Origin of the sequence: Pseudoalteromonas phenolica (assembly GCF_005876835.1) — a bacterium.
GTDB classification, from domain to species: Bacteria; Pseudomonadota; Gammaproteobacteria; order Enterobacterales; family Alteromonadaceae; genus Pseudoalteromonas; species Pseudoalteromonas phenolica_B.
This window is the reverse complement of the sequence record NZ_PPSW01000008.1, coordinates 173,014-222,015: the sequence shown is the minus strand read 5'-3', so window position 1 is coordinate 222,015 and position 49,002 is coordinate 173,014. Positions and strand designations below refer to the sequence as shown.

General features: G+C 39.5%; 48 protein-coding genes and 1 pseudogene (1 of these 49 only partly in view). 21 read left to right on the top strand and 28 right to left on the bottom strand.

All coding sequences use genetic code 11. The features are described from left to right. Positions 1-111: 111 nt before the first annotated feature. Both C1E24_RS06860 and C1E24_RS06855 read right to left on the bottom strand, forming a co-directional pair. Positions 112-360 (bottom strand): hypothetical protein, encoded by a 249-nt coding sequence (locus tag C1E24_RS06860; protein WP_138480009.1) that lies wholly within the window; start codon positions 358-360, stop codon positions 112-114. A 154-nt stretch (positions 361-514) separates the two neighbouring features. Beyond that, a complete protein-coding gene (locus tag C1E24_RS06855; RefSeq protein WP_138480007.1) occupies positions 515-697 on the bottom strand; it encodes a hypothetical protein in 183 nt (60 codons plus the stop codon). A gap of 242 nt (positions 698-939) precedes the next feature. Between C1E24_RS06855 and C1E24_RS06850 the strand changes: the two genes are divergently transcribed. Continuing rightward, positions 940-1,188: a hypothetical protein gene (locus C1E24_RS06850; protein WP_138480005.1), complete on the top strand. Its 249-nt coding sequence runs from the start codon at positions 940-942 to the stop codon at positions 1,186-1,188. 33 nt (positions 1,189-1,221) lie between these two features. On the opposite strand, the gene C1E24_RS06845 is transcribed toward C1E24_RS06850, so the two are convergent. Further along, positions 1,222-1,494 (bottom strand): hypothetical protein, encoded by a 273-nt coding sequence (locus tag C1E24_RS06845; protein ID WP_138480003.1) that lies wholly within the window; start codon positions 1,492-1,494, stop codon positions 1,222-1,224. 146 nt (positions 1,495-1,640) lie between these two features. Here C1E24_RS06845 and C1E24_RS06840 point away from each other — a divergent pair, with 146 nt between their 5' ends. Continuing rightward, positions 1,641-2,357 carry a substrate-binding periplasmic protein gene (locus tag C1E24_RS06840; protein ID WP_138480001.1) on the top strand — a complete coding sequence of 239 codons (717 nt, stop codon included), beginning with the start codon at positions 1,641-1,643 and terminating at the stop codon, positions 2,355-2,357. Here the strand turns inward: C1E24_RS06840 and C1E24_RS06835 are convergent. Continuing rightward, entirely contained in the window at positions 2,341-3,534 is a 1,194-nt protein-coding gene (locus C1E24_RS06835) for an acyltransferase family protein (protein WP_240721955.1), read from the bottom strand. The genes C1E24_RS06840 and C1E24_RS06835 overlap by 17 nt on opposite strands. Positions 3,535-3,696: 162 nt before the next feature. Here C1E24_RS06835 and C1E24_RS06830 point away from each other — a divergent pair, with 162 nt between their 5' ends. Further along, complete coding sequence (locus C1E24_RS06830) at positions 3,697-4,392, top strand: VC0807 family protein (RefSeq protein WP_138479999.1); 696 nt, start codon at positions 3,697-3,699, stop codon at positions 4,390-4,392. Between the two features lie 138 nt (positions 4,393-4,530). Here the strand turns inward: C1E24_RS06830 and C1E24_RS21165 are convergent, their stop codons facing one another. Then, on the bottom strand, positions 4,531-4,656 hold the full coding sequence (locus C1E24_RS21165; protein WP_276609846.1) for a hypothetical protein: 126 nt from the start codon (positions 4,654-4,656) through the stop codon (positions 4,531-4,533). A gap of 51 nt (positions 4,657-4,707) precedes the next feature. Here C1E24_RS21165 and C1E24_RS06825 point away from each other — a divergent pair, with 51 nt between their 5' ends. Together C1E24_RS06825 and C1E24_RS06820 are read left to right on the top strand one after the other, a co-directional pair. Then, on the top strand, positions 4,708-4,887 hold the full coding sequence (locus tag C1E24_RS06825; protein WP_138479997.1) for a hypothetical protein: 180 nt from the start codon (positions 4,708-4,710) through the stop codon (positions 4,885-4,887). Positions 4,888-5,232: 345 nt separating this feature from the next. Then, positions 5,233-6,924, top strand: a complete 1,692-nt coding sequence (locus C1E24_RS06820) for an immunoglobulin-like domain-containing protein (RefSeq protein ID WP_138479995.1) — start codon at positions 5,233-5,235, stop codon at positions 6,922-6,924. Between the two features lie 190 nt (positions 6,925-7,114). Here C1E24_RS06820 and C1E24_RS20915 read toward each other — a convergent pair whose 3' ends face one another. Together C1E24_RS20915 and C1E24_RS06815 are read right to left on the bottom strand one after the other, a co-directional pair. Next, positions 7,115-7,282: a hypothetical protein gene (locus C1E24_RS20915; protein WP_171040818.1), complete on the bottom strand. Its 168-nt coding sequence runs from the start codon at positions 7,280-7,282 to the stop codon at positions 7,115-7,117. Positions 7,283-7,315: 33 nt separating this feature from the next. Further along, positions 7,316-8,725 carry an L-cystine transporter gene (locus tag C1E24_RS06815; protein WP_138479994.1) on the bottom strand — a complete coding sequence of 470 codons (1,410 nt, stop codon included), beginning with the start codon at positions 8,723-8,725 and terminating at the stop codon, positions 7,316-7,318. Between the two features lie 308 nt (positions 8,726-9,033). Here C1E24_RS06815 and C1E24_RS06810 point away from each other — a divergent pair, with 308 nt between their 5' ends. Both C1E24_RS06810 and C1E24_RS06805 read left to right on the top strand, forming a co-directional pair. Next, complete coding sequence (locus tag C1E24_RS06810; protein ID WP_058028923.1) at positions 9,034-9,342, top strand: hypothetical protein; 309 nt, start codon at positions 9,034-9,036, stop codon at positions 9,340-9,342. 192 nt (positions 9,343-9,534) lie between these two features. After that, complete coding sequence (locus C1E24_RS06805; RefSeq protein ID WP_138479992.1) at positions 9,535-10,338, top strand: ion transporter; 804 nt, start codon at positions 9,535-9,537, stop codon at positions 10,336-10,338. A 61-nt stretch (positions 10,339-10,399) separates the two neighbouring features. Here C1E24_RS06805 and C1E24_RS06800 read toward each other — a convergent pair whose 3' ends face one another. After that, positions 10,400-10,852 carry a hypothetical protein gene (locus tag C1E24_RS06800; RefSeq protein ID WP_138479990.1) on the bottom strand — a complete coding sequence of 151 codons (453 nt, stop codon included), beginning with the start codon at positions 10,850-10,852 and terminating at the stop codon, positions 10,400-10,402. A gap of 214 nt (positions 10,853-11,066) precedes the next feature. Continuing rightward, the gene (def, locus tag C1E24_RS06795; RefSeq protein WP_138479988.1) at positions 11,067-11,612 is read right to left on the bottom strand and encodes a peptide deformylase; all 546 of its coding nucleotides are present in this window, start codon (positions 11,610-11,612) and stop codon (positions 11,067-11,069) included. Positions 11,613-11,792: 180 nt separating this feature from the next. Between def and C1E24_RS06790 the strand changes: the two genes are divergently transcribed. Together C1E24_RS06790 and C1E24_RS06785 are read left to right on the top strand one after the other, a co-directional pair. After that, positions 11,793-12,590 carry a hypothetical protein gene (locus C1E24_RS06790; protein ID WP_138479986.1) on the top strand — a complete coding sequence of 266 codons (798 nt, stop codon included), beginning with the start codon at positions 11,793-11,795 and terminating at the stop codon, positions 12,588-12,590. Positions 12,591-12,806: 216 nt separating this feature from the next. Beyond that, positions 12,807-13,115, top strand: coding sequence for a DUF6172 family protein (locus C1E24_RS06785; RefSeq protein WP_138479984.1), 309 nt, complete (start codon positions 12,807-12,809; stop codon positions 13,113-13,115). Between the two features lie 34 nt (positions 13,116-13,149). On the opposite strand, the gene C1E24_RS06780 is transcribed toward C1E24_RS06785, so the two are convergent. Together C1E24_RS06780 and C1E24_RS06775 are read right to left on the bottom strand one after the other, a co-directional pair. Then, positions 13,150-15,180, bottom strand: a complete 2,031-nt coding sequence (locus C1E24_RS06780) for a winged helix-turn-helix domain-containing protein (RefSeq protein ID WP_138479982.1) — start codon at positions 15,178-15,180, stop codon at positions 13,150-13,152. A 130-nt stretch (positions 15,181-15,310) separates the two neighbouring features. Beyond that, a complete protein-coding gene (locus tag C1E24_RS06775) occupies positions 15,311-16,360 on the bottom strand; it encodes a hypothetical protein (protein ID WP_138479980.1) in 1,050 nt (349 codons plus the stop codon). A 326-nt stretch (positions 16,361-16,686) separates the two neighbouring features. Here C1E24_RS06775 and C1E24_RS06770 point away from each other — a divergent pair, with 326 nt between their 5' ends. Next, entirely contained in the window at positions 16,687-17,553 is an 867-nt protein-coding gene (locus tag C1E24_RS06770) for an AraC family transcriptional regulator (protein ID WP_138479978.1), read from the top strand. A gap of 96 nt (positions 17,554-17,649) precedes the next feature. On the opposite strand, the gene C1E24_RS06765 is transcribed toward C1E24_RS06770, so the two are convergent. Beyond that, positions 17,650-18,426: a DUF1461 domain-containing protein gene (locus C1E24_RS06765; protein WP_138479976.1), complete on the bottom strand. Its 777-nt coding sequence runs from the start codon at positions 18,424-18,426 to the stop codon at positions 17,650-17,652. A 117-nt stretch (positions 18,427-18,543) separates the two neighbouring features. Beyond that, complete coding sequence (locus tag C1E24_RS06760) at positions 18,544-19,416, bottom strand: pirin family protein (RefSeq protein ID WP_138479974.1); 873 nt, start codon at positions 19,414-19,416, stop codon at positions 18,544-18,546. A gap of 117 nt (positions 19,417-19,533) precedes the next feature. On the opposite strand from C1E24_RS06760, the gene C1E24_RS06755 reads away from it, so the two are divergent. The 3 genes from C1E24_RS06755 to C1E24_RS06745 all read left to right on the top strand — a co-directional run bounded on the left by C1E24_RS06755 (position 19,534) and on the right by C1E24_RS06745 (position 23,317). Further along, positions 19,534-20,442 (top strand): LysR substrate-binding domain-containing protein, encoded by a 909-nt coding sequence (locus C1E24_RS06755; protein WP_138479972.1) that lies wholly within the window; start codon positions 19,534-19,536, stop codon positions 20,440-20,442. 166 nt (positions 20,443-20,608) lie between these two features. Further along, on the top strand, positions 20,609-21,457 hold the full coding sequence (locus tag C1E24_RS06750; RefSeq protein WP_171040816.1) for an HAD family hydrolase: 849 nt from the start codon (positions 20,609-20,611) through the stop codon (positions 21,455-21,457). A 120-nt stretch (positions 21,458-21,577) separates the two neighbouring features. Further along, positions 21,578-23,317 (top strand): hypothetical protein, encoded by a 1,740-nt coding sequence (locus C1E24_RS06745; protein WP_138479968.1) that lies wholly within the window; start codon positions 21,578-21,580, stop codon positions 23,315-23,317. 430 nt (positions 23,318-23,747) lie between these two features. On the opposite strand, the gene C1E24_RS06740 is transcribed toward C1E24_RS06745, so the two are convergent. Further along, entirely contained in the window at positions 23,748-24,488 is a 741-nt protein-coding gene (locus C1E24_RS06740) for a hypothetical protein (protein WP_138479966.1), read from the bottom strand. 171 nt (positions 24,489-24,659) lie between these two features. Here C1E24_RS06740 and C1E24_RS06735 point away from each other — a divergent pair, with 171 nt between their 5' ends. Next, positions 24,660-25,784 carry a sensor histidine kinase gene (locus C1E24_RS06735; RefSeq protein ID WP_138479964.1) on the top strand — a complete coding sequence of 375 codons (1,125 nt, stop codon included), beginning with the start codon at positions 24,660-24,662 and terminating at the stop codon, positions 25,782-25,784. Beyond that, a complete protein-coding gene (locus C1E24_RS06730; RefSeq protein ID WP_138479962.1) occupies positions 25,774-26,424 on the top strand; it encodes a response regulator in 651 nt (216 codons plus the stop codon). The genes C1E24_RS06735 and C1E24_RS06730 overlap by 11 nt, the downstream gene beginning before the upstream one ends. A 457-nt stretch (positions 26,425-26,881) precedes the next feature. Here the strand turns inward: C1E24_RS06730 and ppiC are convergent, their stop codons facing one another. The 3 genes from ppiC to C1E24_RS06715 form a co-directional block, all read right to left on the bottom strand. After that, entirely contained in the window at positions 26,882-27,160 is a 279-nt protein-coding gene (ppiC, locus tag C1E24_RS06725) for a peptidylprolyl isomerase PpiC (protein WP_138479960.1), read from the bottom strand. Positions 27,161-27,251: 91 nt separating this feature from the next. After that, on the bottom strand, positions 27,252-27,797 hold the full coding sequence (locus C1E24_RS06720; RefSeq protein WP_138479958.1) for a hypothetical protein: 546 nt from the start codon (positions 27,795-27,797) through the stop codon (positions 27,252-27,254). 445 nt (positions 27,798-28,242) lie between these two features. Then, a complete protein-coding gene (locus tag C1E24_RS06715; RefSeq protein ID WP_138479956.1) occupies positions 28,243-29,715 on the bottom strand; it encodes a serine hydrolase domain-containing protein in 1,473 nt (490 codons plus the stop codon). Between the two features lie 723 nt (positions 29,716-30,438). Between C1E24_RS06715 and C1E24_RS20910 the strand changes: the two genes are divergently transcribed. Both C1E24_RS20910 and C1E24_RS06705 read left to right on the top strand, forming a co-directional pair. Continuing rightward, positions 30,439-30,594 (top strand): hypothetical protein, encoded by a 156-nt coding sequence (locus tag C1E24_RS20910; protein ID WP_171040814.1) that lies wholly within the window; start codon positions 30,439-30,441, stop codon positions 30,592-30,594. 583 nt (positions 30,595-31,177) lie between these two features. Continuing rightward, entirely contained in the window at positions 31,178-31,489 is a 312-nt protein-coding gene (locus C1E24_RS06705; RefSeq protein ID WP_138479952.1) for a hypothetical protein, read from the top strand. 204 nt (positions 31,490-31,693) lie between these two features. Here the strand turns inward: C1E24_RS06705 and C1E24_RS06700 are convergent, their stop codons facing one another. From C1E24_RS06700 to C1E24_RS06690, 3 genes are all read right to left on the bottom strand, one after another. After that, positions 31,694-32,686, bottom strand: coding sequence for a fatty acid desaturase (locus C1E24_RS06700; RefSeq protein WP_138479950.1), 993 nt, complete (start codon positions 32,684-32,686; stop codon positions 31,694-31,696). Between the two features lie 365 nt (positions 32,687-33,051). After that, positions 33,052-33,489 carry an acyl-CoA thioesterase gene (locus C1E24_RS06695; protein ID WP_138479948.1) on the bottom strand — a complete coding sequence of 146 codons (438 nt, stop codon included), beginning with the start codon at positions 33,487-33,489 and terminating at the stop codon, positions 33,052-33,054. A gap of 484 nt (positions 33,490-33,973) precedes the next feature. Then, the gene (locus tag C1E24_RS06690) at positions 33,974-34,429 is read right to left on the bottom strand and encodes a hypothetical protein (protein WP_138479946.1); all 456 of its coding nucleotides are present in this window, start codon (positions 34,427-34,429) and stop codon (positions 33,974-33,976) included. Between the two features lie 299 nt (positions 34,430-34,728). On the opposite strand from C1E24_RS06690, the gene C1E24_RS06685 reads away from it, so the two are divergent. From C1E24_RS06685 to C1E24_RS06675, 3 genes are all read left to right on the top strand, one after another. Then, positions 34,729-36,384 (top strand): LruC domain-containing protein, encoded by a 1,656-nt coding sequence (locus tag C1E24_RS06685; RefSeq protein ID WP_138479944.1) that lies wholly within the window; start codon positions 34,729-34,731, stop codon positions 36,382-36,384. Between the two features lie 12 nt (positions 36,385-36,396). After that, positions 36,397-36,903, top strand: coding sequence for a hypothetical protein (locus C1E24_RS06680; RefSeq protein WP_138479942.1), 507 nt, complete (start codon positions 36,397-36,399; stop codon positions 36,901-36,903). Positions 36,904-37,169: 266 nt separating this feature from the next. Then, a complete protein-coding gene (locus C1E24_RS06675) occupies positions 37,170-37,604 on the top strand; it encodes a hypothetical protein (protein ID WP_138479940.1) in 435 nt (144 codons plus the stop codon). 108 nt (positions 37,605-37,712) lie between these two features. On the opposite strand, the gene C1E24_RS06670 is transcribed toward C1E24_RS06675, so the two are convergent. The 4 genes and pseudogenes from C1E24_RS06670 to C1E24_RS06660 all read right to left on the bottom strand — a co-directional run. Then, positions 37,713-39,065 (bottom strand): hypothetical protein, encoded by a 1,353-nt coding sequence (locus C1E24_RS06670; RefSeq protein WP_138479938.1) that lies wholly within the window; start codon positions 39,063-39,065, stop codon positions 37,713-37,715. A 24-nt stretch (positions 39,066-39,089) separates the two neighbouring features. Further along, the gene (locus C1E24_RS20905) at positions 39,090-39,254 is read right to left on the bottom strand and encodes a hypothetical protein (protein WP_171040812.1); all 165 of its coding nucleotides are present in this window, start codon (positions 39,252-39,254) and stop codon (positions 39,090-39,092) included. A gap of 180 nt (positions 39,255-39,434) precedes the next feature. Further along, complete coding sequence (locus C1E24_RS06665; protein ID WP_138479936.1) at positions 39,435-40,142, bottom strand: transposase; 708 nt, start codon at positions 40,140-40,142, stop codon at positions 39,435-39,437. Positions 40,143-40,323: 181 nt separating this feature from the next. After that, a pseudogene (locus C1E24_RS06660) lies at positions 40,324-40,455 on the bottom strand (transposase); the annotation flags it as partial. Between the two features lie 185 nt (positions 40,456-40,640). Here C1E24_RS06660 and C1E24_RS06655 point away from each other — a divergent pair. Further along, on the top strand, positions 40,641-42,488 hold the full coding sequence (locus tag C1E24_RS06655) for a winged helix-turn-helix domain-containing protein (protein ID WP_138479935.1): 1,848 nt from the start codon (positions 40,641-40,643) through the stop codon (positions 42,486-42,488). A 25-nt stretch (positions 42,489-42,513) separates the two neighbouring features. On the opposite strand, the gene C1E24_RS06650 is transcribed toward C1E24_RS06655, so the two are convergent. The 4 genes from C1E24_RS06650 to gcvP all read right to left on the bottom strand — a co-directional run. Next, positions 42,514-43,632, bottom strand: coding sequence for an MBL fold metallo-hydrolase (locus C1E24_RS06650; protein ID WP_138479933.1), 1,119 nt, complete (start codon positions 43,630-43,632; stop codon positions 42,514-42,516). Positions 43,633-44,677: 1,045 nt separating this feature from the next. Continuing rightward, positions 44,678-45,649: a transposase gene (locus C1E24_RS06645; RefSeq protein WP_138479931.1), complete on the bottom strand. Its 972-nt coding sequence runs from the start codon at positions 45,647-45,649 to the stop codon at positions 44,678-44,680. Positions 45,650-45,770: 121 nt separating this feature from the next. Beyond that, positions 45,771-47,111 (bottom strand): erythromycin esterase family protein, encoded by a 1,341-nt coding sequence (locus tag C1E24_RS06640; RefSeq protein WP_138479929.1) that lies wholly within the window; start codon positions 47,109-47,111, stop codon positions 45,771-45,773. 835 nt (positions 47,112-47,946) lie between these two features. Further along, positions 47,947-49,002: the final stretch of an aminomethyl-transferring glycine dehydrogenase gene (gene gcvP / locus C1E24_RS06635; RefSeq protein ID WP_138479927.1), read on the bottom strand. It continues 1,836 nt past the right edge of the window; the window shows 1,056 of its 2,892 coding nt (coding positions 1,837-2,892); the start codon falls outside the window, past its right edge — the gene reads right to left on this strand; the stop codon is at positions 47,947-47,949.

The following is a 49,002-nucleotide window of genomic DNA, read 5'->3' as shown; positions in this document are numbered from 1 at the left end:
AGTTGCGAGTTGCGAGTTGCGGCAATAATAAGTCGCCATTGATATGAGAAGCAATTTTAAAAGGCTTGGTGTACAAATAAATCACTTCCCTTTATCTAGAAGCAAAATTAATTAGTGACGTTTCTTAACTCCAAAACGCACCATGTCTTTGCCATTCTCAAAAACGTCTTGCGATACCCAATGACCAAGTAAAAGCTGGTGTTTATCATCTAATACCGCAATAAATGGTCGACCATTACTGTTATTAGTCGCTAAAGCAACGCCTTCAACATTAGTTAGGCCTAAGCCGCCGTTTTCAACCAATAATAAGAAAGCTTCAAGCTCTTCAAGTGTTTCGATGATGTCGTTTTCTTTAATCATGTCTTCATGCTCTAAATACTGAATGAGCATAGGATAACAGGTGTTTGAAGAAGTATAAATTAGCAGGTGTTTTGAGTATGAATAAGAGCCTGATAACTACAGGCTCTGTTTGAATGGAATCGGTTTTCTAGTAACTATCTTAATCAAATACCGTTTACATCAGCGTACAGTCTTTTTGGTCAGTCACGTAGCAGGTTTCTGTTACAAGACATTTTTTATCACGACTACACCACTCAGTGATCTTCACACCACCGACAACTTGAGGAGTTGCTTGCAAGTGTAAAGCTGAATCTTTTGATAATGATTTAAGTGGTTTCTTTTGTAATTTTAATTTCATGTTTTTTCCTTAAAAAGTAATTACCCGTGTTGGGTAATAACAAGTTATGGGAATGATTTAAGAGAGTCAATCAAATGCAACATCTACTTACTTAATTTACAAAATACAAACAACTTTCCAGCTATAAAAACCTGAAAATCATTTTAGCTCAGTAAATAGACTTGAATTTTTTATTTGAAACGATAAATTATCTCACCGACCCTAAAAAAGGTCCGGTTATTTTTTAATAAAAGGATATTAAAATGACATTTAAAACATTGATGATCGCATCAGCTACATTCTTTATTTCAGCAACATCAGCAGGCGAAAGTGTTGAGCTTGGCTCACCAAAATTAGCCAAAGAAACTTTTTATGAGGTACTTTGCCATGACGCAAACACACATCGACTTATTTATAGAGATATCTATAGTGATCGATTTCAAGCAGAAATTAGCTTAAGTACTTGCGAAGAGTTTTTAGGCGTTGGAAGTTTAACTATAGGTCAAAGGTAGTTCTCATACTTTTATCGAGTAAGCATTAAACGCTTACTCTTTTTCCTTCATATCAAAGCAATACTTATCAACAGATTTTTGATGCGCTTTAATTGCACTTTTATCTTGCTCTTCAATTGCTAATTTGTGGTCAAATTGCGCTTTTAAACAACGTTGTTTGAGTGCTTTATTCTGTTTATTCAACGCTTTGTTACTTTCAGCACAATGCTGTGAACCTGTGATTAAAAAGCAATTTACTTCAGGATCTACACTGCATCCGCTGAGGGTTAACATAAATAAGATAACAAGTGTCGTCAAACGGCTCATCTTTCATTCTTTCCTTAAAATTGATAATTGAGTTAAACTAAAAATAGTCCATCTAAAGTATGTCAGATGACTTACAGATAAACTGTTAAATTATGTACAGGCATGCTTTAAAATTTACTTATTGTTATTATTAAAGGCCAAAGCAGATGCACTTAGTGAAAGCATGTTTGATACTTTTACTAATAACTACACATTTTACCCAAGCGCAGACACAACCAATAAAAGCGTGTATTGACGACCACCCTCCTTATCAGATACTCGAGCCTTCGCCTTCTGGTATGCACATTGATGCTCTGAGGGTACTTGCCACTGTGCTAAATAAAGAGATTACATTTGTTAAGTCACCTAACTTTGCCCGCTGTGTGGCTTTCTTAGAAAGTGGAGAAGTAGATGTCGTTGCAGGTTTAAGTCCAACAACACCTAGAAAGCAGTTTGCGTTTTTCGCGCCTTTCAAAACAGCAGATCAATTGAAAGTTATCTCAAGCAAAAAAATCACAATTACAAAATATGAAGACCTTTACGGCAAGATTATTGGCGTAGCGCGAGGTGAAAGTTACTTCCCTCGTTTCGATAAAGACACATCTCTAGACAAGATCTCAATTCAAAGCGCCAGAGTGGGATTTTCATTATTGCTCAAAGACCGCATCGACATTCTTATGGTAAGCCCTGAAAAATTTGCTTCTCTATCTAAGGAACAAGACCTTTCAGCCCTATGGATTTCACCTATCTCATTAGACAAAACAAGAGCCCAAAAAACCTCCTTTGGCTTCAGTAAAAAACATAAACTTAATATATCTAATGCAGAATTAATCAGAATCGTTGATAAAGCTTATAAAGCAGGTGCATTTAAGCCAGTTTATTAACCCCTTTAACGCTATGCTTCTTACCATTTAAAAAGTTACCTACAAACGTACTTCTTACAAAAAAGTGATAACTTAAAATAGATAAAGCGAAAGTCACTAATATCGATACGTTGAATTTTATAAACACATTGAATGAAGTGTTGATTAAACCATATTGGATCACCATCAAGATAGGAAGATGGATAAGGTAAACCCAGTAAGAAGCATCTGAAAGGTAACGGCTTAAATTGTTGGGCCTATTCAACCATTTATAACCTGATAGATAGGAAACAGCAGTCCAACTAAGAATGGCGATGGTTTGCATCACAACTAAAAAAGCATCAACTTCAACATGAACTACCCCGCCATTGTTTAAAGCCGTCACCACCTCTTCTCTAGCCAACGGAGCTGGTAAATGGGCAAAATAAAAGTAACTACTCACAATGGCAATAAGTAACAGCCAAGTGAACTGTTTTTCATAACTTTGGATCACACTATGGTGATGAAAAAGGCTTGCGCCAACCAAAAACAACACCCCATAAAAGCCATATGACCATAACTGAGGGAAGAGTTTATCTGGTGGAGGAAATGGTATCATCTGCTGCGACATAGAAACCCCAACAACAAGAGGTAACACCGCAATAAGAAAAATAGGTCGACTTATAAAATCCATGATGGCTTGAAAACCAATTTGCCATTTAGATAATAGCCAAAACACAAGACAGAACTGAAACAAATTAAATAAGAACCATAAATGCATGGTGCTAATGGTCGGCGTTTCTACTAATTCAAATAAATAAAAAATGGGCGGGCGGTATTGTACAAAAGACGCAGCCCAAAATGAGATTGCGAGGGTTGAAGCTAAAATTATGGGCAGAAATACTAGAAAAGGTAGAAATACCCGTTTAAAACGATTAAATAGATAGTTATTTTCACCTCTTAAATTGACCAATAAAGCCCCACAAAAACCCGCAATAACAAAGAATAAGGGCATTCTGAATAAATGCGTCCACTTCGCGATAAAATCGAAAACTATATGGTTAGTCACATCCGACGTAAGCCAGATATTTTGAAACGATGCGCCGTAGGCAAGCGCCGCATGAAACACTATGCCGAGTAATAATGCAATGGTGCGAAGGTTATCAATATAGTGATATCTAGTGTGTTTAATCATATTTTCATCCTTGGTAGTTTTCATAAGTTTACCTCATAAGAGGGTCAAGTAATGAGTCACTATGAGTAATTCACGTAACGAAATGTTTCGAGATGAAACACAGAAAAACGCGTTTTATCTGCTTGGTGTAGTCGATGACTTTAAAGTACACTGCTGCAGTGCTTTAGTTACTAATATGAGGTTTCTGTGACGCAGCAAGAAAACAAACCGAGTGGATTTTTCAGCCAGCTCTTATTCAATATCATAGTGCCCGTTATTATCCTGACTCGCTTTTCAGGTGAAGAACACCTCGGCCCAAGCCTAGGTGTTGCGGTAGCGCTTGCCTTTCCTCTAGGGTTTGGTCTTTGGGAATTAAAGAAAGTCGGTAAATTTAGTTTTATTTCTATCTTAGGTATTGTTTCTGTCTTATTGACTGGTGGGATAAGCTTACTAGAGCTCGACGTGAAATATATTGCCATTAAAGAAGCACTAGTACCGGGTTTAATCGCAATCGCGATTTTTGTCAGTCAACACACTAAGTACCCGCTTTTAAAAACAATGTTGTTTAATCAAAATACGTTAGACGTGGCGCGCATAGAAAAAGCACTCGCAGAAAAAGGTAACTTAGAAAAACTACCTAAGATACAAGCCACAGCATCGAATATCCTAGGCGGTTCTTTTTTGTTTTCTTCTGCGATGAATTACATCTTAGCGAAAATGATTGTCGTGAGTCCAACAGGTACAGAAGCATTCAACAATGAACTTGGCCGAATGACTGCACTCAGCTACCCGGTGATAGCCATACCAAGCATGATTTTATTTTTTGTGGCGCTCTATTATTTACTAAACTCAATAAAAAAATTATCTGGGTTATCTCTAGAAGAAATGTTCCCTGAGAACTAAAACAATTTTAAAAATTAGAACAGGCGTATATGAATATAACTCAAATACGCCTTTTTTATTTAGAGTCAATGAATTCTCAATTCTAAAAAGCTGCTAATATAGTTTCGTAACTCAACGACTATTAACCAATAGTCAAATTTATCGCTTTCGTTCAAAAGTATTTAAAAACATCAGCACTTGTTTCTTAAGACTGCTCTTCTCACCTTTTAAATCTTGCTTCACTTCTTTTAAAAGCCATCCAGTTGCATTTTTTTCATTTGCCAAAGTGCGCTTTTTACCGATAATTTTTTAACGTTTTATTTACAAGGAAACATTATGAAACTACAAATCAAAAAGCAGTCACTTAAACAACTTTCACAAAAATCTTTGAGTAATGACCAAACAGCAAAAATTGCTGCGGGTTACTTCACGCCAGATCCATATTCTTGGCAAATGTGCCCGACTCACCCTGCGCTTTGTCAAAGTGCGCAAATCACGCAATGCTGGAAAGATTAAGGCATAGCAACTCAATATCTAATATTAATTAGATGATTAAATTTAAATTAATGAAAATTTAGAATCGTGCAGTAGCACGATTCTTGTATTTATCCCGCGCCTTCCTAACTCCCCCTTCTGACATTAAAAAGTACCTTTATTAGAAAAATTCATTTTCCAAACACATGTAGATGACGGTAGTTTATTTACAATTATTTTACACAAGGTACATCAAGGATCGATGGTCGTACTCTACCTTGTCTTTACCGAGCCTAAAGTCTGAATTGTCGTTTTACTCCGAGTTTAGGTTGCTAACTCGCCTGCAAATTATTGCATGGCATTAAAACAACAAAAGGAATTAATAACATGTTGAAAACATCAAATACCCTAGTTGCAGCAGTTGCAATGGGCCTTTCATCACTTGCTTCAGGCAGTGTATTAGCGAGCAGTGGTGACCTAATGGTTAACCAACCAAGTGGTGTCGTTGTCGGTTATTGGCATAACTGGTGTGATGGCGCGGGATACAAAGGTGGTAATGCGCCTTGTGTGACGCTTGAGCAAGTTAACAGCCAGTATAACGTCGTGAACGTCTCATTTATGAAGGTGTATGACCTTGCAGAAGGACGTATTCCGACTTTTAAACTCGACCCAAAAATTGGGCTATCAGAGCAAGACTTTATTGCTCAAATTGCGAAACTGAATAGCCAAGGCCGTAGTGTGTTACTTGCGCTAGGTGGCGCTGATGCATTAATTGGCCTAAAAACCGGTGACGAACAAGCATTCGCTGATGAGATCATCCGCTTGACTGATAAGTTTGGTTTTGATGGTTTAGACATCGACCTTGAACAAACAGCTGTTACTGCTGACGATAACCAAACCGTGATCCCTGCTGCTCTTCGCCTTGTGAAAGATCATTATGCAGCACAAGGCAAAAACTTTTTGGTGACCATGGCGCCAGAATTCCCCTACTTAACGCAGGCAGGTAAGTATATTCCTTACATCACCGCGCTCAATGGTTATTACGATTGGATCAATCCGCAGTTTTACAACCAAGGTGGTGACGGTGTGTATGTTGATGGTGTGGGTTGGATAGCACAAACCAACGAGTCACTTAAACAAGAGTTTATTTACTATATGTCTGACTCGCTTGCCAACGGGACTCGTGGTTTCCATAAAATTCCACACGACAAACTCGTGTTTGGTATTCCAACCAATAACGATGCTGCGGCATCTGGCTATATTCAAGACCCAAATAACCTGTACAACGCATTTAATCAGTTAAAACAACAAGGTCAACCACTTAAAGGAGTGATGACATGGTCAGTCAATTGGGATATGGGTACAAATGCGGCAGGCACAGCTTATAACCAAAGCTTTATTAAAAGCTATGGCCCATTTATTCACGGTCAAGTGATCGAGCCCCCAAAAAGCGCCCCAGTTTTTTCTGGTGTGGTCGACACACGTGTTCGTCAAGGCGCCACCTTTGATGTACTGGCTGGTATTAGTGCAACCGACAAAGAAGATGGCAACTTAACCAGTAATATTCTGGTTTCGGGCAATGTCGATACTTCAACAACAGGCCAATACGTATTGGTATATAGCGTCAGTGACTCTGCTGGCAACGAAACCAAAGCGACCAGAACCGTTGAAGTGTACAGCAATAAGCCTGTGTTTAGTGGTTTGAGCGATGTACAGCTGGCGGTGGGCTCAAGCTTTGACGCCCTCGTAGGTGTCAAGGCAGTTGATGAAGAAGATGGTGATTTGACAGCAAACATCACGGTTACAGGCAGCGTTGATACAAATACAGCTGGGCAATATCAACTGACTTATAGCGTGTCTGATAGTGCACAGCAAACTACGACAGTCGTTCGCACAATTACCGTGTCTGATGCTTCATGTGCACAGCCATGGGATCGTAATACCGTGTACTTAGCAAACCAACTTGTCAGCCACAAAGGCGATATTTATAAAGCGGGTTGGTGGACTAAAGGGGAAGAGCCAGGCACGACCGGTGAATGGGGAGTTTGGAAGTTAGCGAATAACGCTTGCCAGTTATAACTAAATAACCAAAGTTCAGGTTAACAGACCTCATTATTAAGCCATTCATAGTGCTAAGTTTTACTATGGATGGCTTGTATTAAACAATCTTTTTAGGTACAAAAGAATGAACCTGTTCTAAAAAAGCAAAATCAATGTCTTCAAATATCTACGTAAAACTTCTGATAGGATTGACAGCTTTCAATTTATTCTACTTTTTGATTTCAGCTTTTACTGAACATCCATACTCACTCTCTACTGCAATTTCAGTGTCTTGTGGCATTGTGTTCGCTTCATTTCTTTCAAAAGTAAACACAGCTAAAAAGTAATAAATGCTTTTCAGAACATGTAGGTGTTGAGCAATCAGAGTTGAAAGCATCGCACTCCCAACTCTGAGCACTCGTGAGTGAGACTAGGACGCTTTTGAAAACTGCTCGTTAGATTGTGCCGAAGATACGTCATCCGATACGACTTCTGCATTAGCTGCATCGCCCAAAATACGATGAGTAATGGTACCCGCTGTCATTGAACCTGATACATTCAACGCGGTACGCGCCATATCAATCAGTGGCTCAATAGAAATAAGTAAGGCCGCTATCGTCACAGGTAACCCCATTGCTGGCAATACAATCAAGGCTGCGAAAGTCGCGCCCCCACCAACGCCAGCAATACCAAACGAGCTAATAGTGATCATCGCAACCAATGACACAATAAAAGAGAAGCTCATCGGGTCAACGCCTACAGTTGGTGCAACCATCACCGCTAACATTGCAGGGTAAATACCCGCACAGCCATTTTGACCAATGGTTGCACCAAATGACGCAGATAAGTTAGCAATGGCAGGTGGTACATTTAATTTGTTGATTTGTGTTTCAACATTCAGCGGTATCGTTGCAGCGCTGCTTCGCGAGGTGAAAGCAAAGGTCAACACAGGCCAAATCTTTTGAAAATACTGTTTAGGATTTACACCAAACAAACCCACCAGTAAGCCATGTACGACAAACATTAATAAAATAGCGACATAAGACGCGACGATAAAACCAAGTAAATTCAGAATGTCAGCTAGGCTAGACGTCGCAACAACTTTCGCCATCAAAGCCGCAACACCATAAGGAGTCAGTGAAATCACCATTTTTACCAGTCGCATGACCACGGCTTGTAATGTTTCTACAAAAGTACGAATAGGTGCTTCTAACTCTTCACGCTCTTGCATCACTTTACGTGCTGCAATGCCTGTTAAGATACCAAAGATCACCACCGCGATAATCGACGTAGAGCGGTCCCATGCGAGATCTTGGAAAATATTAGTTGGAATAAAGCTCACCAGCATTTCAGGAATAGATAAATCACTGACTTTTTCCATTCGCGTTTCTAAGTCAACAAGTCGAGTGGTTTCGCGAGCGCCCTCGGTTAGCCCCTCTGCGGTGAGACCAAAAAGCTGCGTAATGGTGATACCAATCAGTGCAGCAATCATAGTGGTGATTAAAAGAATTGAAATGGAGATACCACTGATTTTGCCAAGTGCCCCTGACTTATCGAGTTTTACAACTGCCGCTATCATCGACACCAACACCAATGGCATGATGATCATTTTAAGCAAACCGACATAACCACTGCCGACCACATTGGTCCAAGCTAAGGTTTCTTGAATCGCAGCGTGCCCTTCTCCTAAGAAGAATTGCAGTGCCAGACCAAACACGCTACCTAAAGATAAACCAATTAATACCAACCGAGAGAGCGGCGCCTCTTTTTGTTGTATTTTAAATAGTGCCAAGAGTATTGCTGCGAATACAGCCAAACTCACCATAGCAATGAAAGACATAGCGTTAACCTATTAATACTGTTACTAACTTACAGACCAGAAAACCGACTGAATCAATTCATCGGTTAAGACGAAAACTTCTTATACGAAGGAAAACTTAAATTAGAAGATAATTTTTAAAGCTTTTACTCAGCGCAGCACAGTAATAAATTATTGACCGCTAGAAAAGATTGAATCGGAATGAGATATATTTTCGAGTTATGACATTGCTTAAATAGTAATGCTTGTCGCATTGTTTCTCACTATTTTAGCCACTCAAGCTCAGGTATACTCCTGCAGTATTAACTCTTTGTCTTTTTGGTTCATTTATGAAGAAGCTTTCAAAAGTACAACAAAAGCAACAGGCCTTAGTTTTACAAATCGCAGATATGATCGAAGCGCAAGGTCGTGAAGAAATTCCTGGCATGCTGCAATGTTGGTTTGATGTGGAATATCATTTATTTCCTGGCTCGCTTTTACTGTGCTTTCAATTTGAAGATGAGCAATCGCTAGAAGCGGCAAAACCTGATTTATTAAAATGGCAGAAACGCTTAAGCGCAGCAATGCTTAAAAAAGGCGTGATTTTAAAAGACATGCGTAAACATTTAACCTTTACGTTATTAGGGCCAGAAGACTAACCTAATTCAATTAAGAATAAATAAGGCGCATTAATAAGCGTTTTATTTATTCTTTTCTCACAGCTGCAAGTCCCAGCTCTCTCTTTTCAAGTAACTCATCGATGCCAAACCTACACTTCATCGATTCTATGTTGAAAATTAAATATTCACCCCAAACTATGCCATATCACTCATTTTACCGATATCAGAGCCATGGCATCACAAAGTAATTTAACTTCTAAGTTGGCGGCACTTGTTGAAGCAAAATTTTTTCAAAACTTTCTTATTGCAGTCATTTTATTTAATGCAATCACATTAGGTATTGAAACCACCCAATTTGGCAAAACTAACTCAGTCTTACTAGCTAAGATTGATTTAGTCGTCCTTATCATTTTCACAATAGAACTCGTACTCAAACTCTTTGTATACCGCTTTAAATTTTTTAAATCTGGTTGGAACTGTTTCGACTTACTTATCGTTGCCATATCTTGGGTTCCTGCAACTGGCCCATTGTCAGTACTTCGCGCATTCAGAATATTAAGGGTGCTAAGACTTTTTTCAATTGTGCCACAAATGCGCCGAGTTATCGGTGCACTTGGCCACTCACTGCCAGGTATGGCCTCAGTCATTGGTGTACTTGGAATTATCTTTTATGTTTCGGCCGTGCTATCAACTAAACTTTTTGGGCAACACCCTGATCCAAATATGCAAGAGTGGTTTGGCACTATCGGCGCATCAGCCTATACCTTATTTCAAGTAATGACCTTAGAAAGTTGGTCAATGGGTATAGTGCGCCCAACGATGGAGCTATTTCCGCAATCTTGGTTATTCTTCGTCCCGTTTATTATTACCACCAGCTTCGCGGTATTAAACTTATTCATTGGTATCATTGTTGATGCCATGCAGATCATGCATGAAGAAGAAAGTAAGCCAGAGAAACCACTGGCAACAAAAGAAGATATATTAAGGGTAGAGGCTAAATTAGACGAAATTCTGAAACAAAAAAATGAGATTTAAAATATAAGACAAGTTATCTGTTAAGAAGGGCCTTATAGGGCCCTTTTATTGGCATTCATACTTATTGAATAATTTCACTGCTCATAAGCTGTTCTTCTGCCACATCAACATTAAAACTGCGACTAAATACAGGACTGCCATACCAATACATGCCATATGCACATGAGTTTAAAGATTCCCATGTGCCATCTTTGTATAGTACTCGTCTAGCACACGCCTGAGCACTGCCGTTCCCTGATACTGTACGATTATTGAATCGACAATACTCACCATTACGACAATTCCAGTACCCATCATGCTCACTAAAGTGTGTCCAAGTTACTTCAGCAATTGGCTTACTTGCTTTTAATCTAAAAACAACAGATGAGGCAGTTGATGAAGTGCCACTTGAACAGAATTGCTCGCTCCATTGTTGTGGTGAAGGTGTACCACTAATAACACATTCAACAACTGCTGCTTGACTGGTAAACGTAGCACCTAGTGCAAGGGATGCGGCAAATAGATAATTTTTCATTTAGATATCCTTCTAATTTTATTAATTATTATTACTTTCATTTCGAGTATCTCCTTACAAAATGAAAGTATGCGCAAACTACACCCCAAGCGTTTAAAAATCAAACAAAAAAGACAAGGTAACCACAAAAAAAACATCGAGAAACATTCAAGTTACACAAAAAAAACAAAACCTATACATTTAAATTTGCGTTAAATACTTATTCTTAAAAGAATTAAACACCTTTTGCATGATGCTCATACCAATAGCTTTCACTCACTAAATCTTCCATTGACTCCAGTCTATCGATAAAAGTCAGGCCATCTAAATGATCGATTTCATGTTGAAAAATACGTGCAATAAAACCTGTAAATACAGATTCATGCTCTCGCCCTTGTGAATCATGATATTTCACTGTTACAGCATAATGCCTTGGCACTAAACCCCGCATACTCGGTACACTCAAGCAACCTTCCCAGCCTTTTTCTATTTCTTCACTGGCTTCGATTATCTCGGGATTGATGATAGCAGTAGGGGCCATCTGAGGTGCATCGGGGTATCGTGCATTAGGCTTTGAACACATAATAAAAATACGCAAGCTGTGATAAATTTGTGGCGCAGCTATCCCGACTCCACCAACCTCTTTCACCGTAGACATCATGTCTTTTATTAAATTTTGGCATTCGTCGCCGAGAATATCTTCTACAACTTGTGCTTTTTGCTTCAAAACAGGCTGACCTAGCTGAGCGATTATTGTTTTTTCATTTTCTCTTGATTGCATTCATACTCCCCACCATGCTCTCTTTGAGCAGCTCACCCTAAATTGAAAGTTTCTATATCAACACTATTACAGTTAGTTTAACCATTTGAGCACTTTTATACATCGACGTATTGTTCCATCGATACACATTTTACAGTAAGCTTCTTGATTCTGTTTAACCCCAAACCAAAGGTAAATGTTTTGAGTAAAAGAATTGAACCTGAGCTGCCTAGTATTATGCCCGATTTAGACCAGGTTAAAGACTTTAAGCAGTCTCAAGCACCATCGAATCACAAAGCGCCTGCATTTGACAAAAGCGAGACGGTTAATCATCAACCTGCTAAATCAAGTAATGCTGCATTATGGCTTTGTATCGTTTCAATCATTGGCTTTTCCGTTGGCGGTTATACACTTCACCAGCAAAACTTAAAGACTCAGGCGAAACTGTTTGCCTCTGAGCAACGAATTCTCGAACTTGAGCGAGCTTTATCTGCTACTGGTGAAGAAATGGGTGAATCTGCAGGCGCCATCAAAGCAAAGCTTAATGCCATTACCGAGCGTACCGATGAGCTTTGGACACAAATGGATAAGCTTTGGGCATCAGCTTGGCGACGCAATCAATCAGAAATAAAAAAACTGCGCGAGCAAACAACAGCATTAGAAAACTCACAATCACAACAAAATAAAACGCAATCTAATACTGCCTCTAGTATTAAGTCACTATCAGATAATCAAGCTGATATGACGTTAAAGCTCTCTCTTTTACAAGAGCAACTAGATCAAGCGCAATCAATCAAAGGTCAGCTAACTGCATTGAGCGCAGATATAGATAAACTAAAATCTCAAGCACAAACCAGAGATTCAAAACAGTTAGAAATTGGCGGTAGCATCGCACAGCTTGAAATGACGCAAAGTGCCCTCGTTGAGCAACTTGAGCGCCTTGAAACTAAACTTGCATCTGCACCAACCAAATCTCAATCACAGCAGGCGCTTAATTAATGAGGGGGCTGAAGCTATTTCAGCCCCCTATTTTTACAAATCTCCTACTCGTTATTTTACGCAGTCCGAGGCGTATCTAACTCGCCAGTTCGTTAATTATCGCGTAAACTTACCTGCTAAAGTTAATATTGATTAAATTGCGAGTTTCCTCGTTTATCAATGCCCCTACTCGACCAGCTAACGGCTGCTTGAGTCCTTGTTTGCTTGAAGGCAATTATGAAAAAAACATTTGAACTAACTCACCCTAAAATCAAAATCGCACGCCGCGTTGACGCGGTTAAGCATGAGCTGAAAAAGTATGTAAAACGCGAGCGTAATAAAAAGCTACCTGCAGGCGTTGATTACTGGGACTTTGACTGCAAATTCGGTAATACTGAAGCTGAAGCCGAAACTGTGCATTTATCACAAATCAATAAGATGATTGATAAAACACAAGATGAAAACTTAACGTCATTTTATGTTGAGATCCTAGCAAAGCCTGGTTTTAGAGAATCAGCAGACTTTGCTGATTACGACGACGAGTAAACAGCTAGAATTTAATGCGACTCAGAGTGAGCTTTTAGGGCTGTAACTCAAGCTCAATAATACTGCCACTTTGAGCGCTATAACCTTTAGAAAAAAGCAATGTTTGCTGTTCAGGGTTTATACTTTGTATACGTGCTTTTTTATTAAACTCCCCCAATAAACGAGTACGCCAACCTTTACTTGATTCTGCAAATTGAATTCTATCAAGCCTATGTGAGTCGTCATTTGTATCAATAATATATGCTAGTTCCTCATCAACATAGACTCTATGCGGGGCTAGATGAGTCGTTTTAGGTAAAACTAGGCTAACAGGTTTAGCTGCTTTTTGATCGAAGTTATAACGAACAAATTGATCTCTCGTGTAATCAAAGGCAATGATTTCTTTATGTGCCACTTCTACCGCACTCAACCCTAAATGCGCTTGCTTTTGCTTTATTGTCAATGAGCTGGAATCATACAAATACATCGCAATTTGACTGCGGTGCTCACTGACATAGATAAATTGATCATCTTTACTCCAAGCTAATGGAAACTTAATTTCATCTAGTTGAGTTGTTTGTATTAATTGCCCATTACTCACATCCACTATGCCTAGCTCAATCTTGTCAGTTGAATAAACAATGGCGAGATGCTTTCCATCATTTGATAAACTGTAATGCCATATAGCACTGGCTTTTATATGCGTGACTTGCTGAACTTCATAGGTGTTGAGATGATATTGATACAGTTCACTGTCGCCACTTCTATCCGAAAAAAAGAAAATTCGTGCATTGTCTTTCGAATATTGCGCCCGCCCTTCTCTCAGAGTCGAATTTAGCTCAGGTAAATTTATATTACGGCCTTGCCAATCTAGCGCCACAATATCTTGACGATGACTCTCTAAAGTATAGAAAACACTTTGAAGATCAGCTCCCATAGTTGCTGCGGTGATCACATCATCATTCGCATTGAGTAACATTGTCACTTCATTAGAAACGGTATTTACCGACCAAATACCTCGAGTTAGCTGATAGCTACCGGCCACTAGAAGTGTATTTTCGTACTTTCCTAGTGCGATGCTGTTTATGCTATCGAACCCTTTAATTTCAAATTGATAAATCGCATTTTCGGAATGATAACCATAAATAACCGGAAAACGCCCCTGCACACCAACAAATATCAATTTGTCAGTATTCGTATCGTAAAAATGTTGATCAATAACAGCGGGGACATAAGCGGTGTTAAATAGAAATTCTGATACTTGCTTGTCGATAAAAGAATACTGATATAACCCCGTATTCACAGTGTCATTGTATTGCGTAAACAACAATATTTGTTGTTCATTATTAAGACTTAAATGATAGATAGGACGTTGACTGGTAAACAGTACTTCTGGTTGTGCTGATAAAGTGTGCCTGACTATCTGGCTTTCTGTGTCATTGAAACGCACATAAAACAAAGTATTCTTAATCAGTTGTAAGCTGCGCTTTTGCCACTCATCACTGACTAGCTGACGATAAGATCCATCTTGCTCGGCCACCATGAGCCTAGTTTCGCCTTGATATTGATGAAAGTAAGCAGAGAAATTCGGCCCTTCAACTAAGCCATACTCCCGCCCTTCTTGAAAGGTAATTGGCTTGCTTTTAATGATGTTGTACTCTGCTGATGGCTGAAGTTGCATCGCCCATAAGCTGGCAAACACAATAAACAATGAAGCAAACAAAATGAGTAGCTGCTTCTTTGAACGCTGCTCTGGCAAAGTGATAGGCTGTAGCAACACATAGCCTTTTTTAGGAACTGTTGCTATGTACTGAGGTGATTTAGCATCGTCTTTTAACGCATTTCTCAAAACAAAGATAAGTCGAGTTAATGCCTCATCTGCGATGATTTGGTTGGGCCAGATCGCATCAATTAAACATTGCTTACTACATACTTCCCCTTGATGCTGTGCCAAATAATTTAAGAGCACCATCACCTTTGGTTCGACTCTTTGACTCTGCCCGTTCACTTCAATGGTATTTAAATCAGGGTACACCTTAACCTGTGAGATTTGGTAGCTAGAAGCTGTTTGTAGTTTTTCAAGCATTGCATATTAGTAAAAACAAAATCAGCCCACATCATAGTGGGCTCATTACTTAAGTGCAATCGCACAAAACATCTCTAAGGTCGCGGCCCTTAAATAAGTGCCGTAATACCTTCCAAACTTGCGTAAACAGTTATCTCAGTAGAGGGCTTAAAAACATATTCATATGAGACTGCACTGCAGCTTCAAAACCATATACATCGCCATACTTTTCTCTTAAAAGCTCTACAGCTCTCACATTCACATAGTCCCTGCCTGCATGGAACATTGCGTGATGATTATTAAATTCGCGTTCACCTAACCCTTTTTCGCGATACTCTTTAAACGCCATTCTGACTGACTTTTCCATGTCATTTATATACTGCTGGGTAAACTGCACATCGGCCATTGTGCCAATATCTCCATGCCCTGAAGATAAAAATATCCAGTCAAATGATTGCACCTGTGCTAATTGCATCTTATAACTATCGTAGCTTCTCGCTCCCGCAAAGTTCATAAACGGAATTTGATCTGGGTTCAATAGGTGTGGTTGATGGGCCACTTTATCTTGTTCGATAATCCAAATAGCACTATCGTGCTCTTCTAAGGTACTGGTTAAGCCATGTGCTTTTACTGTCACACCTTCAAATTCAAATGACCCTTTATCTAGAGAAATTAATTTAGTAGGAGCCGGAATTTTCCTATTTTGCTTTATGACCTTCGCTGACTCTATGCTCGCGATTATCTCAAGTTTTACGCCTTTTGCTTCAGCGGCTTCAACAAATACCGTTGCATCTTCTAAATGATCGGCTCGGCTACTGGTATAAACCAAGGTAGTAACAGGTTTATTCGTCACCCGACGGATCCCTTCTAACACCTTTTTACCTTTGCCATACGCGAGTGGGTCCAGTAGTAACACCCCTTCATCACCGACATAAAAAATGACACTATAAAAGTCATACTGTAGCCAGTAACTTCGCTCAGTTAGCCTTTGTACTATTACTTCTCCATCAAAATTCAGCTTCGCCAGATCTTTAATTTTCTGATTTGATTTAAGCATTCTTTTGATTGAGGGCGTCACATACTCTGAGCCAACAGTGCTTGCATACCCATCCTCAGGCATATAATTTATATCTCTATGTGCACAGGCTTGAAAACTGGCTGCGCCAAATAAAGCTAGGACAATTAAACTTTTGTAATACATATATAAACTCCGTATATAAAAATGTAGAAAAACTAGCAAGCATGTCTTAGCACTTGCTTAATCATTGACGGAAACTATCTAGGTATTTGCTGTTAGCAGCCATGATTAAGACATTTAAAAAACATCCAGAAAAAATTTTATCCTTTATATTCATTCAATTAAGGTTTAAATGGGTAAGACAAAATCCATTGTTTATTAAGCCTATTTTTCATTTTGTTGTATTGATTTAGGTTACAAACTAAAGTTAGCAAACATTATCAAACGGCTTTGCATTACCTTATCAATGTCGCTGCGCAATTATCTTAACTTAGATTTTGAGTGAAACCATGAACCATAAACTTGTTACTAAAAATCAGTATGAGCAACGCCTTTTGAGTGTTATCGACTACATCTATGAACATGTAGATGGTGAGTTGGATGTCAATGCACTTGCTGATGTGGCCTGTATGTCTAGCTATCATTTTCATCGGATATATCGTGAATTTGCCGGAGAGACCATCAATGTTACGGTAAGAAGAATGCGGTTATTAAAAGCAGCGGCATATTTAGTGCGTAGTGACTTGTCTCAACAGCAAATTGCAAAGCGAGTTGGGTATGGCAGTGTTGAAGCTTTTAACCGGGCGTTTAGTAAACACTATAGAGAAACACCTAACCAATATCGTATTGCAAGAGCTACTAAGCAAGTGACCATGCTTTATCCAAAATCAGATAAGGAATACAAAACCATGTATCAAGTTGAACAACACACAACGCCCGCGCTTTCTTTAATCGCCATTGATCATAGCGGTGACTATATGCAGATCGGTCAAGCATTTGAGAAACTTTCAATGATGGCAGGCAAACTCGGCCTAGTTAACGATAAAACACGCTACTTTGGCATTTACTACGACGACCCTAAAACTGTTAAAACAGATGAGTTAAGGTCAAAAGCTTGTATTACGGTTGATTTAACTACCCTGCCAAAAGAGCACGAATTTGAAGTAATGAGCATTCCTGCTTCTAACTCTGTGTCTTTGCTATTTAAGGGAGATTACCCTGAACTTGAAAAGCCTTATGACTGGTTGTTTGGTGAGTATTTGCCGAGTAGTCAATATCAATTAAAAGACTTTCCGCCGTTTGAAGAGTACTTAAACGATCTGCGTGAGGTTGCCCCCCAAGAGCTGCTTACACGCATTTATTGCTTGGTAGATTAAGTCACGGCCTTTTAGATTAAGAAACTGCATGCCTTGGTTTAACATAAGGCATGCAAATTAAGCGAGCTCCACTAAAGTAGACTTTAAGACTCTATATCAAGCCTCTGCTTGGTGTAAATAAGCCTGCTTTCTATACATCGCGCTAGATAAAACACGCTGTAAAACAAACACAGTTAAGAACTGAACAACCAGCATACTGATAAGTAACAAGCCTCCTATATAAGCAAAGAGATTTGGTGCTTGCATTAAGGTAGTCATTAAAGATTCTTGATAATAAAAAAACCACTGATTATCAGCAGGAAATACCCATTCATGCAACTGATAAAACACAGCTTCAAAGCCAATTAACGCAATTAATACTAAACCCAGTAACAGTAAACTTAGCATAATTAAATAGACATCTTTGACTCTCAAACACACCGTTTTTTGAGCCCTTGTTTGGCATTGAAATGACAATAAGAACAGTAAAACTGAGATAATAAACGCAGCATAGCATGTTGTTTGAATGTGATTTAACAACACCGCGACATCGTATAAGTGTTGTACCTCAGCGTCATGTAATAAGGGTTTACTCAGGTATGATCCTTTGGGGCTATATACTATCGATTGTAACGCAGGCTTAACTTGCTCTAGTGGTAGTTCAATACTCTGAGCTATCTCTTCAAAAGACTGAATATGCTGAACTTGGGAGGTAGATTCGAAACCAGAACGATATTGGTTTTGAGGGCCGTACTTTGCGATAGTTTTATCGATTTCTAGAACGTGATACCAAACCGGGTAGGCAAAATTAACAAACGATATAGCCTGCCAAGATACAATAAAAGAGAGTGCGAGAGATAAAAGCAGCGCACTCAATGTGGTTAATACACGCATGAATTCCTTGTAAAGCAAACTTTTGTTTGGTCGTTTTATAAAAAGCTTTGTACCACACTCAACACATGTATTCACTCACTCGCACAAAGTGAGTGAACATTTCTTTGCAATCAAATGCTAATTCTTACCTATTTGCCCCAACTCCCCAGCTTCATACTTGGCCACAACATCATCTATTTCTTGTTGCGTTGTCATGGCAAATGGACCTTGTTGAACAAACGCTTCTTTGATCGGCTCACCCGACATCACAACAAAGTGACTTTGTTTAGAAACTGCTCCTCGCACCGTTAATTGTTGTAACTGCTCAAAAGTGAGTGCAATTGATGAGCCTTGCTTTAAACTTGCCCAATGTCCTCCTAACTGATACTCAATATCGCCCTCAACGGCATATAGCCATGTGTTAAATCCGCTTTGTATTTGATGAGTAAACAGGGCTTGGTTATCAGCATAACCATCTAAAATAGTCACAGGCCAAACAGCATTGTCTTGTGAAGAGTGTCCATTACTTTCTCCTAACACCAAACGAATTCTATAACCTAGCCCCTCAAGAGTTGGCATGTCTTCACGCTTTATATGCAGTGAACTTGGTGCATTATGTTTTAGTTTTGTAGGTAGGTTTACAAAAACCTGTAAGCCATGAATTTTAGCCCCCGGCCTTGGTGCTTCATCATGAATTGCACCGCTACCGGCATTGAGCCAATATAAATCCCCCGCTGCAATATCAAAGTCATTACCCAGCGAATCACGGTTATTAAACTTTCCCTCAGTGTCTTCAAACAATACAGATACCGCTGAGATACCAGCATGAGGATGTGCGCCAAAAGTGGGTACTGTCATCGTATAATGATCCGCCATGATCAAGGGGTCCATCACACCGTTAAATTGCTTATGGCGAAAGCCTAAACCGATAAAGCCTTCGCCAATATTAAGGGGGTTACCTGTCACTGGCGAGAAATTAATTGTTTCATTTTTGTTTTCATAAGTCGTCATTTTGCTATTTCCTATTGAATTCTTTGCGTTGAAATAACTATAACAACTTGGAATTGGCACAAAAACAGACAATAATCGAACCTATCGTTCCATATTTAGAACAAGCTCAGGGGGTTCATGAAACTAGATCTCAACGACTATTACTACTTCGTGCACGTCGTAGAAAAGCAAGGTTACACGGCTGCGGCTACAGCACTGCAAATGCCAAAGTCTCGGTTGAGCCGACACGTCGCGCAACTTGAAGTCCGCCTAGGTGTTAGACTTCTGCAACGCACTTCTCGACATGTCGCGGTGACACAAGAAGGCCTGCACTTCTATGAGCATGCTCGTAAGCTCGTTGATGCCATGGAGCTGGCTGAGTCTGCCATGAAGAATACCCAAGGTGAACTCTCTGGCAAAGCTGTGATCAGTTGCTCAACCGGAGTTGCTCAATACGCTCTAGGGGAGTTATTGATTGAGTTCGCCGAGCGACATCCGCAGGTAAAAATAGAACAGCGCGTTTCAAACAGCATGACTAACCTGATCGCAGAAGGCGTCGATTTGGCAATTCGGGGGCATAGCTCTGACCTACCCGACTCAAGCTTGATCCAACGTTCTATTGCACGAGTCGACTGGCCGTTATTCGCCTCTCCCGCTCTGTTAGAAAAAGTGACATATTTAAAAGATGCCTCTGACTTGGCTCAGCTCAACTTCTTAAAGGTCGGTCGCTTTAATCAAGCGAACACCATTAACCTCCTTGATGGCAATGGCCAAAGCATATCGCAAACGGTGATAGCCAAACTTTGCTCTGAAGATATGAGCACACTCAAACGCGCAGCCATTGCTGGGCTTGGTGTTACCTCACTGCCTAATTATGTCTGCAAATCGGAGCTTAAAAGCGGAAAGCTTGTTCGAGTATTGCCTGAATACCTAACACAAGCAGCAAACTTAAGTTTAGTGATGCCGTCAAGACTTGGTGTTCCCGTCCACATTAAAGCATTAGCTGATTTTATTCGTGACAAACTACCCAGTGTAATGAATGGATGACTAAACCTGAGTGATACCTCTGTCATAATCTTTAGACATACTTTTAAGTGTTGCTATTGGGCTGTGACTTCAATCATCTATCAATGATCTATGTTAGGCTTTTGCAAGTAGAAACTTATATCGGCACAGAATATGCTCTTTGATATTTCAACCTAGGAACCTCAGCTTGAATATACATACTCAACAAGAAATAAAACAACTCGTTGTATTTGATCTTGATAGAACTTTACTTAACAAGCACTCGCAGCTATCTCCATTTACATTGCAAACACTTCGCGAAATGGACAAGCGAGGAATTCACTACACCATTGCCACAGGCAGAAGCTTTTTATCTGCAGAAGACATTATAAAAGGTCACACTTTTTCTCTACCTCAAATATATACCAATGGTGTTGTTACTTTTTGCCCGAAACAGCAACGTTTTAGCTTTGATAATTGTTTAGGCCTCGATGAAACATTAGCTGCAACTGAAGTAATGATATCGAACTCTGCGCACCCATTCATTAATGCAATGGACGCACAAGGAGAGCGCATTGTTTTTCACGGAGAATATAAAAACCGATTTGAACAAGCATTGTTAGAGCAATTTGGGTTATCACCAAAAACGCGCATGTTGCCTTTAAGCAAGTTGAATCACGACTTTCAAATTACCAACATCAGTATGATTGGCCCTAGTGATGAAGTTATTTCGGCTCACAACACCATTGAAGCACTCAACCATTTAATCGCCTATTCAGGGCAAGCCATAGAGCATGAATCGTACCGCTGGATAGATGTGCATCATGCAAAAGCCACCAAGGGTACTGCAATCGCTAAATTAAAAGCATTGCACAATATTGAATCAATCATTTGTTTTGGTGATGGTGATAACGATTTAAGTATGTTCGAAATTGCAGACGAATGTTATGCACCAGAAAATGCCAATATTAAGAATAAACAAGCCGCCACCGCTGTGATTGGTCATCATAACGAAGATGGCGTTGCGAAGTTTTTAACTGAACGATTTTCACTATAAAGCGTATGATTATTTAGGCTAAAAAGCCGTAACTAGCCCCTATTTTTTGCTACTTTGACAAGAAATATCCTGTTATTCTAAAAGGAACTTGGATAATAATAATTCTTATGGAGTAAGAATATGAAAAAACTACTTTTAGCAGCAGTCACGGGGACCGCTGTTGCCTCTGGCGCATATTTTGTTTCTAACCAAAACAATTCATACACCCCATTACCACAACTAGATTATGTTCCTGCCGATACTGTCTTTTTTTGGTCGCAGCTTGAAGGGTTTCCATACCTTGAATACCTAGACGTATTGCCTGATGCATTTAAGAACACGCATCAATTTGATGATCTAGTTGAGCTAATGCAACAAAACGATGCATCCAGCAATGAGCGTTTCTTCGTTAGCCTTATGGAAAGCTACACTAAAAGCTTAAATTCATCTGAAGCCTTTGCTAAAACGTGGGGCGCTGACAATGATTTCAAGATGCTAGGTTATTCAGTGGGGCTTCTGCCTGTCGGCAGAGCTAAATTAGCCAATGTTGAAACCTTTGTACAAACGATTAAAACGGCAGCGGATAAATCTGGTGTGCGTTATGAAACGGCTGAATTAGCAGGTCTACCTATTACCCGCTTTGTTATCGAACAGGGAGATAAAAAGCTATTTGATATTGTTGTCTCGACCAAAGGTGACTGGCTCACACTCACTTTAGACACGTCTTTTAACACTGAAGATGACTTAAAAGTGGCATTAGCAGCCATAAAACCTACAAAAGCATTGAGTGAAACGAACCGTGTTGAACAATACATTAATGACTATCAATTAGATGGCCAATCTCTTGCTTACCTTGATACTAGGCTTTTAGTTGATGCAATTACAGCGAAAGATCCACAAAGCAATACCACAAGAATGCTTGATGGTTTGCTTGCTTTATTGGGTAGTGAAGATGACCTCGCTTTAATTCGAAATGAAGCTTGCCAACAAGACTTTGCTGATATGGCAAGTAATTGGCCTGCAATTGTATCTGGTACACAAAAAGTTGAAATCACACATAACTATGCTGATATTCAAGTATCTACTGTATTCGCATCGACAGATAAAAAAGTGCTTGATGCGATGAGTAATGCCCGTGGCTTTATCCCTGAGCACGCAAAAAATATGGGGGAGGCAATGATTTCTTTTGCATACGGACTCAACGCGTCGAAAATTTCCCCTATGGTTAATACAGTGTGGGCGCGTTTTGCTTCGGCTGAATTTAGTTGCCAACCACTCGTTGCAGCGCAAGCGCAAAGTAAAGACGCCAACCCTGCGGCACTCGCAATGATGACCGGCATGCTTGGTTCTTTAAAAGGCGTCAGTTTAAGTCTTTTTGATGTCGAAATTGTGGAGCATGCGCAAAACCCAGGGCAACCTGATTTCAAATCACTCAATGTACTTGCGACAATTTCTGCCGATGATGCTGAAGCTTTATTTAATATTGCGAAAAGCTTCGAGCCAGCTCTCGCAGGTGTCACATTACCCGCAGATGGCTCTGCCATTGAAGTAAATGAATTTCTTCCTGCTGGCTATGAGTTAGATGCACCAATCTACCTTGCATTAAAAGGTAATCATTTAACTTTTTACACCGGTGAACAAGGCAAAAAGTTTGCTGACACTTTAACTAAACAAACCGTTGAAGCAAACGGCATGATGGCATTCTCAATGAATACTGATAAATTCTTTAAAGCACTCTTAAAGGGCGCCGAAATTGCAGGTGAAGAATTAGGTGACGAATTTGAACAGTTCATTGGTCAAAATACACAAATGCAAATTAACCTTGATGTTGCTGATAAAGGGGTGGTTACTGATACCCAAATTATGATTAAAAAGCTGTAACTCTTGAGTATCGTCACTTTGCGTAGCCCTCAAGCCCACGCAAAGTGACGTCTTTTAAATATATTGAACCTTACTTTTTTCACTACACATACCAAACAACTTTCAACCGTTTACTTTTTATATTCAACGCGACTCCACAATCATTGCACATTTCAATGCTGCAATGTCTGCGTTCAAAACAGAGCTCAGGAAAAAGAGTGAATAAACCACCTTTGGGATCATATGCAGCCCAAACTTTAATAAAGCATATTTTTAACTCTTCATCATACCAACCCTCTTAATTAAGTGAGCTATTTTGAGGCAAAGAAAACTTGTCGATAACAAAGATTTTGCTATTTAGTGTTTCTAAATAAACAAATTTAACGTAGTTAGCGGCAGCTTTAGCCCCTCAAAATGTTCAAGCATTATTGAGGATTGGTATCACGTACTCCTATTGCACTTTAAACTGCTTATTTACGGTTTTTTTATACCGGGAAATCATCACACCACCAATCACACCCGGTAACACCCAAGGTAAAACCTGCCATTGTCCTGGTAATAATTCACTAAGTAAATGTCTACCACCAACAGCAAAGAAAGCAGTATAGACAGCAATACCAGAGCCAACCAAAGCACTTAAATGCTCAATCACCCACTCACGCTCTTTAATGCTGGCTTTAAAAATGTAATGAAAAGTCGAAACTCCGCTAACACTGCACAGCACACCAAAAATCATATATAAGGTATGGCTTTGCTGAAGACCAAAGTATAAAACCACGAAACCAGACAACGTTAAACTCATAACCGACACTAAATGCCATGGTGTTTTAAGCAGTTCACGATTTTGCTTCGCTTTCAATACCAATAGGCCATGTTGAATACTGACAAAAACCAATAAAGATAAAGCCAATAAAAACGTTTCGAATACCCTTAACCGGGCAATAGTCATAATTAATTGTTCACCAGATAACTCCGCCAGTTGTGGTTTAAAGGTCATTGGTGCAAGCAGCACCATAATACACATGACTACGCCACTGACAGACACAATGTACATTGCATTGGCATATAAAGTTCCTAACCTCTTGTGGGTTGAAGAGCCTTTTGTAGCGGCCATTGGCACCCAAAATAACACTAATGCCGCAGCACCAACCAAAATATGCAAATATTGTAGAGCTTGATAAATTATTGCCATTATTCTTCTCCTGTCGTTGATGGGTGAGATAATAGCGAATAGCGACGATGATAGGCGCGTGTAAAAAGTCACGATTTTCGACCATGACTTTTGGCCTATTGCTTTTAAAACAGCAATCACATAACGTTACCCATAAATACCCAACCTATTCATTTAATTGATAAAACCACTGTGAAATTACTTCAACACTTTGACTTTGCCGATGCTGCGGCTATCGGCACTTGGGCGATTATTGCTGGCGTCACTTTTTATGTGTTGCCCTATGAAAGTGATTTATGGGCTTATATGTCATTATTTTGCTGCTATTTGGGGTGCTTTATAGCGGCGACTCGAAAGGCAAGCGATTTTGAGATCTCCTTAAACATACGATATGCCTTTTTAATAGGGCAAATTACCTCTGCATTTGTCCTTATGGTGTTATTACCCTTTGACTTTTTACCCATATTATCGATCATTTGGGCTGCTGTACTGCCCGCATTCTTTCGTTTTAAAGTTGCTCTTTTTATGGTTATTTCTGTGGTGATCGCTTGGTTCTCTCTTGAGGCATATTTAACTAAAGAGAACACCTTTTTTGCAGGGTTATTATTCGGCACCTTTCACATTTTCGCACTCATGGCGCATCATCAAACTATATTGGCAACACGTGCCAAAGAGGTGTTGGAGCAAAAAAATGCTGAACTACTTGCCACACAACACTTACTAGCAGAAGCTAATAAGCAGTCCGAGCGCACCCGAATTGCCCGCGATTTACATGATTTACTCGGCCATCACTTAACTGCACTCACTATTAACCTACAAGTGGCGAGCCACCTTACTGAAGGCGAAGCAAAAGACAAAGTGCTGCAATGCCATCAACTATCAAAGCTATTACTAAGTGATGTAAGAGAAGCTGTTTCAACACTGCGGGATAACCAACAGCTTGATTTATTAACCGCATTAAAAACCTTGCATGCCCCTGGTTTAAAGATTGTGCTAAACGTCAAAGACCAGCTAAGTGTCGAAGACTTGCAAATAGCCGAAACCATTCTTCGATGCTGCCAAGAAGCTTTAACAAATACCTTAAGACATAGCAAAGCAACTGCCATTTTCATTACCTTAACTGTCGATAACAGTCACTATCACTTAACCATACAAGATAATGGCTCAGCGCCATTGCATATAAACATGGGTAACGGCCTCAAGGGCATGAAAGAACGTGTAGAACAATTAAACGGGCGATTTTCTCTGTCCACCAGCGCCAATGTATTGGCTTATGATATTGTGCTGCCAAAGAATGGAGTTACGCATGAACAATAAAATAAAAGTTTGCTTGGTTGATGACCAAATGCTGATCAGAGAAGGGATCAAGTCATTACTTAACCTCTCTGATAAAGTCAGCGTGGTCGGTGAATGCAGCGATGGTAGTGAGTTAGCACATTGTATTACCGAAACATCACCTGAAGTGATTTTACTAGACTTATCGATGCCAATCATGAACGGCATCGATACACTAAAATGGATGAAAGCTGAAGCTATCAACATCCCAGTCATCGTGTTAACTACTTTTGATGATCACGAATGGGTGCTACAAAGCATACAAGAAGGCGCTAAAGGCTTTTTACTAAAAGACGTGTCACTGGATACTTTAGTTGAAGCCATTGAGTCGGTAAATAAAGGTCAATCTCATATTCAACCCGCCATTACAGAGCGACTTTTAAGCTCATTGAGTAATCAAAACACCTCAAGTACACCGTCAAGTAGAACCGAAGCATTAACTGAAAAAGAACAAGAAATATTACGTCTTATGGCCAGTGGCTGCTCTAATAAAGAAATCGCACTCGCCCTCTATAAATCTGAAGGTACAATCAAAAACCATGTATCGAATATTCTTTCTAAACTCGGCGTTCGAGACCGCACTCGCGCCGTTCTCCTCGCAATAGAAAAAGGGTTAATTTAGTGCAAAATACACGTTGCGAAGCAAGGTTATTTTGCGCAAGGTGAAATAACCCAGTGTAGCCACAGCAGAGGTGTACTTCTGCGAAGCAAGGTTATTTTGCGCAAGGGCGACAAGTGACCGAAACGAAGTTTCGCAGCACGAGGAGGTGAGGGTATGGATACCCGATGGGCGTAGCTACATGGACGTAATATACTCACCAAACATTATTAAGACCGAAACGAAGTTTCGCAGCACGAGGAGGTGAGGGTATGGATATCCGATGGGCGTAGCTACATGGACGTAATATACTCACCAAACATTATTAAGACCGAAAAGAAGTTTCGCAGCGCGAGGAGGTGAGGGTGTGGATACCCGATGGGCATGGCTACGTGAGTTTAAATCAAAATATTGCAAAGCATTGATACATCTTTGACTACAAAGACATATCAACAATAAAATTTATTAACTGGCTCTAATTCTAAGTACGATAAAGCACTTTTAGCACATGCCAACCAAACTTAGTTTTAACCAACTGCGGCGTTAAAACTTCACAAGAAAAGCAGACTTTATCAAATTGCGGAACCATGGTTCCGCGTCTGAACTCTCCTAAATCACCGCCCTTTTTACCAGTCGGACAGTTAGAATACTTCTTTGCTAAAGTCTGAAACTTAGCGCCTTTTTTTAATTGCTTAAGAATGTCTTCTGCTTGCTCTTTATGCTTTACCAAAATATGCAAGGCATGTGCTGTACTGGCCATATACTCTCGATTTACAACTTAAAATTAACTCTAATAATATTGTGTATTATAACGAAAAATCATGACCACACTAACTTATGATTGCGCTACATTACTTAGTAAACAACCCAAAAGGTATGACTAACCCAACTTGTGCTGTTGTGTCTCGCTCTAACGACAAAAATACATCTACATTCACACCAATACCGATAAACTTACCAAATGTGGCAGAGGCATGAAGTGGAATACCTATACTTGACCCCTCTTTTAAGTCACAGATATCACTAGAGCCTAACAAGCCATCCTGATAGTGCTCACAGTTTTTAGACCATGTACCATCGCCGTAACCTAACCCAGCACCCGCATCAACATAACCCCAGCTATAAGGTATAGAAACAAATCGAGTGACGCCATACATTTTAAATTCAGCATCATGGCGTGTCTTTGTTACTCGATTCAAATTTGTGGTCCCGAAAAACTCATCTTCCGTGTAATTTGAATGAACAAACGCCCAACCTTTGTCGTTGTCTCTTACTTTAATTTTAAACGAGCTGCCATACTGAAGCCCTTCACTGTATTCCAGCCAATATCTATCATATTCAGCCTGAGCAGCTGTAGAGAGTAAACACAGGCCTATTGCTGAAAGTAATTTTTTCATGCGTCCTTTCTTCCTTTTAAATATTGTTGAGGCTCATAGGCATAGCTGGCGTCCAGAGAATCGATGCTACGCTTATGCAGAAGACCAAAACCACCCATCATTATTAATTGATAAATAGCAATGATTCACGCGCACAAATATAACAGCCACACCAACTTAGGTACAAGTGTAACGTGTGCAAAATACACGTTATAAGTACAAAGGGTTTATGACTACGAGCGCAGCGAGAACATGCTCTTTGCGCAAGCTGAATTAAGCAGTTTTAAAAAGAACCAACACATGCTCAGGCTACAGAGATGTAATACCATACCAACCTTTATTTCGAACTTTCTTTGCGCGGGGTAAACCCGCGCCTACAAACCAAAAGGCCGTAAGCATGCTACGGCCTTTTAATGACAAAGAAGTAATTAACCTGAACCCTTAATAAATAAAATAAATTGCCCCGTTATAACTTCGCACCATTTAATTTTGCCAACTGTTGTTTAGCTGAAGCAAAGTTTGAGTCTATTTCTAATGCTTGCTTTAAACGTTTAGTCGCAGCCCTCTTTTGACCATTTAAAATTAATGCTTCAGCCAGGCTATCTAATGCATTTGGCGATTTAGGAAAGGCTTCAACGTTTAATTCAAAAGCAGCAATTGCAGCTTGAACATGCTCTTCTTGCAACAATACATAACCTAGGTCATTTAATTGACCTTCAGAGAAATCATATCCTGCTGCTTGATCGGCCTTTAGTTGATGATATGTACTCAGTGCCTTGTTGATATCTTGCTTAAACACGCCATAAAGCACTTGTGAAATAGGCTGCTGAATAAATTCATATGCCTGACCTGCCAAAATCGCATCAACAGCTTTTTCATTGGCATCTACACTGTCATCTTGCCCATTATTCGTCAGTAAAATAATTGTGCGATTATCTTCAATTTGACGTGTATAAATCGATTTAAATGCACGCCAATGACCACTGTGCCCCACCTTTTGCTGATTAAAAGCATCCGGTTTTAACATAAACCCAAAGCCATATTCTTTGGTTTTGCCATCAGTTGTTTTAGTCAATTGCGTAGCTGCTTGCCACGTCTTTGGACTTAAAAGTTTATGGCCATGTAACGCTTGATCCCAAGCATAAAGGTCACTGGTTGTTGAATAGATCCCTCCCATTCCTTCGATATCAAAAAATGGAATTTGGTCAAATGTACGTTGAGTGCCATTAATTTGCTGACGAAAACCGTATGCACGCTCAGTTAATCTATGCTCAGTTTTGCTTGTACGGCTTACCGACTGTGTCATTTTCAGAGGTGTAAAAATTCTGCTTTGTAAAAACTCGCCATAACTTTGCTTTGAAACCTTAGAGACCAAAGTCGCCAACACGACATACCCAGTATTACTGTAACGCCACTGTGCGCCAGGCTGAAACATCACCTCTGGGGCTTGGTCAATTAATGCATCTAGCACGGTGTTTTGATCGAGACTCGCTGTGACTTTCCCCTGACGGTACAAACTTGTTAAATATGGCATCATATCAGCAATACCAGATGTATGATTAAGCAGCTGTTTGATGATGATCTGCTCATATGGAAAATCAGGGATATGCTGAATGACTTTATCTTCAAAATTAAGTTTACCCTGCTCTTGAAGCATCATAATGGCGACCGCTGTAAACTGCTTTGAAATCGAGCCTATATCAAATTGGTGTGAAGTTGAAAGCGGCATGTCACCTTTATGGTTAACACCCATAGCTTGGTGATATAACACTTTTCCGCCTTCAGCCACCAAGAAGCTACCATTACAAAGTTGCGCCTTATGACACTGTTTAAAATAAGATTTTAATGTTTCAACTCTTGAGTCCTGCTCAGCCATTGCTGATTGACTGCCAAAAAACATAACACTGCTTACTAAGCTAGAAAGGATAAACTTGTTCATATTAATTCTCGATTATTATTGAATTCGTAGTAATCAATTAACAATTATCAGACCAGATTTTTAACCCTTATTTATCAGCAACTTAAAGATAATCATACTATTTCCGCCTTTATTGATGTCGCTATATCGGAACATAAAATATGTACGGTGTGTCACTTTCGGGACACTCTTTGAGGCCATTTAAGAGTGTCTTTACAGCAATATAATTTGTTGCTTACGTACCAAAATCGACACAGTCAAACCAAAGATAAAATGAATTACCTATAAATAAACTAAACAGAGGTATTCTCATAATGAGGGGGATCATAGTGCTGCGATTTTAGTTTTGATCGAACGAACTCACATTTCGTATCAAAAGATTAATCAAGAGGATGAGATTAATGAGAATACGCTACAAACTCTGCGCACAGTGCCAACAAAACAAGCCTGTTATGTACCGATGCCGCTATAACGGCAACATTGAATGGCAATTTGTCTGTGGCCCTTGCTTACTCGTCATCAAGAAGCAGTATTGCGAAACATATCAGTATGGTGGGACTTGGAAAGCCAAAAAGAAGTGAAGGGTACAACTTCACCATGCTAAATAAAAGATAACAAAAAGCTACAGCAAAACTTAAAACGATCAAATATGTTCACCGTTCGATAAATTATCGGCACCAAACATTTTAGAAATTAAAAGGAAATTTTAATGAACTTAAAACTAACAAAAAAAGAATGAAGTCTTTGAGTCAAGATTCAAATCGTCTACCTTTAATATTAACTGCAAATATTGCTGGCGGTAAAATTACTGACGATTACCCAATGACTAAAGTTGCAATGACTTGTCCTGAACCAACAAAAGACAGACCTACTGTGTTCCCTAAACCAAAAGACTTGTGAACAAAATAGGTTAATGCTATTAAACTGTTAAAGTGATTGGGAGCCTATTGAGCTCCCTTTATTTGCTATGTAACAAAGAGTATTCAAAATCTATTACAACACAGATTGAACTAGTCATGAAAACTTAGACTGCAGTCTTTCTTTTCGAACTATTGCATTAGCACAAACCATAATTGCATTACTTTACTATTCAACCTACCAAGCAGAACTGAAAGCTTAAAGCTAATACCAGTCGTCAACAATTCTAATCACTCTTAAGGACTCATACCAATACTCAATCATTTTGAGGGACTAAAACTGACGCTAACTTCGTTGAAAGTTTCTTATTTAGAACAAATTAGCAAAATTTCCGCCTCGTTATCGACTAGTTTTTCTTGCCTCAAAATAAGCTGCTTAATTAAGAGGATTGCTACAAAAAACGACTTCGAATACTTTCTCAAAAAATTGACGCTATAAAAATTAAAATAAAACAGAAAATAACCTTTACTTTCAACATCCTAAAATTAAAGTTCAAACACCTCCTTAAGCTGGTTTGAAAAATGCATATATCTATGTACTGACACTCATTAAACAGGTAAGCACAATGAATCATAATGATAGTAAAGTTTATGTATTGAGCGGATATGCTAAATGCGCTACAGCGAACAGCGAAAAATATAAAGAAGGTAATCAGCATTCAATCGGGCTATTAACCACCGACGAAAATTATCAAGACAACATCTCTCAACTTGAGACTTTTGTTAAAGGGTTTGGCTGGGAGTCTATCTCGTTTTGCATGGTTGAAGAGGTTGAAGACATTAATGCACTGACAAATGAGGTATTAATATCTAGCTTTATTCGCGCTCAAGAAAACGGCCAATCTTTAGTTGTGAATGATTTCCCAATTGCGGTGTAATTAATGACAGGATAGATCTAACGTTTCAAAAAATATTGAAGCGTTAGTGACTGTAGGCTAACACCAGTGAAACTTATTTACTTTTGCGCGGGGTAAACCCGCACCCGCAAACTCAATCTCCATTCCCTGTAGGCGCCAACTTTATGTTGCGCATAAACACCAATGCGCAAGCCGAACAACTTACGCAATCATAAAGTCGTTCTACTATGCTTTTTCTACATATCTATTCGCTAACTTCAAACTCTCCAAATCATTAAAGCGCACACCATGCTCAGCCATAACCGGCTGTATTTTCTTACTGATTAACTGTCGAATATAAAAAGGTTGATTCGGCACAAAATGATGAATGGTATGCGTACGGCCAAAATCAAAACAGAAAAGCTGGAAAGGCAAAAACCAGCGGCTACTAATCACATGTGTTTGCTCTAACAAGTTGGTCACGCCACCGTAGTAATGCATTGAAGAAGTCACAAAGTTAAGTGACGTTGAGCGGATCATGTTCGGCACAATCAGTACTACCATTAAAAATTCAGCCACTGCAAGTATGCCTGCGCCCCAAACGGGTAGTTCGAATGGCTGAATAAATTGCACTACATGATAAACAATCACGCCATATAACATTGCAAAGTAAGCCGAGGTGATCGGGAAACCAGCATTAAACACCTGTAGAAATTTAAAGCCTTTGATCTCTTTGCTAAAACGCTTGGAATTAATCAGTAAACCGAGCAATCCATCCATGATCACCACAGCTCTTAAAAATGGCGACTTAATGCCATTTCCGACTAAGCGTTCTTCTAAATCTTGCTCAGTGCCAGACACTTTGTGATGGTGTAGGTGAATTTGTCTACGATACCAAGGGTTCACCGTATTAGGGCGCATCAACCACACAGTCAGCATCATAAAATTATGTATAAATGGTCGATTACTAAAATACTGTTTGTGAATTAGATCATGCTCTAACTCATGTGAAATAGAGGTAATGATCGCTGCTAAAATAATGCACAACCACGCAGGAATAAGTGCAAAGTAATACAGCGTACCAACGCCAATGAGTGAGAAAAGTGACAGTAACATAATTGCCATTGCAATGCTGTTTTGCTGGTCAAGAATAGGAAAACGGGCTCGGAGAGATTGCTCTTCGGCTTTAATCGCAGTCACAATGCTTTTTATGTTCTGCTTCGCGGTTAATTTTGACATTAAGAATATAGCTAACTTTTTGGTGATAAGATCATAGCGTAAAGGCAACATCCCCTCGACTAAATGCGGTGGAATATATTGCAAAATACAAGTTGTAGGTGCAAAGGGTTTATGACTGCGAGCGCAGCGAGCACATTCTCTTTGCGCAATGTGAAATAAGCAATTTTAAAAGCAGTTGACACAGCAGAGATCTACATGGACTTAATACTTCGCCTTCCTATGTTTTAATATGCTCTTTGAGCAATCTTACTAGAGTTATTTTCATTCACTGAACCCGAAACGAAGCAACTCAGCCTGAAGAGGTGAGAATAAGGATACCTAATTAGCATAGCTCAATGAGTACCCCCCTCCTCCATCTGCAAAACCTATTGAGCAACATCCATCTCATACTGCTTTAATATAGCCATCATATTCTCTGGAATTGGCGATTTTTGACCTGTTTTCATATTAAACATCACTACATTCGCATAACCCGTTGTACAAATTGCTTGCTGTGACTCGCTAAACGCCTCATAGCGCATAGTAAAACGGTCTTCTTTTATATCAGTAATGTATGAACCAATGTACAAGGTATCTGGAAAAGTCACTGGGCGCTTATATTGCGCATAAGTGTCGCGTAACACAGGACTATGCGTCGGCTCAGATAAAATAGATAAAAGCCCTGTTTGTTTTAAAAAGTCGATCCGCGCGGTTTCAAAATATCGGAAATACGACACGTTGTTTACATGTCCCAATGCATCCATTTCACCCCACACCACATTGACCTTAGTGTTGATTGCGAACTTCTCAAAAAATTCCTGCATGATGTTGCCTTTGTTATGGTTATTTATATTTAGAGTGAAAACTCATCGTACCAGTATAGTAGTGCAAAATACACGTTGCGAAGCAAGGTTACTTTTGCGCAAGGGTGACGAGTGACCACAAAAATGTATGGAACATTTTTGAACTGCGAAGTAGGTCCGGAGGGTGAAAGGCAGGAAGCCTGAAATCATACGAAGTTTCGCAGCACGAGGAAGTGAGGGTATGGATACCCGATGGGCGTAGCTACATGGATGTAATACCACGTCAATCTTGCTTCAAAAGTTTTTTCGCAATACGAAGGAAACCATTTTAAAAACTGCTGAGTCTGTATCTAGCTAGAAGGTGCAAAGGGTTTATGACTGCGAGCGAAGCGAGTACATTCCCTTTACGCAAGGTGAATGCAAAACAACGAGCTTGTTAGCTGTAATTTTAAATATGAATCGCCTCTCGGGTTAAATAACATTAGTTACTGAGCTCAAAGCTCTATCATTCTGCCACTTTATTTTCTTCTAAACTCTCTTTCTTTTGCTCATGTGCCCGCGCTCGCTCCTGACCTTTTTGATACTCTTCGGCAATCATCTTCTCTATTTCTGAGTTTTTTTCATTAAAATCTTTCTCAGAAATTTCACCTGCATCAAACTGTTCTTTTTGTTCATCGAGCTTCTCTCTCAACTGCTTTATTTTCTCCATATCAACGCCAAGTCTTTGCATTAAAATGGCTTCTTGCATTTGCCCTAAAAAACCTTCGTTACGTATGGTCGTTTGTAGCTCTTTTTGTTGATATTGCTGGCTAACTGAAGAAGCCTGTTGCATCGGCATCTCAGCGGCAATTGCTTGGCTAAATTGCCTTTCATCATTGCCGCTATGCGACAACTTTTGCACACCTTCAATATGATTTGGGGTCGATAATGGGCTAGTGCCTGCGGCTTTGTACATCAACATAGTGTGTTCCTTGTAATTTGTTTATCACATCCATATATGTTTCAAAAATCGAGCCAGTATGAAAATCGATTTCATTATTACTTATATCTCATTTAACGGTTTTCACCTTTATTGATTTGCAACCTCGCAGAGTAATAAAAGAAGCTCAAAAGGCGTACGCATTAAACTTTTCGCAAAATGCAATGCATGTTCATAAAACAACTTAACAAGAAAAACATAAACCATTAATTAATAAGAAGAAAATATAGGTCTATTATTTGCTAAAACTTATTTATAAATAAAGTAGCGAGAGATCTAATATGGCTTATTATCAGACATTAATCATATGCATTGTCATTAGTTTTTTTTCAACTTTAGCAAATGCAGAAACCGATACATTAAATACTCGCTTAGGGCCTATCAACATCAGTTGGGTAAGTGACAGAAACACGGGTTACAATGCTAAAGGCGAACCGCTCAATGTTGTCAATATTAACGACCAGCTACCCGCTACTTTTCTAGCCGATATTTATGCGAAGATCCCAGATGGGCGCCGAGTAAACCCCGACTATATTGACACTGATTCAAAGAGTAATTTGGTTATAGACAATGACTTTGAGGGACAAGCAACCGTAAGTGTTACATTTTTAAACGAAGGTGCCTATTTCAGAAATACCTTCGGTTACTTCTTATATGATCCAAATTCCCCCCCTCAAACTTTCACCGATATTGCAGAACATAAAATCATTTTTCCTAACGCATCTAAACCTAATGCGGGGTTATTAGACCAAGGCGATACTGTGCCTTTAGAGATCACATTAACTGCTGGTCAAGCAATGGGCTTTTTTGTTATTCCAAATGGGTGGGGGTTCTCAAGCAGCTATGCAGAACTTGAAAGCTCAGGGTATTGGGATCAAGCCTTTTACAGCCTTCCGCACTTAAACCCAGAACCTGATGGCGTAAAACAACACAATGTCGTGTTTTATGACACGCAAAGTCAACTCTTAGTAATTGCGTTTGAAGATTATTATCGTATGCAGGGTGACAACGACTTCAACGATATGATCTTTTCATTAGACGTTACTCCAATTGGTGCTTTAGAAGGTATCAATGATGACGGTACGGTCACAGACACAAACTATAATGTACTTATTGAAGAAGAGACTACTCCCACTTCATCATCAAGTTACTATCCGTCTGCATCAGGCTATGCAACCATCATGTTTGAAGATAGATGGCCAAAAATGGGGGATTATGATTTTAACGACCTTGTTGTTAAATATAGATATTATTTAGAAAAAGATATCAATAACAAGCTTTCATCACTCGAGCTAAAATATAATATTCAAGCCATTGGCGCGGAGTATCATAACGGCTTTGCACTTCATCTTCCCAATGTAACAAAGGCGAATATCAAATCAGCAACACTGCAAAAGTCAGGCTCAACGGTAACATTACAACCTGAAGCAGCAGCCAGTGAAGTTATTTTCATTTTATCTGCAGATGTTTGGCAAGACGTCTCTACTAGCTGCAATATGTTTAGAACTATGCCAAGTTGTAAAAATGCCATCAGCAGTGAGTTTGTACTGAATGTTGAGTTTAATCAGAGTGTCGATGAATCTTCCGTCGGCCTCCCCCCTTATGATTTATTTATATTTGCATCTGTAGACAAACCCCATGGAGAGTTCGCTGGACGCCAGTGGGAAGTTCATCTAAAAGAATTTTCAGGCACTAGCTTATTTAACCAAGGTCAGTACGGCCTTCACGATGACAATAGTAATGCCACTAACTCATTCGTGAACTCAAATAACTTCCCATGGGCAATCAATGTACTAGATAACTTTGAGCAACCTTCAGAAGGAAAGGATATTCAAAAAGGTTACCCTGATTTTGCTCAGTGGGTAATAAATAGCGGAGCCAGCCATACAGACTGGTACAAACCAGCACGCTCTGTCATAAACTATATTTACAAGTAAGAGGAAAACAAGATGAAACTTACCAATTCAATTACACTTATCATCTTACTCGCATTGCTTGTGGGGTGTGGCGGTGGGTCAGAAAGCAGTTCGCAGGTGCCAGAAAACAATGAAAGTAATACTCAAACAGCTGCAACAACTGAAAGCAGTGGAAATACTGAAACAAACGAGACTCCAGATACAACGCAGCTTGTTGCTCCTCAATCTTTTGATTTTCGAGTGGATAAAGATGTTCGTATTCTTTTAGCCGACTTACCTCAAACAAACGGTGTCATAAACATATATCATGGCACCGACTTTTATGACGAACAAAACGATGTGTATTACCCTGATGGTAAGACACTGCTTACCAGTTGGCGCCCTAAGCAAACACAACAAATCAATGTCAGCTTCAACAAAAACTGGCAAGGGCTATTAATTGAGTGGCTACCACAAACGGGGTTTGAAAAAGAGCAATATATATTCTTTTCTGCTTCGCAAATTAACGAAGAACTCTTGCTTTCGATCAATGCAGAGTAATCTGTCAAAAAATGAATCAGCTAAGTCAATAGAAAGTTAAAACTGTAATGGCTCTCATATAATGAGAGCCCACACTTTGACAATAAGCGCTACTAAATAACACTTCGACTACTTTTGCAAAATCATAAAAACCTTATCGAAACCGTAAAACCACACCAACATAAAATCACTATAAAAAATTAAAACCTATAATTATTAAAGCCTTACAATCAGGCGCTCGACTTGCTATCTCATAACTCTAAACACATAAAGAGTAAGGAATAGACATGAACTTAATCAGCAAATTAATTATCGGTGGTTTAATCACAGCCAGCCTGCACGCCAATGCCATGATAATTAGGCACGATGTAAATGACGATAAGTACGTTCAGCAAGCAAGCGATTACCCCGCTATTTTTCCCTTGAAGGATGACGGTAAAACTAAAAACTGTGTCGGAACTTTGTTGGCACCACAATGGGCTGTAACTGCAGCGCACTGTACTATTTTATTAGAGCCCGGCAGTCAGCTTGAAATAGCGGGTAAGCAAACTGAAGTTCACTCGATTCATTTGCCGCCTGAATATGGCTATATGAAAGCAATAAAGAATGAGCAAGGTAAAATCATCGACATTGAAGACAAGGTTAAAGACCCATCATTCGATATCGCTTTAATCAATGGGGTCAGAGTCATTGAATTCATACTTAAACAACTTCATATTTAAGCATAGTTAAGTAAAAAGCCGAGGTTTAGAGTAACTCGGCTTGAATAAACAGCTTATATATCACTGAAATTGAATTGGGTCTTGTTAAGTTTAGTGAGGTTCAAAAAACTATTGTAATTGAGCAAGGAGCGGGTCATTTTCATCCAAAGTTTTATTTCTTACTTTTGCTTCTAGCAATAAGCGAACTTTGGTGAGCTTCTTTTGCATTTTGTCTTCGGTTGCGCCAACAATATGCTTTTCCAAACCCCAAGTCATCAAAAATAACTCAAAGGTGGTGTAGGTGATGAGTAAAGTATCCATCATTTTATCTAATACGATATTAACGTCTTGCTTCTGACCACCGCGTTCATATTTTTGCCTTGCATCACCCACATATAATGCAATGGCGCTGAGCAACTCTTTACCCACTGCTCCACCAGCGACATTAATACCAGCAGCGCCCAATTTCGTCACTCCTGAGGCAGACACCGAACCTACTATACTCGCAACGACACCTAATAGACTTTCTATAGTCCATAAAATGCCGCTATAGAATTTTTGATACCACGCTAGATCCAAACTAGATGAATCAAAGTGATAGCTTTTGGTCATCATGCGCATCTGTCGATAAGAGACAACCAATAAGTTTTCAACTGCTTTTAGTTTATCTAAGTAGCGGGTTTTACCAATACTCTCTTTTTTTGGGGGGCTTCCAAAGTCACCATTATGATCAGATAAGTTTTTAATTAACCCTTCATAGGCGAGCTTTGCATTATTGCTAGCATTTGAACTTCTATCCATAGAGTATAAAGCGAATACTGCATTATCGTAAGCGACTGCAGGCCACTCCACATTTACGATGGCTTTAATTGTTGCTGCTAGCTTGTTGGTAATACAAAGCATCATTTCAAAGTTATTTTTAGTCATAGCTGAGTCTTCGGTATAAAAGCCACCCACAGAAGGGGGGATAATTGATTTACCGCCTTTTTCCAGTTTAGCTATTTCTTCACTGAAGCCCTTGGTGCTAAATAACCCCCAAAGCTGAGTATTCTTATAGTTATTCCATGGATAACCTACGTCGCTTGTTAACGACTTATTTTTATCTTCAATTTTTCCGCTATTGTTAATTTCATTGATGATGGAGTAGTTTTTAGCAAGCCCTATCCAACCTGTGCCTCTATCAAGATAAAAGTCGAACGCATTTGGTGCGTTGTTATACTTTGAATCGATTCCACCCTGAGTTTGTTGGTTTTCCTTATCCCAATCTCTGAACTTACCTTTTGAGTCAACGAACTTCATGTTTTTACAACTGAGTATTGCTGGAGCCCATAACCCCTCTCTTCGCTCAGTAGCCACCCTATCTAGATCTTTGACTAACCTCTTTAAGTCGTCTTTAAACACCTCATATAAGGTATCTTGCTCTGTATAAATTTGACTAAGCACATGTTTTAACTTGCCATTGTTAAAAATAAATAATCTCATCTCGTAGCTCTCCTTCTGCTCACTTTACTCATCGTCGTCAATCAAATTTTGCAGTAGCCAATAATCTCCGCCATTATTTTGCTTACGGATCAAACTGGTCAGTGCAGCCGATAGATTGAGCTTTTGTAAATCGTCAGATGGCTGAGCTTCCAAGCCATTATATTGTTGTGACATAGGATTTGAATTCATTGGACTGTACTCATAGATCAACATTAAATTGAGTATTGAAAGTAACGCTGTCGGTCTTAGAACACTCGGTGGAATTAACTTAAAATTTGGGGTAATCGAAAAGGGGGTTGTTAAAACTGGTTCAGTTCAATGGGGTCCAGTTCAATGGGGTCAGAGTCATTGTTCTGTTATTTCGTTCTGTTATTTCGACTTCAAAAACGCCTCTGACTTCCTATCCCCGCCTTTTGCCAAAGGCGAGGCTCTTCTACCCGACAATTCCTCAACTTGTTGTTTGAATTTATCACTGCCTAGTACCCACATTTTATCGGTTGCTGTTTTTATTTCCTCTAGCGTATATGGCGGAATGTCTCTTTCGAACAATGCGCGGTATTGTGTTTGCCTATTCTCTAAGTTAGTGCCCAGCCGTGTATATAAGTCATGTTCAGTTATAAGCTCAATCACTTTCCCCGCCCCATTATGCTGATAACTTGACCAAGTATATTCAGCTGGATGTGCAACCATGCCAGCTCTAACAGGGTTCAGCTCAATGTAACGGCTAACAATTAAAAAATAATTGTCACTATCAATTAATGTTGATTTAAATCTCCCTTCCCACAAGGTACCCGTGCGTTTATAGGTTTGGTTAAAATAGCGAACATAGTAACGCCCTAAAGACTGTATTAGTTTGCTCACACCATTGCTTGTAGTCGGAGTTGCCAATAAATGAACATGATTAGTCATCAATACAAACGCATGGATTTTTACTTCATATTCTTTGGCGTAGTACTTTAGCTTTTCTAAATAAACAACATAGTCATCTGGTTCAACAAAAGTTACTTGCCGATTGTTACCACGCTGAACGATATGTTGAGGTACATTAGGAAGATTTAATCGAGGAAGACGTGCCATAACTTAACTAGTCCATTAGTTTATTGTTACGTCAGTATAGTTCATCCAAACAAAATGGAATCAGAATCCAGAAATCAACGACTCTGACCCCTTTGATGCTGTGATGCTGTGATGCTGGAATCAGAATTCAAAATCAACGACTCTGACCCCTTTGATGCTGATGCTGACCCCTTTGATGCTGTCTGCGATGCTCGTAAGATTTGCCCGTATGCGCATCTTCACCACACAAATAGGCACGACGCACACAACGTGAAATACAGTGGTAGTACTTAGTATCTTGCAAGCTCACTTGCTGCTCTCGTGCCTTTGTCATTGCATGTGCCTACTTGAAAGTCTTAAGTTTAAAAGTAGGCGATAGATATTTATTGGTCAATTTTTTAGGTGGGTGTCCTGTTTAATTTACCTAGTAATTACATTATTAATTGTTGATAATGTGCAGTCCGCAGAGCACTCATAGCCTTTGTGATAACTTACATACTCTAAAAATAATGATTACTTATGCGCTACTATTTTGAAAAGTATTATTTTGATAATGATACTTTTACGCTCTATTACAACGAAAAACCTAAAGACTTAAAGAGTAACGAGGCTAAACTGCTCGCTTTATTTATTAAAAATATAGATGAAATTTTAAGTAAAGAAAGAATCTTAGATGAGATCTGGGGGCAGCAAGTTGTTTCTGAGCAAGTCGTTTTTCAGAATATCAGTCATCTTCGCCGTATTTTTGGCAATGATGCTATAAAAACCTTTTCAAAAAAAGGCTACCAATGGCAGTTGCCGTTTGAAATCAAAGAGTCCAAAAATAATAATGTCGCCCCTAAGCAATTAATATCAGAATGGACAATGCCGTCGTATTATCTTTACTCTGTTATCACACTACTAAGCGTTATTATTTTTGTGTTGCTCTCTAGGCTTTCTTTTAGTGACTCACCTTCTAACCAATTGTCAAAAGACTCGATTTATGTAATCCCCTTTTCATTTTCAGATTCCTTCAGTGAGCCTCAAATTGATCGTATTAACGACCTTATAGCTAGAAATAAGCCCAATCAAAGCCAACACCTTGATTTAGCAACTTTAAATACCAACGACTTTTTTCATTATTCAGATACGCTCAGGGAGCAAGTAAAAATTGAGGGAACGTCAACATTTCTATCTGGCTATGTATCGTATTTGGGTCAGCAAATAATAGTTGAGTACCAATTAATTGGCTCGCAGCATGAGTGGCATGGTTATATCGTTGCTCCTAGTGAAGAGTCTATAGTAGCTGAACTTGATACAAGTATTGCTAATGTAAAAAGTTCGGGGTACCTCAGTGAACTGAACTCTAATTTATTAATTACAAAGCTATATTTACTTTTAGAGCAACAGCCTAACAATTTACCCGTTATTTATCATTTAATAAAGCATGAAATTAGTAAGCAAAACTTAGATGTGGCTAGTGCATTAATTGAAAAACTAATCAACATATCCAAGTTACAGAACAACCCAATGTATACCGTATTAGGTTTATATCTCAAAGGCGGGATATTTCATCAGCAACATGCTTATCTGCATGCTAATCAATACTACAAACAAGCTTTGGCATTGCTGACAGAAACACCTAATTCGAAAATTGCCTACAACATAGAGTTGGCCTTGGCGTGGCTTGCCTATTCACAAAAGAATACAAGTAAGCTAAAGCAATATATTAACAATGCGAGTCAGCATGCGCGGTTAAGTGGCGATGTACTGTCTGAGGTCAAAGCTCAAACTACAGGGTCTATTTTGTCACACAAGTTAGGCGATTTAGTAAACCGCTACCAATATTTAAATACTGCCAAATCGCTTTTGATCACACATAAAGTGGACCAAGCGCACTACGCTGTTATTTATTACCACTTAGCAATATTTTCCCCTGATAAAATTGAGGCAGAGTCTTATTTTTTAAAACTTCTTAGTCTAAAACAGCTTTCTCAGAATAAGTGGATTTATGAAAGTAGCATTGAAGATTTACTAACTTGGTACATTGAACAAAAGAGATGGAAAGATGCTATTTCGTTATTCAAAACACAACCTGAAAATAGCTTTAACCTCAACCAAAAAGCCAGAGTGTTGCGTGCTCAACAATATTTCAACAAAGCAATAGATGCTGCAAAGCAAGCGTTTGACACTGCAAGATTGAACTATGAACATAATAACGCTCTACATAGTGCTTTATTACTCTATCAAATGAAGCAATATATGAATGAATTGACAATAATTGAGTATCATAGCTATATAGCAAAATATGCATCAAAATTTTGGATTAAGAAACACTCCAAAGAACTCACTGAGGCTGGGTATTTTGATGACTTAAAAGCCAACTAAGCCATCAAAATACAACCGCTATTAGTTACTTTTTTACTGCGCTAAGCAATGCGTGATAATTAAGGCTTTCTCCCATTTTTAGCGTTTTTACTATGAAGTTTGGTGGAGACTGTTTAAGAGCTAAATCCAACCGTCTAAGCGGCTCATGAACATGTTCGCAGCCTAAAGTCCAAGTACCATATCCCCAAGGAACAAATACCTTACAGCCTAAATCGTTCGCAGCTTTTATTGCATCTTCTGGCGACATATGCACACTTCTTTTAGCTTCATGGTAGGCAACAATTGGCATTAAACAGACATCCATCGCCCCCATTTTCTTTCTTATATCTTTAAACACATCGCTATACCCCGTGTCTCCAGCAAAATACACCTTATACTGCCCATCATCTAGCAACCAACTGCCCCATAGGCTGTGATCGCCATCAAACATGCCTCGGGAAGAGTTATGATTACTTGGTAAAAAATGTACTTGGGTTTTATTGTGTTGAGTATGTGTATACCAGTCCATTTCGGTTTTAGGTCCATTTTCATAATCAACATCACTACTACTGTCTAAGGGTAAATATAAATGTGTATTTTTACTAAACTCCCTTAGTGTCGTATTACTTAGATGGTCAAAATGATCATGGGAAATTAAAACCCCTGAAACAAAATCCAGCTCTTTTGCTTTTACTGGTGCCTCCCCAAGACGAACAAATGAGGTACTCATTCGCTGCCCTAACCAACCCAAAAAACCGTCAAACTCATGAAATACAGGATCTGTGACTAGAGCATCATTATTCATCTGCTGGATTAAAAAGCTAGCATGTCCCAACCAAGTTAACTCGCCCTTTTTTTCTGCATTAATCTCAATGTTTGAATACACTAAATCACTAAAGTTGTAACCAAAGCTTTTACTGTATTTATGAGAAGGCACAGGATCTAAAAATGCTCTTTCAACGACCTTTTTTTCTTCTGGTTTAAGTAGATCTAAATCATCATTAATATGATGAGGGCCATTACCTACAAAATGACTTGGAAATAAATTAGTATGTCCGCCTTCTCTAGCATTTGTAAATTCAGGGTTTTCAATGCGCTCTATTGGAGAAGAACAACCAGTTACCAGCACTAAAGAAATAGCATATGTTAGTGTTTTTAGTTTCATAAATAAAACGCCCTGTATAAGTTTTAGAGCATATTAAAAAGCAGTGTTTACTTAGTCTTATTTGAAATCTATTTTTATACCAATAGAAAATGGATAGAAATTAAAAGCAATAAATTCATAACCTTAAAATAAAGCGGTTAAGACCTTGCACTGTGCAACCTTAAACATAACCGCCACTATATGAGCTCATTACTCATCAATTTTTTCTTTCCTGGGTGTGATAAAAGGGCAAAGGTGTTGTCTGTAGGTTATGGGATTAAGGTAAGGCTTGGAATCAATGGAGTAAAAGTCGTTGGTTTTACTCTTTAGATTAAAGCCACTGCCTCTTTTCCTATCTCGTAAATTCACAGGGTGTGATTTTGCATTGCTCAACCCTAAACACAAAACCAACAGACAACTCCCCTCCCCCTTCTATCACACCTGAAAATAAACAATTGATGAGTAATGTGCTCGCATGGATGCGCTGCAAGGCTGATTTAGTCCATGGGTGGGAAAGAGAAAGGCTCTGCAATAGTTAAAATTACTCCTTTCACCTTGCGCAAAAGCAACCTTGCTTCGCAACGTATATTTTGCACCTTCATTAATTGCATTATTTGAAGATTAAGCGTGATAGAGGGCCGCCGTGGGGTGACGAGTGACCGAAACGAAGTTTCGCAGCGCGAGGTGGATGCCGACAGGCAGAAGCTTCATGGATGAATTTTTGCACGTTATTAAATTGAAAAGCTTCCGCCCTTTGGTTGCCGTCGCCAACGCGACAAAGGGTTAAATTGAACATTAATTTATTTATTAGGACAGCCACTTTTAATTTATTTATTAGGACAGCCACTTTAAATCCAACATAATTAACAGGACAGCCACTTTAACTTTTAAAAACAAAAAGCCAATAACAAGGTCTGTATGCAGGCTAACCAATTCAAATGTCTAAACCTAAACCCAAAAAGGTAAGTAAATGATTAAAAACCAAAGTGAGTGACTGTGAAAGTATAATGAACCTACGTGGCTATCGATAAACAACCAAGTAAGTACAAAGAAGAGTATGAGATATTTAGGCAAAAAGCCTTTGGCATTGGGTTAAATTGCTACGCCGCTTTAATTGTACGTGGTCACAATAGCTTTGCAGTGACTGTTCACGGCCTACTGCCCCTCTAAAAGACTTGGTAAATTGCGTGGTAAGTTTTAGCCAGTTTTCAGGGCAAATATTTAATCTCGTTAAAATAGGCTGAGAGGAGTCGATTGAACCTCTTTTATCTGCACGTATGCACTGCCCTGTTTGCTCTACCAGCTGTAGATAATACTTAAATTCGAAAGGTAGACCTTTAGGCATATACTTTCTGGGACTACCAGAGAAGCGAAGTAAACACTTGGGTTGCTTTCCCTCTTTTGCTGATTCGATGCGTTTTTTAATGCTCGTATGCTCTGAGGTTTCTGGCGTTTTCGCCATCTTAGCGCGAATAGGGTTTAAATCTACATAAGCCATACATGCAGCTAAGGCAGCTTCGTCTAATAGCGCTTGAGATTTAAAGCGGCCTTCCCAGAACCGGCCTGTGCAGTTGTCTTCTTTATTGGCTTTTCGGGCAATATGCTCATTTAAAACCCGCATAAACCAACTAATATCAGACAAGCGATGTCTGAACTCTTTTATCTCTCTGGCTAAAAAGAACTGCTGGCCTTTATCAAGCGTCTCACCAGCCAAAAACTTCTGCGTATGGAGCGTGCCTTTAAACAGTTTATGCCAGCGAATAACCACGGCTTTGTCGCTGAGTCTGTTTGCTTTTTTATCGTCTGCGTACAGTACAAAGTGAGTGTGATTACTCATAACCGCATACGCACATACATCAATACAAAACACTTTAGATACCTGTTGCAGTTTATCTTCTATCCATTGCCTGCGATGCTCGTAAGATTTGCCCGTATGCGTATCTTCACCACACAAATAGGCACGACGCACACAGCGTGAAATGCAGTGGTAGTACTTGGTATCTTGCAAGCTCACTTGTTGCTCTCGTGCCTTTGTCATTGTATATGCCTACTTGAAAGTCTTGAGTTTAATAGTAGGAGATGGATATTTATTGGTCAATTTTTTAGGTGGGTGTCCTGTTTAAATTTTATATATGAATGCCCCGTCCACTCTTTATTATTTAATCAAGGTAGTCAGGTAAAGATGACGTATCTATCACAATAAGCGCATCGTAGTTTTCACTAAGTACCACTTCAGCATTACCCTCTCCCCACTCTTTTGCCCGCGTTTGAGTATGTAGCCAATCGTCACTGCTCCCACTTTGATTCTCTTTACTCAAGGGTAAAAAAAGCGGTGCTAAACTTGTAGCCTGGACAATTGACTCTAAAGAATCTGCTTGGTGCGCAGTCACGGGCACTGGTCTTCTATTGTTGTTACCGCTTTCACCAGAGAGCATATATATACCAACCGTGTATAGCTCATCTGAATAGTAGTCGTTTAGTAAGGCCCCCATGAATTTATCTTGATAATATTGGCTTGGGTAGGACTCTGAAATATGGAAGTTATGTGCCCAAATAACCACTTTCTCATTCGGGTATATATCTTCTGCAAGCGTAATAAAATTCTCCGCCATGCCCGTATCTCTTGCCTTCATTCCTGCGCTCACGCCCCCTTCAATATCTGCTTTTAACATCAACAATCTAAAGTGCTGTGATTTGGTAATCGCGGTAGGTAAAACAAAGTCATTTCCAAGACTCTCAAAATAATGAGTTATTAACTCTAAGCTTGCGATTGCATCTAAATACGTATCTTCAAATTGCTCACACTGTTTGTTATCTCTACACCGAATACCTGCATCACCTGTGTTTATGTATTGCTGTAAATGAGTAGTGATATCGAAATTAGGAGTCAGTTGGTTTTGCGTAATAATTTGCTCGTAATAGTCGTGAAGACTTGAAGCTGGGTAATTGCCACTAGAAAACTGTACATCATACCCTGCTAACTTTAACGGCCTGTCGGTACTTTGAGTCTCTATTATATAATCGAATAACTCTAGCACTTCATCACTATGCCAAATACCAAAAGCACAGCTCGTTAGCAGTGATTGTGCTGTTTTAATGTTAGTTTCTAGCTTTAAATTACAACTATACATAGAGCTTTCAAAAGCCACTACGTTGTAATCGTGATTCTGATGAAGGTACTTTATCAGTCTGGTTTTTATTTGGTTCATTTGTTTAGAACCATGAGTGCTTTCACCTAGTTGTACAATCCGCTTGTCATTAAAGTGCGCAGTTATTTGGGCCAAATCACTAGTATTATTATTGTCGGTTAATGAATCTAGCTGCATGGCATGCGTCACAACATATTGTTCATAAGCACGCGTATTTACAGAATCTGTAGACGTTGAAGTTGATACCTCTGTGACTACACTATCGTTTTGCGTAGTGCTGCTACCCCCACCACAGCCAAACATAAAAATGACTGTTGCTAATGTGGCGACATGTTTAAATTGCGACTTCATCCTAACTCATCCTTGTTACTGTTTTAGGTATATAAAATAACAAATTAACTAATATGTCAAATGTGCTTACAGAGGAATAATAGGGTTAGGTCTTGCATCGTGCAGCCCAAAACACAAAACCAGAAGACAACTCCCCTCCCCCTTCTATCACGCCTGAAAATAAGCAGTTGATGAGTAATGTGCTCGCATGGATGCGAGCCAAGCCATGATTTCGCCAAGGATGGGAAAGTGAAAGGCTCAGCAATAGTTAAAATTACTCCTTTCACCTTGCGCAAAAGTAACCTTGCTTCGCAACGTATATTTTGCACCTTCATCAATAGCGTTTTGAAGATTAAGCGTGATGGAGGGGCGCCGTGGGGTGACGAGTGACCGAAACGAAGTTTCGCAGCGCGAGGAAGTGGAGGCAAGGATGCCGACAGGCAGAAGCTTCATGGATGAATATCTGCACATTATTGAATTGAAATACTTACCGCCACCTTGGTTGCCGTCGCCAACGCGACAAAGAATAAAATTGAAGGCTAATTTCAAACCTGTCGCGCTAAAGCACGACCCACACACCATCACAAAACGCGATATAAAATAGCTGCTGCCGAGGTGTTTTATTCCCTTGTAGGTCGTCTATGGCGACAATAATATTAGCCTGTCGCGCTAAAGCACGACCCACACACCATCACAAGACGCGATATGAAATCGCTGCTACCGAGGTAGTAAAAGCCGTTGCTACAGGTATTAGAATGTCGCCATAAATGACGACCTACACCCACAAAAAAACCGCCTTAATTACTTAAGGCGGTTTTTTAAATCATTGCCGCGCTAAGGCACGACCGACCATTCATTACTCTGCATAAGTCTCAACTGCAGGGCAAGAACAGATAAGGTTACGGTCACCTAACACGTCATCGATACGTGTCACTGTTGGCCAGAACTTATCTTTCGCTACCGATTTCACTGGGAATGCAGCGTAGAAACGGTCGTATGCTCTGTCCCAATCGCCACTTAGTACGTCTGCTTGCGTGTGCGGTGCAAATACGAGTGGGTTGTTTTCGATAGACCATTCGCCAGAAGCAATCTTATTCACTTCAGCTTTAATCGACACCATAGCTTCGATGAAACGGTCAATCTCAACCTTAGACTCAGACTCAGTTGGCTCGATCATTAACGTGCCCGCTACTGGGAACGACATAGTTGGTGAATGGAAGCCATAGTCTTGAAGACGCTTAGCAATATCCATTTCTGAAATACCCGTCTCTTCTTTAATAGGGCGCAAGTCAACGATACATTCGTGTGCAACACGGTTATTTTGACCACGGTAAAGAATTGGGTAGTGCTCGCTTAACTTCTCAGTTAGGTAATTTGCGTTCACGATAGCCATTTCAGTCGCTTGCTTAAGGCCTTCAGAGCCCATCATTGTGATGTATGCCCAAGAGATAGGTAAGATAGCCGCTGAACCGTAAGGCGCTGCAGAAACTGCACCATTGCCCTCTGTTGTACCCGGTACGTTGATAACGCTGTGGTTAGGCATAAATGGCGCTAGGTGCGATTTAACACCGATAGGACCAACACCTGGGCCACCGCCACCGTGTGGAATACAGAATGTTTTGTGTAGGTTTAAGTGCGATACGTCTGAACCGATTGAACCTGGGCTAGTTACACCTACTTGCGCGTTCATGTTTGCGCCGTCCATGTAAACTTGGCCGCCGTGCTGGTGAACAATCTCACATACTTCACGGATAGACTCTTCGTATACACCGTGTGTAGACGGGTAAGTAACCATGATACAAGATAGGTTCTCTGACACTTCTTCCGCTTTCGCTTTAAGGTCAGCCATGTCGATGTTACCGTCGTCATCACATGCAACAACCACAACTTTCATGCTTGCCATTTGCGCAGA

Coding starts and splice junctions, on each gene's coding strand:
- C1E24_RS06860 (WP_138480009.1), bottom strand. CDS start 360: ATGATTAAAGAAAACGACATCATCGAAACACTTGAAGAGCTTGAAGCT.
- C1E24_RS06855 (WP_138480007.1), bottom strand. CDS start 697: ATGAAATTAAAATTACAAAAGAAACCACTTAAATCATTATCAAAAGAT.
- C1E24_RS06850 (WP_138480005.1), top strand. CDS start 940: ATGACATTTAAAACATTGATGATCGCATCAGCTACATTCTTTATTTCA.
- C1E24_RS06845 (WP_138480003.1), bottom strand. CDS start 1,494: ATGAGCCGTTTGACGACACTTGTTATCTTATTTATGTTAACCCTCAGC.
- C1E24_RS06840 (WP_138480001.1), top strand. CDS start 1,641: ATGCACTTAGTGAAAGCATGTTTGATACTTTTACTAATAACTACACAT.
- C1E24_RS06835 (WP_240721955.1), bottom strand. CDS start 3,534: ATGAAAACTACCAAGGATGAAAATATGATTAAACACACTAGATATCAC.
- C1E24_RS06825 (WP_138479997.1), top strand. CDS start 4,708: ATGAAACTACAAATCAAAAAGCAGTCACTTAAACAACTTTCACAAAAA.
- C1E24_RS06820 (WP_138479995.1), top strand. CDS start 5,233: ATGTTGAAAACATCAAATACCCTAGTTGCAGCAGTTGCAATGGGCCTT.
- C1E24_RS20915 (WP_171040818.1), bottom strand. CDS start 7,282: ATGCTTTCAACTCTGATTGCTCAACACCTACATGTTCTGAAAAGCATT.
- C1E24_RS06815 (WP_138479994.1), bottom strand. CDS start 8,725: ATGTCTTTCATTGCTATGGTGAGTTTGGCTGTATTCGCAGCAATACTC.
- C1E24_RS06810 (WP_058028923.1), top strand. CDS start 9,034: ATGAAGAAGCTTTCAAAAGTACAACAAAAGCAACAGGCCTTAGTTTTA.
- C1E24_RS06805 (WP_138479992.1), top strand. CDS start 9,535: ATGGCATCACAAAGTAATTTAACTTCTAAGTTGGCGGCACTTGTTGAA.
- C1E24_RS06800 (WP_138479990.1), bottom strand. CDS start 10,852: ATGAAAAATTATCTATTTGCCGCATCCCTTGCACTAGGTGCTACGTTT.
- def (WP_138479988.1), bottom strand. CDS start 11,612: ATGCAATCAAGAGAAAATGAAAAAACAATAATCGCTCAGCTAGGTCAG.
- C1E24_RS06785 (WP_138479984.1), top strand. CDS start 12,807: ATGAAAAAAACATTTGAACTAACTCACCCTAAAATCAAAATCGCACGC.
- C1E24_RS06780 (WP_138479982.1), bottom strand. CDS start 15,180: ATGCTTGAAAAACTACAAACAGCTTCTAGCTACCAAATCTCACAGGTT.
- C1E24_RS06775 (WP_138479980.1), bottom strand. CDS start 16,360: ATGTATTACAAAAGTTTAATTGTCCTAGCTTTATTTGGCGCAGCCAGT.
- C1E24_RS06770 (WP_138479978.1), top strand. CDS start 16,687: ATGAACCATAAACTTGTTACTAAAAATCAGTATGAGCAACGCCTTTTG.
- C1E24_RS06765 (WP_138479976.1), bottom strand. CDS start 18,426: ATGCGTGTATTAACCACATTGAGTGCGCTGCTTTTATCTCTCGCACTC.
- C1E24_RS06760 (WP_138479974.1), bottom strand. CDS start 19,416: ATGACGACTTATGAAAACAAAAATGAAACAATTAATTTCTCGCCAGTG.
- C1E24_RS06755 (WP_138479972.1), top strand. CDS start 19,534: ATGAAACTAGATCTCAACGACTATTACTACTTCGTGCACGTCGTAGAA.
- C1E24_RS06745 (WP_138479968.1), top strand. CDS start 21,578: ATGAAAAAACTACTTTTAGCAGCAGTCACGGGGACCGCTGTTGCCTCT.
- C1E24_RS06740 (WP_138479966.1), bottom strand. CDS start 24,488: ATGGCAATAATTTATCAAGCTCTACAATATTTGCATATTTTGGTTGGT.
- C1E24_RS06730 (WP_138479962.1), top strand. CDS start 25,774: ATGAACAATAAAATAAAAGTTTGCTTGGTTGATGACCAAATGCTGATC.
- ppiC (WP_138479960.1), bottom strand. CDS start 27,160: ATGGCCAGTACAGCACATGCCTTGCATATTTTGGTAAAGCATAAAGAG.
- C1E24_RS06720 (WP_138479958.1), bottom strand. CDS start 27,797: ATGAAAAAATTACTTTCAGCAATAGGCCTGTGTTTACTCTCTACAGCT.
- C1E24_RS06715 (WP_138479956.1), bottom strand. CDS start 29,715: ATGAACAAGTTTATCCTTTCTAGCTTAGTAAGCAGTGTTATGTTTTTT.
- C1E24_RS06705 (WP_138479952.1), top strand. CDS start 31,178: ATGAATCATAATGATAGTAAAGTTTATGTATTGAGCGGATATGCTAAA.
- C1E24_RS06700 (WP_138479950.1), bottom strand. CDS start 32,686: ATGTCAAAATTAACCGCGAAGCAGAACATAAAAAGCATTGTGACTGCG.
- C1E24_RS06695 (WP_138479948.1), bottom strand. CDS start 33,489: ATGCAGGAATTTTTTGAGAAGTTCGCAATCAACACTAAGGTCAATGTG.
- C1E24_RS06690 (WP_138479946.1), bottom strand. CDS start 34,429: ATGTTGATGTACAAAGCCGCAGGCACTAGCCCATTATCGACCCCAAAT.
- C1E24_RS06685 (WP_138479944.1), top strand. CDS start 34,729: ATGGCTTATTATCAGACATTAATCATATGCATTGTCATTAGTTTTTTT.
- C1E24_RS06680 (WP_138479942.1), top strand. CDS start 36,397: ATGAAACTTACCAATTCAATTACACTTATCATCTTACTCGCATTGCTT.
- C1E24_RS06675 (WP_138479940.1), top strand. CDS start 37,170: ATGAACTTAATCAGCAAATTAATTATCGGTGGTTTAATCACAGCCAGC.
- C1E24_RS06670 (WP_138479938.1), bottom strand. CDS start 39,065: ATGAGATTATTTATTTTTAACAATGGCAAGTTAAAACATGTGCTTAGT.
- C1E24_RS20905 (WP_171040812.1), bottom strand. CDS start 39,254: ATGAATTCAAATCCTATGTCACAACAATATAATGGCTTGGAAGCTCAG.
- C1E24_RS06665 (WP_138479936.1), bottom strand. CDS start 40,142: ATGGCACGTCTTCCTCGATTAAATCTTCCTAATGTACCTCAACATATC.
- C1E24_RS06655 (WP_138479935.1), top strand. CDS start 40,641: ATGCGCTACTATTTTGAAAAGTATTATTTTGATAATGATACTTTTACG.
- C1E24_RS06650 (WP_138479933.1), bottom strand. CDS start 43,632: ATGAAACTAAAAACACTAACATATGCTATTTCTTTAGTGCTGGTAACT.
- C1E24_RS06645 (WP_138479931.1), bottom strand. CDS start 45,649: ATGACAAAGGCACGAGAGCAACAAGTGAGCTTGCAAGATACCAAGTAC.
- C1E24_RS06640 (WP_138479929.1), bottom strand. CDS start 47,111: ATGAAGTCGCAATTTAAACATGTCGCCACATTAGCAACAGTCATTTTT.